Raw genomic sequence first — 56,273 nt, 5'->3', positions numbered from 1 at the left:
CAGACGGCGCCCGAGCCGAAGGGCGGCCTCCCCCGGCCGGTCGGCGACCCGGGCCACGAGGACGCCGCCCTGAACTACGCCTACGCCGTCCAGTGGTGGCTGTTCGCCGCCGCCGTGCCCGTCGGCTGGGTGATCCTGGCCCGGCGGGAGGCCCGCGACCGCAGGGCGGCCGCCGCGAAGGAAGCGCCGCAGGCGCAGCCGGCCACGGTGTGACGCCCGCGCGGGGCGCTCCCCCGCGCCCGCCCCGGGAGCCGCGCTCCCCCGCCCCGGCCTGATTGCCACCCCGGATCGCCGGGCACCCGCATTGCGTGCACCCCCGTATCGAGGACTACGCACTCATCGGCGACGAACAGACCGCGGCCCTGGTCGGCGCGGACGGCTCCATCGACTGGCTCTGCCTGCCCCGCTTCGACTCGGCCGCCTGCTTCGCCCGGCTGCTCGGCGACGAGGACAACGGCTACTGGCGCATCGCCCCCAAGGGGGCCGGCCGCTGCACCCGGCGCGCCTACCGCCGCGACACCCTGGTCCTGGACACCGAGTGGGAGACCCCCGACGGCGCGGTGCGGGTCACCGACCTGATGCCGCAGCGCGACCGCGCCCCCGACGTCGTACGGATCGTGGAGGGGCTGCGCGGCGAGGTGACCGTGCACAGCGTGCTGAAGCTGCGCTTCGACTACGGCTCCATCGTGCCGTGGGTGCGCAGGGTCGACGGCCACCGGGTGGCCGTCGCCGGGCCGGACTCCGCGTGGCTGCGCAGCACGCCGGAGGTGCGCAGCTGGGGCGAGGACTTCGGCACGCACGCGGAGTTCACGGTGGCCCCGGGCGAGAAGGTCGCGTTCGTCCTGACCTGGCACCCCTCCCACGAGCCGCGCCCGCCGCTGGTCGACCCCTACGAGTCGCTGCGCCACAGCGTCGCGGACTGGCGCCGCTGGGTCTCCCACTGCCGCTACGACGGCCCGTACCGGGACGCCGTCGTCCGCTCCCTGATCACCCTGAAGGCGCTCACCTACGCACCGACCGGCGGCATCGTGGCCGCCGCCACCACCTCGCTGCCCGAGGAGCCGGGCGGGGTGCGCAACTGGGACTACCGCTACTGCTGGCTGCGCGACTCCACCCTCACCCTGGGCGCCCTGCTGTCCGCCGGCTACCAGAAGGAGGCCGAGGCCTGGCGGAACTGGCTGCTGCGCGCGGTCGCCGGCGACCCGGCGGACCTGCAGATCATGTACGGCGTGGCCGGCGAGCGGCGGCTGCCCGAGTACGAGCTGCCGTGGCTGTCCGGCTTCGCCGGGTCGGCGCCCGTGCGCATCGGCAACGGCGCCGTGACCCAGCTCCAGCTGGACGTGTACGGCGAGGTGATGGACACCCTGTCGCTGGCCCGCAGCTCCGGCCTGCCCGGCAAGCCGGACGTGTGGGCGGTGCAGGTGGCGCTGATGGACTACCTGCGCTCGGCGTGGCGGCAGCCGGACGAGGGGCTGTGGGAGGTGCGCGGCGGCCGCCGGCAGTTCGTCCACTCGAAGGTGATGGTGTGGGTGGCCGCGGACCGCGCGGTGCGCGCGCTGGAGCGCTACCCGGACCTGCACGGCGACCTCGACGGCTGGCGCGCGCTGCGCGACGAGGTGCACCGCGAGGTGTGCGAGAAGGGCTACGACCCGCAGCGCAACACCTTCACGCAGTTCTACGGCTCGCGCGAACTGGACGCCGCGCTGCTGCTGATCCCGCGGGTGGGATTCCTGCCGCCCGACGACCCGCGGGTGCTGGGCACCGTCGACGCGGTCCGCAAGGAGCTGGAGCAGGACGGGTTCCTCCGCCGCTACAGCCTCGACGAGGGCGACGGGACCGCGGTCGTCGACGGCCTGCCGGGCGGCGAGGGCACCTTCCTGGTGTGCTCGTTCTGGCTGGCGGACGCCCTGCACATGACCGGCCGCACGCGCGAGGCCCGGGAGCTGTTCGAACGGCTGGTGGGCCTCACCAACGACGTCGGTCTGCTGGCCGAGGAGTACGACCCGGTCGCCGGGTGCCAGTTGGGCAACTTCCCGCAGGCGTTCAGCCACATCGGCCTGGTGAGCACCGCCCTCGCCCTGTTCGGGGAGGACGGGGCAGGATAGGGCCATGGATCTTGGACTGAAGGACCGGGTGTACGTCGTCACCGGGGCGACCCGCGGGCTGGGCCACGCCACCGCGCGCGAACTGCTCGCCGACGGCGCGAAGGTGGTCGTCTCCGGGCGGGACGAGGAGACGGTCGCCGGCGCGGCGGCCGCGCTGGGACCGGACGCGGTCGGGGTGGCCGTGGACAACGCCGACCCCGACGCGGCCGCGCGGCTGATCCGGACCGCCCGGGAGCGGTTCGGGCGCTTCGACGGCGTCCTGGTCAGCGTCGGCGGCCCGCCGCCGGGGTTCGTCGCCGACACCACCGACGAGCAGTGGCAGGCGGCGTTCGAGTCGGTGTTCCTCGGCGCGGTCCGGCTGGCGCGCGCCGCCGCCGCCGAACTGGAGGCGGGCGGCGTGATCGGCTTCGTGCTGTCCGGCTCGGTGCACGAGCCGATCCCGGGGCTGACCATCTCCAACGGGCTGCGCCCCGGGCTGGCCGGGTTCGCCAAGTCCCTCTCCGACGAGCTGGGGCCGCGCGGGATCCGCGTGGTCGGCGTGCTGCCGGGCCGCATCGACACGGACCGGGTGCGCCAGCTCGACGCACTGTCCGCCGACCCGGAGGCGACCCGCGCCGCCTCGGAGTCCCGCATCCCGCTGCGCCGGTACGGCGCGCCGGAGGAGTTCGGCCGCGCGGCCGCCTTCCTGCTGTCCCCGGCGGCGTCCTACCTGACGGGCGTGATGCTCCCGGTGGACGGCGGCGCACGGCACGGGTTCTGACGCGGCACCCCCGCCGACGAACCGGGACACCGTCGGCTCGCCCCTGCTCCCGGGGAACGGCAGCGCACGACACGGGCACGGACGCGGCACCCGCCGACTAACCGGGACACGTCGACTCGCCCCCGCTCCCGAGGAACGGCAGCGCACGACACGGCACGGGCACGCACGCGGCACCCCCGCCGACGAACCCGGGCACCGTCGACTCACCCCGCTCCCGAGGAACGGCGGCGCACGGCACGGGTTCTGACGCCGGACGGCCTGCGGTGAGCCGCCGGGGCACCGGGGTGCCGCTGGCGGTGGTCCGCCGGGGGATGCCTCCGGCGGTGGTCCGCCGGGGGATGCCGCCGGCGCGGAGGGAGCGTCAGCTCACCCGCTCGGCCCGGTGCCTGACCCCGCGCAGCCGGACCTCCGCCGGGAGGGAGGCGAGGCCCGCCGAGTCGCGGGCGTGGGCCAGTGCCCGGGTCGAGAAGCCGTGCAGGGCGTCGCCGGGGTCCACGTGCGGTTCCACGGAGAGCCGGACGCGGGCCTCGGGGGCGGTGCGCCGGCCGGTCAGGTGCACGTGGGGGCGGTCGACGCCGTCCAGGTGCCGCGCCTCGTCGGCGAGCACCTCCTCCAGGGCGCGGCCGCGCAGCACCGCCCCCTCCCCGTCGCCGGTGTCGACGAGCACCTCGGCGAGCCGGCGGCGGCGCAGGACCGCGACCAGCCACCACAGGGCGAGCAGCAGCAGGACGGCCAGCGCCGCGAGGACGACCGGCCACCACCAGCCGGCGTCCCGCCACCGGTTCCGCTCGGCGGCGGTGAGCAGCACGTCGTCCCGCCCCCGGTGGATCCACCAGGACGGCGACGGCGCGCCCAGCCCGACGGCCAGCACCGATCCGCCCAGCGCGAGCAGGACCAGGCCGACCAGGGCGAGCAGGACGCGGTTGACGATCCTGAGCACCGTCCTCACCCCTTCCGTCCGGGCCTGCGGACGTGCACCGCCAGCGCGGGCGGCCGGGACAGGCCCAGTCCGCGCACCGCGTGGCCGAGCACGCTCTCCAGGTCGGCGCGTACGTCGTCCAGTTCACGGAAGTGCGCGACCGCGCGGACCCGGGCCTTCCGGCGGCGCATCCGCACCCGTACCGACTGGACGCCGGCCACCTCCACGGCGCGGTCGCGCAGCGTGGTCGCGGCGGCGTCCCGGTCCAGGCCGGCGCGCACCCCGGGGTGCGCGCGCCGCATCGGCAGCACGCCCCGCAGACCGGGGGTGAGGGCCAGCACGAGCAGCCAGAGCCCGAGGGCGGCGGTGATCCCGGCACCGACCAGCACCCAGGTGTCGTCGAGGGGCCGCTCGGCCAGCTGCCGGGTCAGTTCGCGGCGCCAGTACATGCCGGGCCGGCCGGCGCGCACGGAGGCGATGTCGTACAGGAAGAGGCCGGCGAGGCCGAGCAGCGGCAGGGCGACCAGGGCCGCGGGGACGCGGCGCGCCGACCAGAAGCGGCCGTCGCGGCCGCCGCCTCCGCCGCTTTCGCCGCCTTCGCCGCCTTCGGACGCCGGACGGGCGGGGCCGGGTTCACCGTGCTCGGCCTGCGCCGCCCTCTCCGCCTCCTGCGCCTCGTCCGTCCCGTCGGCCCCTTCGACGACCGGCAGGCGCCGCGTGGCGGGCTCGGAGCCGCGGGGCTCGCTCATCGCGTCCTCCCCCGCGCCGCGCCGTACGCCGCCGACAGGTGCAGCCGCTCGACGTGGACGACGACCTCCGGTACCTCCATGCCCGCCAGCGCGCCCACGCGTTCGGCGACCCGGCTGCGCACCCGGCCGCACCGGCCGCCGATGTCGGTCGGGTAGTCCAGCTCGACGTGGACGCGCACCCGCGCGACGTCGCGGTGCACCACCACCGAGGCGTGCGGGGGCGCGGCGTCCCCCGGCAGGGGCCCGACCGCCTCCCGCGCCGCCCGGGAGGCGATCTTGGCGACCACCCGGTCGGCGATCCGGGTGGCGCCGCGCTCGCCCGGCGGGACGGTGGAGGGGACGGTCGCGCCGGATGCACCGGCCTCCGTGCTCACGTGCGTCACCGCCGCCGTTCGCCGCGGGAGCGGAGGAAGTCGCCGAGGTCCATGTCCCCTTCCAGGAACCGGCCGACGACGAAGCCGACGGCGCCCAGCGCCGCCACCAGCAGGAAGGCGCCGAATCCGCCGAAATACCCGGCGAAGCCGAGCGCCATGCCGGCGATCATGCCGGCCACGGCCATGCTCATGGTGCGCTCCTCAGTCGCTCGGACACTGCGTTCCCCGGATCCTCAGCGGCTCACTGGATCCGCCGCTCCGGTTCCTCTTCCTCCTCGTCGGGCAGTTTCACGTCGCTCACCGCGATGTTGACCTCGACGACGTCCAGACCGGTCATGCGCTCGACCGCGGCGATCACGTTCTCGCGCACGTCCCGCGCCACGTCCGCGATCGCCGCGCCGTACTCGACGACGATCTCCAGGTCGAGCGCGGCCTGCACCTCGCCGACCTCGGCCTTCACGCCCCGCGTCACCGCCTTGGCCCCGCCGGGCACCCGGTCGCGCACGGCGCCGAAGGTCCGGGACAGCCCGCTGCCCATGGCGTGCACGCCGTCCACGTCCCGGGCGGCCATTCCGGCGATCTTCTCCACGACGCCGTCGGCGATGGTGGTCCGGCCCCGGGTGCCGGGGTCTCCCCCGCCGCGCCTGGCCGGCTTCGTCAGGTCCTTCTCGCCTTGCGCCGCCCGGTTCTCCGTCATGTCGCTCATCGCCGCACGCCCTTCGCGAGTGTCGTCCTCGGACCACCGTAAGCGGGGTGGCTCGGTCGCGCGCCGTGGATACGGCAGGCTGGAGGAATGACGACGGCGGACCGATGGACACAGGCGGTACGACAGCAACTGGGGCTCGGCAGACTCCTGCCCCTGGGCGGCCCGCGGGACGGCGCGTGGATCGCGGAGCGGGCGGCCGGGACGCTGCTGCGGCGGGCGGCGCGGGACGTGCCGGGCGTGCGTCTCGACGCGCTGGGCATCGCGCTCGCCCATCCGGACGACCCGCACGAGCAGCCCGTGGTGCCGCCCCCGCCGAGCGCCCTGCCGCCCGGCGGCCTGCGGGTGACGGCCCGGTTCGCGGCGACGGCGTCGGAGCCGCTGCCGACGACGTCCGCGCGCCTGCGCACGGCCCTGGCGGCCGCCGCGCGGGAGCGGCTGGGGCTGGTCGTGACGGACGTGGACCTGCGGGTGACGGACCTGCTGGAGACGGAGGCCGAGGCCGCTCCCGAGCCGCCCGCGCAGCCGCGGCGGGCGGCCGGACGGCCGGACGATCCCGACGAGGACCGGCTGGCCGCCGCCGCGCTGGGGGTGCCGGGCGTGGACCGTCTGACGGCGGTGCTGGGCCGTCCGGTGCACCTCACCGAGCGGGCCGGCGGCGAGCAGGCCGCGCTGCCGCACCGTCACGCGCGCGTGGAGATCGCCGTCGGCGCGGGCCACCGGGCGCTGGACGTGGCCCGCGAGGTCCGCGCGGCGGCGGCCGCGGCCCTGCCGGATCACGTGACGGTGGCCGTGCTGGTGACGGAGACCGGCTGAGGGGTCCTCGTACGCCGGCCGCCCCGGCGCGTCGGGCGCCGGGGCACACCGGACCGGTCCGCCGTCGGCCGGCCCGGCGCGTGAGGCGGCCGGACGGCCTGCCCCGGGCGCACCGGGCTCCTCGGCGGTCCGTCTTCAGCCGCCTCCGGCGCGCGGAGCGATCACTCGCCGAGGCCGGCCAGGTCGCGCAGGCGGCGTGCCTGAGCCGCGCGCTCGGCCACCCGCTGCTCGTCGTAGGTGCGGTCCTGCGCGCCGCGCAGCAGCGCCTTGGTCTCGATGACCGCGTCGCGGGGCGCGGCGAGCACCGCCGCGGCCAGGTCCCGGACCGCGCCGTCGAGTTCGTCCCGCGGCACGGCGAGGTTGGCGAGCCCGGTGCTCACGGCCTCCTCGGCCGTGACGAACCGGCCCGTCACGCAGATCTCCAGCGCGCGGGCGTACCCGACCAGTCCCACCAGGGGGTGCGTACCCGTCAGGTCGGGCACCAGCCCGAGGCTGGTCTCGCGCATGGCGAACTGCACGTCGTCGGCGACGACGCGCAGGTCGCAGGCGAGCGCGAGCTGGAATCCGGCTCCGATGGCGTGCCCCTGCACGGCGGCGACGGACACGATGTCGCTGCGCCGCCACCAGGTGAACGCCTCCTGGTACGCGGCGATGGTCGCGTCCAGCTCGGCGTCACCGCCCCGCGCGAGGTCGATGAACGACGGCTCGCCGTCGAAGCCCTCGGGCGTGAACGCCTGCCGGTCGAGCCCGGCCGAGAAGGACTTGCCCTCGGCGCGCAGCACGACCACGCGGACGGAGCCCGGCAGCAGCCGGCCGGCCTCGGCCAGTGCCCGCCACAGAGCGGGGCTCTGCGCGTTGCGCTTGGCCGGGTTGGTCAGCGTCACCGTGGCGATCGAGTCGTCGACGGTGAGCCGTACGCCGTCCTTGTCGAGAACCGGAACGAGGTCCTGGGCGGGCGAAGCCATGGGGCGCCTCCGATGGGTGCGGTCAGCCGAGCGAAGCCAAGTGACTGCACAGTAACCACCCGGCCGGTCAGTCGTCCGACCGGGTGGCCACCATCGAAGCCGAGGGGCCGCCCGGGGTCAGGCCGATGCGGCCTTTCTGCCCCGCGTCGCCCCGCCACGCCCTCGGAGCGTGACGCCCGACTCACTGAGCATGCGGTGCACGAAGCCATACGAGCGGCCGGTCTCCTCGGCCAACGCCCGGATGCTCGCACCGGCGTCGTACTTCTTCTTCAGGTCTGCCGCGAGCTTGTCGCGCGCGGCGCCGGTCACCCGGCTGCCCTTCTTCAGAGTCTCGGCCACCCGTGCCTCCTCATGGGAAGTGCGCTCTGGTCCCCTCATGATCACCCCTCCAGCGCCTCCTGGCCACCCATTCGGCAAGGTCCGTGAGACAAGGTTTTGACGACGGGAGTGCGTCCCCACATACGGAATCTTGGATTCCATGCAAGGACGTTCGTACGGCCGAACGGGTTGTTCCGCGAAGTTCCAGGTCAGGGACGTGCGACGGCCGAGCCCCCGGTGCTCGGGGACTCGGCCGTGAAATCGGTGCAGGACACACCCGGGTACGAGGAGATCTCACGCAGATGATGGATCACGGCTGGGCCGAATGATCCATACGCGGTGGATCACCGCTCCGGTGAAGCGGCGCCGGCCGCCCGGGGCGTGCGCCGCGCGGTCACGCGAGGGCGACGAGGTCCGCGTAGTCGGAGCCCCACAGGTCCTCGACGCCGTCGGGCAGCAGGATGATCCGCTCCGGCTGGAGCGCCTCGACGGCGCCCTCGTCGTGGGTGACGAGGACGACCGCGCCCTGGTAGGTGCGCAGCGCGCCGAGGATCTCCTCGCGGCTGGCCGGGTCGAGGTTGTTGGTGGGCTCGTCGAGCAGCAGCACGTTGGCGGAGGAGACCACCAGGGTCGCGAGCGCCAGGCGCGTCTTCTCGCCGCCGGAGAGGACCCCGGCGGGCTTGTCGACGTCGTCGCCGGAGAACAGGAACGAGCCGAGCACCTTGCGGACCTCGACGAGGTCCATGTCGGGCGCGGCGGAGCGCATGTTCTCCAGGACCGTGCGGTCGGCGTCGAGGGTCTCGTGCTCCTGCGCGTAGTAGCCCAGCTTCAGGCCGTGGCCGGGGACGACCATGCCGGTGTCCGGCTGCTCGACGCCCGCGAGGAGCCGCAGCAGGGTGGTCTTGCCGGCGCCGTTGAGGCCGAGGATGACGACCCGGGAGCCCTTGTCGATGGCCAGGTCGACATCGGTGAAGATCTCCAGCGAGCCGTACGACTTGGACAGGCCCTCGGCCATCAGCGGGGTCTTGCCGCAGGGCGCGGGCTCCGGGAAGCGCAGCTTGGCGACCTTGTCCCGCTGGCGGACCTCCTCCAGGCCGGACAGGAGCTTCTCGGCGCGCCGGGCCATGTTCTGCGCGGCGACCGTCTTGGTGGCCTTGGCGCGCATCTTGTCGGCCTGCGCGTTGAGCGCGGCGGCCTTCTTCTCGGCGTTCTGCCGCTCGCGCCTGCGGCGCTTCTCGTCGGCCTCGCGCTGCTGCTGGTACAGCTTCCAGCCCATGTTGTAGATGTCGATGGTGGCGCGGTTGGCGTCCAGGTAGAACACCTTGTTGACGACCGTCTCGACCAGGTCGACGTCGTGGCTGATGACGATGAAGCCGCCGCGGTACGTCTTGAGGTAGTCGCGCAGCCAGACGATCGAGTCGGCGTCGAGGTGGTTGGTCGGCTCGTCGAGCAGCAGCGTGTCCGCGTCGGAGAACAGGATGCGGGCCAGCTCGACACGGCGGCGCTGACCGCCGGAGAGCGTGTGCAGGGGCTGTCCGAGCACCCGGTCCGGCAGGTTGAGCGCGGCGGCGATGGTGGCGGCCTCGGCCTCGGCGGAGTAGCCGCCCTTGGTGAGGAACTCCGTCTCCTGCCGCTCGTACTGCTTGAGCGCCTTCTCGCGGGTGGCGCCCTGGCCGTTGGCGATGCGCTGCTCGTTCTCGCGCATCTTGCGGATCAGGACGTCGAGGCCGCGGGCGGAGAGGATGCGGTCGCGGGCGAGCACGTCGAGGTCGCCGGTGCGGGGGTCCTGCGGGAGGTAGCCGACCTCGCCGGAGCGCGTGATGGTGCCGGCGGCGGGGATGCCCTGGCCGGCCAGGCACTTGGTGAGGGTGGTCTTGCCGGCGCCGTTGCGGCCGACGAGGCCGATGCGGTCGCCCTTGGCGACGCGGAAGGTGGCGCTTTCGATGAGGACGCGGGCACCGGCGCGCAGCTCGATGCCGGAGGCGGAGATCACGGACAGACTCCAGGGCGGGTGGGGGGCGGGATGGGCGGCTGAGGACGTTCCCGCCGTCTAATGCGCGAGGAGAATGGCCATGCGGCCAGTCTACCGGGGCTGTGCAACCACTTTTTCTGCGTGCGGGTGTTCGGGACGGGCCGGGATCGCCGTGCCGGGAGGGGCCGGCCGGGTCCGGCGCCGGGGGCTGGGGGTTTCGGTGCCGGGGGCCGGGTCTCCGGGTGCCGGACGCGCCGTGTGATGTGCCGCACGGTGGGGTGCGCGGGGCGGTGGCGTGCGGGGTGGTGGCGTGCGGGGCGCGTCCGGGAGGCGGTGCCCGGCGCCGGTGGTGAGGGCGGCCGGCCGCGGTGCCGTCCGGGGCCCTGCGGCCCGGACGGCTGTCGGCGGGCGGTGCGAGACTGACGCCAGGGCGGGGAACCGGGCGGCGGTCCGGCGGTCGCGCGGCGGTCTCCGGTGGTGCGTCACGAAGGAGTGATCGGCATGGCAGGCAAGGGCGGGCGCCCCAGCATCTTCCCCACGCTGCTGTACGCGGACGCCGAGGCGGCCATCCGCCAGCTCACGGAGGCGTTCGGCTTCACGGAGCTGTCGGTGTTCGAGGGCGAGGACGGGGTGGTCCTGCACGCCGAGCTGGTGCAGGGCAACGGCGCGGTGATGATCGGCTCCAAGGGCCGCGGCGGCGTCTTCGACCGGGCGATGAAGGACGCCGGCACCGCCGGGGTGTACGTCGTCGTGGACGACGTCGACGCACACCACCGGCGCGCCGTGGAGCACGGCGCCGAGATCCTGGTGCCGCCGACCGACCAGGACTACGGCTCCCGCGACTACCTGGCCCGCGACCTGGAGGGCAACGTCTGGAGCTTCGGCACGTACGCCCCGGAGACGGCGCCCTGACGGTCCCGGCCGGCCGGGACTAGCTGCCGCCGGTGTGCACCTGGAAGGCGGCCCGCCGGACGGCCTTGGCGAGCGCCGGGTCGGGGTGCGCGGCGGCGAGGGCGACCAGCACCTGCACGGTGCGCGGGTGGCCGACGGCGCGGACCTCGTCCAGCAGCGCCGGGACGGTCGGCTGCACCGCGGACTCCAGGTGCCGCACCAGCATCGGCGCCTCGCCGTGGTCGGCGACGGCGGCGGCGGTGTCCACCCACAGCCAGGTGGCCTCCTCGCGGGTGAGGACCTCGTGGGCGTCCTCGGGGTCGACGCCGTCGTGCTCGGCGAGCCACAGCAGGGCGTAGGGCCGCAGCGTCGGCTCGTCCAGCACGGCCCGCACGTCGGGTTCCGCGGGGGCGCCGACCACGCGCAGCGCCTCGAAGGCCAGGCCGCGCAGCAGGGCGTCGTCGCCGCGGGCGGCCGCGAGCAGCTCGGTGACGGCGCTGCCGACGGGGCGGGCGGCGAGCCAGGCGCGGTACTCGGCGCGGGCGGCGTTGGGGCGGAGCTGGGCGCAGCCGCGGAGCATGTCCTCGGCCGCCTGCTCGATGTTGCCGGCGGGGCTCTGCGCGGCGACGCAGATCTGCTCCAGCTTGACCCAGACCGCCCAGTTGCCGAGCGGGGTGAGCGTGGCCTGGCCGTCGCCGTAGGTGAGGGCGCCGACGGAGGCCAGGGCGCGCAGGGCCCAGTCCAGCAGCGGGGCGAGCGGGGCGTCGGCGTCGGCCGGGGCGGTGGGCTCGGGCCGGGCCGGCTCGGGCCGGGGGCCGTAGGCGACCTCGCAGCGTTCGGTGCGCAGTTCGGTGACCCGCTGCCCGAGGAGGTCGAGGAGCTGCTCCACGGGGACGGGCCCGGCGGACAGTTGGAGGAAGGAGAGCACCTGCGGCATGGCCGAGACGACCTCGGCGACGGCGGCGGGCTCGTGCCCCTCGGGCTCCGGGTAGGCGAGCGACCAGGCGTCGAAGAGGGCGACCCAGCCGCGCAGGACGGCGCTGTCGTCGCGGTCCCAGGCGCGCAGCCGCCAGCCGGGGCGGGCGCTGTCGCCGTGCACCTCGACGAGGCCGGCGAGGCGGGCGGTGTCCCAGTCGGCCCGGACCTGAGCGGCGGTCAGGCCCAGGTCGCGGGCCGCCCGTTCGGCGGTCGCGTCCGAGAGGGTGGCCTTGCCGTCGGCGGTGGCGCCCCGGCGGCCGGGGCCGAGGGCGGCGTCGGCCCAGCGGGCGACGCGGGCCGCGCCGGCCAGGCCGGAGCGCGCCATTCTGGCCAGCACGGCCGGTGCCGGGGTGCCTTCCGGGGGGCGCGGTGCGGGGCGGCGCGGGCGCCGCTGGTTCACGGCTGCGGGGGCGGCGGCCAGGGGTCGCGGGCGGACGAGTCGAAGCCTGGAGTCGCGCGGGATACGGGACGTCACGGGGGCAGTCTTCCGGTTGACGGTCCGAAAACCCAAACGGAATGCCGCCGCGGGCCGCGGGGCCGGCCGTGTCCCGGGCCGTGCCGACGGCCCGGGGCAGGAATCCGGCCAGTGGTACGGCGCTAAACGGAATCTCCGCGACCGGATGGGTGGGAGGGGTCGGGCCGGGGTGGTGGAGCGGTGGCGGACCGGGGCGGGATCCGCCCGCCCGGGCCCGTCCGGCCCCGCCCCGCGCGCTCACATCAGCGGCGTGAGGAAGCGGCGCATGACCTGCTCGTAGCCCTCCGGGTCCGCGTTCCACATGGCGCCGTGCGGCGCGTCGGGGACGGTGTGGACTCCGACCAGGCCCGGGCGCTCCTCGGCGAAGCGGCGGGAGAGGTGCCAGGGGGCCACGGTGTCGTCCGGCCCGTGCATGATGACGGTCGGCACCCGGAGGTCGCCGGGGTCGGGGGTCTCGCCGGCGACGGCCTGGTGGCCGCCGTCCAGACCGGCGCGGCCCCGTGCGGCGCGGACCGCCAGCGGCAGCAGCGGACCGGGGGTGCGGCGGGCCGCGGCGAGGGCGCGCAACGTGGTCTCCCAGCTGAGGACCGGGGAGTCGAGGATCAGCCCGGCGATGCGGTCGCGCATCTCGGAGTAGACGGCGGCGCGCAGTGCCATGGTGGCGCCGGTGGACCAGCCGTGCAGGACCACCTGCCGGGCGCCCTGGCGGACGGCGTGGTGGATCGCCGCGTCGAGGTCGTGCCACTCGGTCTCGCCGAAGTGGCCGAGGCCGTCCGGCGAGCGGGGGGCGCCGCGGTCGCCGCGGTAGGAGAGGGCCAGCACCGGGAAGTGGTGGCGGTGCAGGAAGGCCATGACGTTCATGGCGAGTTCCCGGGTGGTGCCCAGGCCGTGCACCGCGATGATCCAGGTGTCGCGGACGGCGGGCACCAGCCAGGCCGGCAGGAAGCCCACCTCGGCGGGGACGTCGACGTCGGTGTGGTTCAGCCCGAGGGCCGTGCGCGGCGTGCCGACGTGCAGGTTCGGGGTGAGCCACACCTGGTCGCCGGGCTGGACGGTGCCGTGCGTGACCCGTTCCAGGCGGCGCACGACGGTGTCCACGGTGTGCGTGGTGTCGGTCAGGACGGGGCCCACGACCGCGTGGGAGTCCTCGCCGGCCAGGCCGTACCGGCCGGGCCGCAGGGTGGCGAGGTCCCGGGTCAGGGTGATTCGCCCGGCCGCGGTGCCGTGCACGGTGACCTTGGGCTCCGTGGGCAGCGGCCTGCCCGGGGGGGCCTTGAGGGCCGCGTCGCTGGCGAGCCGGCCGGCGGCCACGGCGACGGCCCCGGCACCTATCACGGTGGTGACGGCAGCGGCCGTCGCTTTGACAGTGCGCACGCCACCAGTGTCCCGGCGGATCCGCCGGGCGGCCAGCCGGAGGGCCGCCCGGGGTGACGGGGGCCGGTCCCGCCCGCGGTGCCGGGCGCGCCGGGGGCTCACTCCCGCTGCCCGTACCCCCGCAGCTTCTCCGCCACCTCCGCCAGCTGCGCCTCCGACAGCAGGGTCGGCGTGCGCCCCGGGACCGACGAGGCGGTCAGCCACAGGCGGCACATCCACTCCAGTTGGGCGGTGCGGTCGTAGGCCTGGTCGAGGGTGGCGCCGTGGGTGACCGTGCCGTGGTTCTGCAGGAGGCAGCCGGAGCGGCCGGCGAGCGCGCGCAGCATGTTCTCGGCCAGCTCGGCGGTGCCGTAGGTCGCGTAGGGGGCGACCCGGACGGGGCCGCCGAGCGCGGCGGTCATGTAGTGGACCGGCGGGAGCTCCGGGACGAGCGTCGAGACGGCCGTCGCGTGCACGGCGTGGGTGTGGACGACGGCGCGGGCGCCGGTGGTGCGGTAGACGGCGAGGTGCAGGGGGAGCTCGCTGGTCGGGACGAGCCCGCCGATGACCTGCCGGCCGTCGAGGTCGACGCCGGTGACGTCGTCCGGCGTCAGCCGGTCGTAGGGCACCCCGGACGGGGTGACCAGGACCGTCTCCCCGACCCGCACCGAGACGTTGCCGGAGGTGCCGACGACCAGCCCGTCGGCCACCGTCCGGCGGGCGGTCGCGACGAGGTCCGCCCAGGCGCGCGCCTCCTCGGCCCGCACCCGCGCCTCCCGCGCGCCCCCCGCGCCGCCCCGGTCCTCTCCGCCGCCCCGCCGCTGTCCGCCCATGCGGCGATCCTGCCAGGCGGGGGCCGCGGTGCCTACCGTCTTCCTTCCGCCACCGGACCGGCCGGCGGGCGCGGACGCGACGGACGCACGGCGGACGGCCGGACGCCGCCGCCGGGGCCCGGATCGCATACGACCGTCAGGGGAACACGCGTGCGAGCGACCGCCCCCGCAGCCCGGAGCCGTCCGCCGGACGCGGGCGCCCCACCGGCCGGCGGGACGGCGACGAGGACCCTTCGCCGGGTGACAAACATCTCTCCGGCCCGGCCCCCGGGCCGGCGGAGGACATCACCCGAAGGCGTGGAACCGGTGCGGCGCCCGGGTCGTCGGCGCGCGGCGCGCCGGCGGCCCCTGCTAGAGACACCACGATGCCTCTCTCAGTTCATCTTCCGTTCACCCTGGTTGCCTACGGTCGACCAGCCAATGACCTCGAACGATTGCCTGGGTAAATGGAAAGCTTCTCGCTGATCCTCGCGATTGTGGTGGTAACCGCACTCGCGTTCGATTTCACGAACGGTTTCCACGACACCGCGAACGCGATGGCCACGACCATTTCCACGGGCGCCCTCAGGCCCAAGGTCGCCGTCGCCATGTCCGCCGTCCTCAACCTGGTCGGCGCCTTCCTCTCCGTGGAAGTCGCCAACACGATCTCCAAGGGTCTCGTCGACGAGACCGGCATACGTCCCGAGGTCATCTTCGCCGCCCTGGTCGGTGCGATCCTCTGGAACCTGCTGACGTGGCTGGTCGGACTGCCCTCCAGCTCCTCGCACGCCCTCATGGGCGGTCTGATCGGCGCCACCGTCGCCTCGGCGGGCCTCGGCGCGGTCCACGGCGACGTCCTGGTCACCAAGGTGCTGATCCCGGCGATCGCCGCCCCGCTGGTCGCGGGCCTCGCCGCGATGGTCGGGACCCGGCTGACGTACACGCTCGGCAAGAAGGCCGACGGCAAGGCGTCCGAGAAGGGCTACCGCGCCGGCCAGATCGCCTCGGCGGGCCTGGTCTCCCTGGCCCACGGCACCAACGACGCGCAGAAGACGATGGGCATCATCACCCTCGCCCTGGTCGCCGGCGGCACCCTGGCCCCGGACTCCGACCCGCCGATGTGGGTCATCCTCTCCGCGGGCATCGCCATCGCGCTCGGCACCTACCTCGGCGGCTGGCGCATCATCCGCACCATGGGCAAGGGCCTGACCGACCTCCAGCCGCAGCAGGGCTTCGCCGCCCAGACCAGCGCGGCCACGGTCATCCTGGCCTCCTCCCACCTCGGCTTCTCCCTGTCCACCACCCACTCCGTCTCCGGCTCGGTGATGGGCGCGGGCCTGGGCCGCAAGGGCGGTGTCGTCCGCTGGTCGACCGCCACCCGGATGTTCGTCGCCTGGGGCCTGACCCTGCCGGCGGCCGCGCTGGTCGCCGCGCTCGCGGAGTACGTCACCGGCCTCGGTGACTGGGGCACCGCCCTGGTGGCCGCCTTCCTGATCGGCTCCAGCTTCGCCATCTGGAAGGTCTCCCGCCGGGAGATCGTCGACCACACCAACGTCAACGAGGTCGAGGAGGAGCCCGCCGGCGTGGTGACCACGGCGATCGCCGCGGTGATCCCGCCGCCCGCGGGCACGGCGACGGAGGACCTGGCGACCGCGTTCCCGGTCCAGGCCGCCTCCGACTCCAAGACCCCGTCGGCCTCCACCACCGTCTGACCCGCGCGCACCCCGGGTACGAAGGAAGAGAAGCAGTATGAAGATCGACTGGGCGGCCCTCGGCTCCGTCTTCGGCGTCAGCCTCGTGGTCACCGTGGCCCTCGTCGGCCTGTTCACCCTCGGCATCACGGGCCTCTCGCGGCACGAGCGGGCCGCGGCCCAGGGCGGCGGCGCGGCCCTCGCGGTCACCGGCGCCTACGCCTGCTTCGCGGCGTGCGCCGCCGCGGTGGCGTACGGGATCTACCTGATCGTCGCCTGACCGAGGACCGATCACGGCCGGGCACGGGCCCGGCCCGCGGCAGCACCGAGCGGGGTGCGGGACGGATCGCCGTCCCGCACCCCGTCGCCGTGCACGCGCCCCGTCGGCGTGCACGCGCCCCGTCGCCGTGCACGCACCCCGCCACCACGGACGCGTCCCGTCGCCGCGCCCGCGCGGTGCCCGTGACGCGGCCGACCACCGGTGTGTGGGCCTGAGCACACTCCTCCATCGCAGGTCAACGGCAAGTTGACGGGTGTTCGCGGGCCGTGGTGGACTGCCGGAGCCAATGCGGCGGCAAGAGAGGAAGCCGGTGGAAGTCCGGCGCGGTCCCGCCACTGTCACCGGGGTAACACCCCCGGGAGCCAGGAACTCTCACCGCCGGTCTCGTCGAACCAGGGCGTGGACACCCTGAGTGAGGACATACCGCCATGCGCGCCTGCCGCCCGAGCCGCCCCCGCCGAGCCCTGCCGCACCCCGCGGCGGACTGACCCCATGGGTGCCGATCGCGTCTTCGCGTACGGTGCCGCCGCCGGCCTCCTCGGCGACCTGCTCCTCGGCGATCCGCGCCGCGGGCACCCGGTCGCCGTGTTCGGGCGGGCCGCGGGTGCCGTGGAACGGGTGCTGTGGCGGGACCACCGGGGCTGGGGCGCGCTGCACACCGCCGTCTGCGCGGGCGGCGCCGTCGCCCTCGGGGCCGCGGCCGCCCGCGCCGTACGCACCTCCCCCGCCGCCTCCGTCGCGCTGACCGCCGCCGCCACCTGGGCCGTGGTCGGCGGGACCTCGCTCGCCCGGGAGGCCACCGCCATCGGGCGGGCCCTGGAGGCCGGCGACGTCGAGGCCGCCCGGGAGCGGCTGCCGCACCTGTGCGGGCGTGACCCGCAGGCGCTCGACGGCGACGGGATCGCCCGCGCCGTGGTCGAGTCGGTGGCCGAGAACACCTCCGACGCCGTCGTGGGCGCGCTGGTGTGGGGCGCCGTCGGCGGGGTGCCGGGGCTGCTCGGGTTCCGCGCCGTCAACACCCTCGACGCCATGGTGGGGCACAAGTCCCCGCGGTACCGGCGCTACGGCTGGGCCTCCGCGCGCCTCGACGACCTCGCCGGGTGGCCGGGGGCCCGGCTGACCGCCGTGCTGGCCGCCGTCGCCGGGGACGACCCGCGCGGCGCCGTGCGGGCCTGGCGGGCCGACGCCCACCGGCATCCGAGCCCCAACGCCGGGCCCGTGGAGGCCTCCTTCGCGGGCGCGCTCGGCGTACGGCTCGGCGGCACCCTCTCCTACGGCGGACGGGTCGAGCACCGACCCGTCCTCAACGGGGACGCCGGACGCGCCGTCCGGGTCGCCGACATCGAACGGGCCGTACGGCTCTCCCGCCGTGTCGGCTGGCTCGCGCTCGGCGTCAGTGCCGCCGGGCGCCTCCTGGCGAAGGGACGCAGGGCATGAACGGGGGACTCCTCGTCGCCGGCACCACCTCCGACGCCGGCAAGAGCGTCGTCACCGCGGGGATCTGCCGGTGGCTGGTGCGGCAGGGCGTGAAGGTGGCGCCGTTCAAGGCGCAGAACATGTCGCTGAACTCGTTCGTCACGCGCGAGGGCGCCGAGATCGGGCGGGCGCAGGCCATGCAGGCCCAGGCGTGCCGGGTCGAGCCGACCGCGCTGATGAACCCGGTGCTGCTCAAGCCGGGCGGCGAGCGGAGCAGCCAGGTGGTGCTGCTGGGCAAGCCGGTCGGCGAGCTGAGCGCGCGCGGCTACCACGGCGGGCGCCAGCAGGCGCTGCTGGGCACGGTGCTGGACTGCCTGGAGCAGTTGCGGGGCACGTATGACGCGGTGATCTGTGAGGGGGCCGGCTCGCCCGCCGAGATCAACCTGCGGCGGACGGACATCGTGAACATGGGCATCGCGCGCAACGCGCGGCTGCCCGTGCTGGTCGTCGGCGACATCGACCGGGGCGGGGTCTTCGCCTCCTTCTTCGGGACGGTCGCCCTGCTGTCCCGCGCGGACCAGGAGCTGGTGGCCGGGTTCCTGGTCAACAAGTTCCGCGGGGACGTGTCGTTGCTGGAGCCGGGCCTGGACATGCTGCACGGGCTGACCGGGCGGCGCACCTACGGCGTGCTGCCGTTCCGGCACGGGCTCGGCATCGACGAGGAGGACGGACTGCGCGTGTCGCTGCGCGGGACGGTCCGCGAGTCGAACGTCGCGCCGCCCGTCGGCGAGGACGTGCTCCGGGTCGCCGTGTGCGCGGTCCCGCTGATGTCGAACTTCACCGACGTGGACGCGCTGGCCGCCGAACCGGGCGTGGTGGTGCGGTTCGTGGACCGGCCGGAGGAACTGGCCGACGCCGACCTCGTGGTGGTCCCCGGCACCCGCGGGACCGTCCGGGCGCTGGACTGGCTGCGCGAGCGGGGCCTGGCGGACGCCCTGGTCCGCCGGGCCGCCGAGGGGCGGCCCGTGCTCGGGATCTGCGGCGGCTTCCAGGTGCTCGGCGAGCACATCGAGGACGACGTGGAGAGCCGCCGGGGTCACGTCGACGGGCTGGGGATCCTGCCCGTGCGGGTGCGGTTCGCCCGCGAGAAGACCCTCACCCGGCCGGAGGGCGAGGCCCTCGGCGAGCGCGTCGAGGGCTACGAGATCCACCACGGGGTCGCCGACGTCACCGGCGGCGAGGCCTTCCTGGACGGCTGCCGGGTCGGCCAGACCTGGGGCACGCACTGGCACGGCTCGCTGGAGTCGGACGGCTTCCGGCGGGCGTTCCTGCGCGAGGTGGCCGCCGCCGCGGGCCGCCGCTTCGTGCCGTCCCCCGGCACCTCGTTCGCCGCGCTGCGCGAGGAGCAGCTCGACCGGCTCGGCGACCTGATCGAACAGCACGCGGACACCGACGCGCTGTGGCGGCTCATCGAGTCCGGCGCGCCGCAAGGACTGCCCTTCATTCCACCGGGAGCACCCGCATGAGCACTGTGTTGTTGTTGTCGACCGCCGACACGGACCTGCTGGCGGCCCGGGCCGCCACGGGTGCCTCCTACCGGATCGGCAATCCGACCCGCGTGGACGTGGGCGAGGAGCTGCCGGCGCTGCTGGACGGCGCCGACCTCGCCGTGGTGCGGCTGCTGGGCGGCAAGCGGGCCTGGGAGGACGGGCTGGCCGCGCTGAAGGCCGCCGGGATCCCGACCGTGCTGCTGGGCGGCGAGGCCGTGCCGGACGCGGAGCTGATGGCCGAGTCGTCCGTGCCGGCCGGTGTCGTCGCCGAGGCGCTGAAGTACCTCGTGGAGGGCGGACCGGAGAACCTCACCGAGCTGGCCCGGTTCCTGTCCGACACCGTGCTGCTCACCGGCGAGGGCTTCGCCGCGCCGCGGAAGATGCCCGAGTACGGCGTCCACGGCGAGCGGGCGCACCACGCGGGCCGCCCGACCGTCGGCGTGCTCTTCTACCGGGCCCACGAGCTGAGCGGCAACACCGCCTTCGTGGACACCCTGTGCGACGCGATCGAGGCGCACGGCGCCAACGCCCTGCCGGTCTACTGCGGTTCGCTGCGCGGCGCGGACGAGGGGCTGTACGAGATCCTGGGCCGGGCGGACGCCCTGGTCGCCACCGTCCTGGCCGCCGGCGGCACGCACGCCTCGCAGGCCTCGGCGGGCGGGGACGAGGAGGCCTGGGACATCGGCGCCCTCGCCGAGATGAACGTGCCCGTGTTGCAGGGGCTGTGCCTGACCTCCTCGCGGCAGGCCTGGGAGGAGTCGGACGCCGCCCTCTCCCCCATGGACGCCGCGATGCAGGTGGCGATCCCGGAGTTCGACGGGCGGCTGATCACCGTGCCGTTCTCCTTCAAGGAGCAGGGCCCGGACGACGTGCCCGTGTATGTCGCCGACCCGGAGCGGGCCGCCCGGGTCGCCGGCATCGCCGTACGGCACGCCCGGCTCAAGCACAAGGAGAACGCGGAGAAGAAGCTCGCGCTGGTCTTCACCGCCTACCCGACCAAGCACTCGCGGGTCGGCAACGCGGTCGGGCTGGACACGCCGGCCTCGGCGGTGCGGGTGCTGGACGCCCTGCGGGACGCCGGGTACGCCGTCGAGGGGTACCCCGACAACGGCGACGAGCTGATCCACCGGCTGATCGAGGCCGGCGGGCACGACGTCGAGTGGCTGACGGAGGAGCAGCTCGCCTCGGCGCCCGCGCGGGTGCCGCTGGCGGACTACCGGGCCTGGTTCGACAAGCTCGACCCGGAGCTGAAGGACGCCATGACCGAGGCGTGGGGCGAGCCGCCGGGCAGCCTCTACGTCGACGGGGACGACATCGTGCTGGCGTCCCTGCAGTTCGGGAACGTCGTGGTGATGATCCAGCCGCCGCGCGGCTTCGGCGAGAACCCGATCGCGATCTACCACGACCCGGACATGCCGCCCTCGCACCACTACATGGCGGCCTACCGCTGGCTGGAGAACAGCTTCGGCGCCGACGCCATCGTCCACATGGGCAAGCACGGCACCATGGAGTGGCTGCCCGGCAAGGGCCTCGGGCTCAGCGGCGGCTGCGCCCCGGACGCCGTCCTCGGTGACCTGCCGCTGGTCTACCCGTTCATCGTCAACGACCCGGGCGAGGGCACCCAGGCCAAGCGCCGCGGCCACGCCACGGTCGTCGACCACCTCGTGCCGCCGATGGCCCGCGCCGACACCTACGGCGACCTGGCCAAGCTGGAGCAGCTCCTCGACGAGTACGCCCTCGTCTCCGACCTGGACCCGGCCAAGGCCCCGGCGGTCCGCGCCCAGATCTGGACCCTCGTCAAGGCGGCCGAGCTCCACCACGACCTGCACGTCGACGAGCAGCCGGACGACGAGGCGTTCGACGAGTTCGTCATGCACATCGACGGCTACCTGTGCGAGATCAAGGACGTGCAGATCCGCGACGGCCTGCACGTCCTGGGCGGCGGGCCGGTCGGTGAGGCGCGCGTCAACCTGGTGCTGGCCGTGCTGCGCGCCTCGCAGGTGTGGGGCGGCCGGGCCAACGCGCTGCCCGGTCTGCGGGCCGCGCTGGCGGAGCACTTCGGGCTGGTGGAGAAGGAGCTGCTGGCCGAGCCGGGCGCCCCGGTGAAGGTGCCCGTCGAGCTGACGGACCTGGTCGACGGGCCGTCCCGCAGCGCCGCCGACGCGATCGACCTGCTGGAGCAGCTGTGCCGGCGGATCGCGGAGGGCATGGAGGAGCGCGGCTGGGCGGTCGCCGAGAGCGCGCCGCTGGTCCGCGAGGTGCTCGGCACCGAACTGGCCGACGCCGTCGCCGTGCTGGAGTTCGCCTGCGCCGAGGTCGTGCCCCGGCTGGAGCGGACCACCGACGAGATCGGGCACATCCTGCGCGCCCTGGACGGCGGTTACGTCCCGGCCGGCCCCTCCGGCTCGCCGACCCGCGGCCTGGTCAACGTGCTGCCGACGGGCCGGAACTTCTACTCCGTCGACCCCAAGGCGATCCCGTCCCGGCTCAGCTGGGAGGTCGGGCAGTCGCTCGCGGACTCGCTGGTGCAGCGCTACCTCCAGGACACCGGCGCGTACCCGAAGTCCGTCGGCCTGACGGTGTGGGGCACCTCCGCGATGCGCACCCAGGGCGACGACATCGCCGAGATCCTGGCGCTGCTGGGCTGCCGCCCGGTGTGGGACGACGCCTCGCGCCGGGTGACCGGCTTCGAGGTCATCCCCCTGGCGGAGCTCGGCCGGCCGCGCATCGACGTCACGGTCCGCATCTCCGGGTTCTTCCGGGACGCGTTCCCGCACGTGGTGGGGCTCATCGACGACGCCGTGCGCGCGGTGGCCGAGCTGGACGAGCCGGCCGAGTCCAACTACGTCCGCGCCCACGCCGACGAGGACACCGCCGAGCACGGCGACCGGCGCCGCGCCACCGCCCGCATCTTCGGCTCCAAGCCGGGCGCGTACGGGGCCGGTCTGCTGCCGCTGATCGACGCCCGCAACTGGCGCTCGGACGCCGACCTCGCCGAGGTGTACGCGGTGTGGGGCGGCTACGCGTACGGGCGGGGGCTCGACGGGCGGGCGGCGCGCGGGGACATGGAGACGGCGTTCAAGCGGATCGCCGTCGCCGCGAAGAACGTCGACACCCGCGAGCACGACCTGGTCGACGCCGACGACTACTTCCAGTACCACGGCGGCATGGTGGCCATGGTGCGGCATCTGACCGGCGCCTCCCCCGAGGCCTACGTCGGCGACTCGGCCACCCCGGACCAGGTGAAGACCCGCACGCTGGGCGAGGAGACGCACCGCGTGTTCCGCGCCCGGGTGGTCAACCCGCGCTGGATGGCGGCCATGCGGCGGCACGGCTACAAGGGCGCCTTCGAGATGGCGGCGACCGTCGACTACCTCTTCGGCTACGACGCCACGGCCGGGGTCGTGGACGACTGGATGTACGAGAAGCTCAGCGCCGAGTACGTCTTCGACCCGGAGAACCGGGACTTCATGAAGAAGTCCAACCCCTGGGCGCTGCGCGGCATCACCGAGCGGCTGCTGGAGGCGGCCGAGCGGGGCCTGTGGGCCGAGCCGGACGCGGAGACGCTGGAGCGGCTGCGCGCCACCTACCTGGAGCTCGAAGGCGACTTGGAGGGCGACGACAAGTGACCACCCCGTTCCCGTTCACGGCCGTCGTCGGCCAGGACGACCTGCGGCTCGCGCTGCTGCTGAACGCCGTCTCGCCGGCGGTCGGCGGGGTGCTGGTGCGCGGCGAGAAGGGCACCGCCAAGTCGACGGCCGTGCGGGCCCTGTCGGCGCTGCTGCCGGAGGTCCCGGTCGTCCCCGGGTGCCGTTTCTCGTGCGACCCCGCCTCCCCCGACCCGGGGTGCCCGGACGGGCCCCACGAGGCCGGCGGCGGTGTGGAGCGGCCCGCCCGCATGGTCGAGCTGCCCGTCGGCGCCTCCGAGGACCGGCTCGTCGGCGCGCTGGACATCGAGCGGGCGCTGTCGGAGGGCGTGAAGGCCTTCGAGCCCGGCCTGCTCGCCGACGCGCACCGCGGCATCCTCTACGTCGACGAGGTCAACCTCCTCCACGACCACCTGGTCGACCTGCTGCTGGACGCCGCCGCGATGGGCGCCTCGTACGTCGAGCGCGAAGGCGTCTCCGTACGGCACGCCGCGCGGTTCCTGCTCGTCGGCACGATGAACCCCGAGGAGGGCGAGCTGCGGCCGCAGCTGCTCGACCGGTTCGGGCTGACCGTCGAGGTCGCGGCCTCCCGGGAGCCGGACCAGCGGGTCGAGGTCGTGCGCAGGCGGCTGGCCTACGACGACGACCCGGCCGCCTTCGCGGCCCGCTGGGCCGAGGAAGAGGCGGCGGTACGGGCCAGGATCGTGGCGGCGCGCGAGCTGCTGCCGTCGGTGCGGCTGGGCGACGGGGCGCTGCGGCAGATCGCGGCGACCTGCGCGGCCTTCGAGGTGGACGGCATGCGCGCCGACATCGTGATGGCCCGGACCGCGACCGCGCTGGCCGCGTGGGCCGGGCGGACGGACGTGCTCGCCGAGGACGTCCGGCAGGCGGCGCTGCTCGCGCTGCCGCACCGGCGGCGGCGCAACCCCTTCGACGCGCCCGGGCTGGACGAGGACAAGCTGGACGAGACGCTGGAGGAGTTCGGCGGCTCCGAGGACGACGACCCGGACCCGGGGCCGGACGGGCCCGGCGGGGGCGGCGGGCAGCCGGACCCCGGCGAGGGCCCCGAGGGCGGTGACACCGGTGCCTCGCCCGAGGCCGGGGAAGGCGGGCAGCCGCAGCCGTCCGGAGGCGGCGAGCAGTCCGCCGTACGGGCCTCCGAGCCGTTCCGCACGAAGGTGCTGAGCGTGCCCGGGATCGGCGAGGGCGCGGCCGGGCGGCGCTCGCGGGCGCGGACCGAGCACGGGCGCACCACCGGGGCGCGACGGCCGCAGGGCGCGCTCACCAAGCTGCACCTGGCGGCGACCGTGCAGGCCGCCGCCCCGCACCAGCGGGCCCGCGGACGGTCCGGACCCGGTCTGGTCGTACGCCGGGACGACCTGCGGCAGGCCACCCGCGAGGGGCGCGAGGGCAATCTCGTGCTGTTCGTGGTGGACGCCTCCGGGTCGATGGCGGCACGGCAGCGGATGAGCGCCGTGAAGGGTGCCGTGCTGTCGCTGCTGCTGGACGCCTACCAGCGGCGGGACAAGGTGGGGCTGGTGACGTTCCGGGGCACGGGCGCGGACGTCGCGCTGCCGCCGACCTCGTCGGTGGACGCGGCGGCGGCCCGGCTGGAGTCGCTGCCCACGGGCGGACGGACGCCGCTCGCGGCGGGGCTGCTGCGGGCGCACGACGTGCTGCGCGTGGAGCGGCTGCGGGACCCGGCGCGGCGGCCGCTGGTCGTGGTGGTGACGGACGGGCGGGCCACCGGCGGGCCGGAGCCGGTCGCCCTGGCCGGGCGCGCGGCACGGCTGTTCGCGGCCGACGGCGTCGCCTCGGTCGTCGTGGACTGCGAGTCGGGGCCGGTGCGTCTCGGTCTCGCCGGGCAGCTCGCGGGCGAGCTCGGCGGTACGGCCGTGACGCTGGACGAGCTGCGGGCGGACTCGATCGCCGGGTTGGTGAAGGACGTACAGAGGAGGGCCGCGTAATGCCGCAGGGACAGCCGAGTGTGGTGCCCGACGACGGGCTGACGACCCGGCAGCGCCGGAACCGGCCGCTGGTCGTGGTGCACACGGGCGTCGGCAAGGGCAAGTCCACCGCCGCGTTCGGGCTCGCGCTGCGGGCCTGGAACCAGGGGTGGCCGATCGGGGTGTTCCAGTTCGTCAAGTCGGCGAAGTGGAAGGTCGGCGAGGAGCGGGCGCTGCGCGTGCTCGGCGACTCCGGCGAGGGCGGCACCGTCGCCTGGCACAAGATGGGCGAGGGCTGGTCCTGGGTGCAGCGCGACGCCCAGATGGACAACGAGGAGAAGGCCCGCGAGGGCTGGGAGCAGGTCAAGCGGGACCTGGCGGCCGAGACGTACAAGCTGTACGTGCTCGACGAGTTCGCGTACCCGATGCACTGGGGGTGGGTGGACACCGACGAGGTCGTCGACGTCCTGCGCGACCGGCCCGGGACCCAGCACGTGGTGATCACCGGGCGCAACGCCCCGGAGAAGCTCGTGGACTTCGCCGACCTCGTGACCGACATGTCCAAGGTCAAGCACCCCATGGACGTCGGGCAGAAGGGGCAGAGGGGCATCGAGTGGTGAGTGCTTCCGTCCCCCGGCTGGTCGTCGCCGCGCCCTCCTCGGGCAGCGGCAAGACCACCGTCGCCACGGGGCTGATGGCCGCGTTCGCCGCGCGGGGGCTCGCCGTGTCCCCGCACAAGGTCGGGCCGGACTACATCGACCCCGGGTACCACGCGCTCGCGACCGGGCGCGCGGGGCGGAACCTGGACGCGTACCTGTGCGGGCCCGAGCTGGTCGGGCCGCTGTTCCTGCACGGGGCGCGGGGGTGCGACCTCGCCGTCGTCGAGGGCGTGATGGGCCTGTACGACGGGGCCGCCGGCCAGGGCGAACTGGCGTCCACCGCGCACGTGGCCAAGCTGCTGCGGGCGCCGGTGGTGCTCGTCGTGGACGCCTCCTCGCAGTCGCGGTCGGTGGCGGCCCTGGTGCACGGGTTCGCCTCCTGGGACCCCGAGGTGCGGGTCGGGGGCGTGATCCTGAACAAGGTGGCCTCCGACCGGCACGAGGAGCTGCTGCGGGAGGCGCTGGACGCGTCCGGGGTGCCGGTGCTGGGCGTGCTGCGGCGGGTCCGGCAGGTGGACACGCCGTCCCGGCACCTGGGCCTGGTGCCGGTCGCCGAGCGGCGCGCGGAGGCCGTGGCGGCCGTCGCGGCGATGGCCGCGCAGGTGTCCGAGGGCTGCGACCTGGACGCGCTGGCGGCGCTGGCGCGCACCGCCGGGGCGCTGCCGTGCGCCGCCTGGGAACCGCCCGTGACGCCCGCGGGGCGGCGTGCGGTGGTCGCCGTCGCCGGCGGTCCCGCCTTCACGTTCTCCTACGCGGAGCACACCGAGCTGCTGGCCGCCGCCGGGGCCGAGGTCGTCCCCTTCGACCCGCTGCGCGACGAGCGGCTGCCCGAGGGGACGGACGGGCTGGTGATCGGCGGCGGCTTCCCGGAGGTGTACGCCGCCGAGCTGTCCGCCAACGAGCCGCTGCGCGGGGCCGTCGCAGGCCTGGCGCGCAGCGGTGCCCCCGTCGCCGCCGAGTGCGCCGGACTGCTCTACCTGTGCCGGGAGCTCGACGGGCTCCCGATGTGCGGGGTGCTCGACGCCACCGCGCGGATGACCGAGCGGCTGACCCTCGGCTACCGCGACGCCGTGGCCGTCGGCGACAGCGCCCTCGCGGCGGCCGGGACGCGGATGCGGGGACACGAGTTCCACCGCACCGCCGTCGAGCCGGGCGCGGGCGCGGCGCCCGCCTGGGGGGTGCGGGCCCCGGCGCGGCGGGTCGAGGGTTTCGTACAACGCGGTGTGCACGCGAGTTATCTGCACACGCACTGGGCGTCCGAGCCCGGTGTCGCCCGTCGGTTCGTGGAGAGGTGCCGGACGTCATGAGCAGCAGGCTGATCGGAGTGGGGGTCGGCCCCGGGGACCCGGAGCTGGTGACCGTCAAGGGCGTCAACGCCCTGCGCGCGGCCGAGGTCGTCGTGGTGCCCGTGATGGACTCCGGCGAGCGGGGGCGGGCCGAGGCGACCGTGCTGCACTACGTGCCCGGGGAGAAGGTCGTCCGGGTGGTGTTCGCGCTGAACGAGCGGACCGACCGGGCGCGCCGGGAGGCCGCGTGGGACGCGGCCGGCGACCGGGTGGCCGGGCTGCTGCGGGCGCACGGCAGCGTCGCCTTCGCCACGATCGGCGACCCCAACGTCTACTCGACGTTCACCTACCTCGCGCAGACCGTCGCCGGGCTGGTGCCGGGCACCGTCGTGGAGACCGTGCCGGGCATCACCGCGATGCAGGACCTGGCGGCGCGGTCCGGGGCGGTGCTCACCGAGGGGACCGAACCGCTGACGCTGGTGCCCGTCACCGCGGGCGCGACCGTGCTCAAGGAGGCCCTCGCCGGCCCGGGGACCGTCGTCGCCTACAAGTTCGGGCGGCAGGCCCACGAGGTGGCCGAGGCGCTGCGGGAGACCGGGCGGATCGGCGACGCCGTGTGGGGGTCGGCGCTGGGGCTGCCGGAGGAGTCCATCCGGCCGGCCGCCGACCTGGAGGACGCCGCCCTGCCCTACCTGTCGACCCTGATCGCGCCGGCGCGGCGCGAGGGCGGGCGGGGCGGGAAGCTGTGACCCCGGCCGTACGGGGCGGCCACCGCGACGTGCCCGCCGGGCGGCCCGCCTCCCCGGCCGGACGCGTCGCGCACCCGGCCTCCCCCGCCGGGCGGCGGGCCCCGCGCGACGGACACCGCGGTGCCCCGGCCGGGCACCGCGCCGGCCGGCCCGGCCCCCGCACGGACCCGCCGGAGCACCGTGCCGCCCCGCCCGGACACCGCACGGCCGCTCCGTGCCGTCCCGGCGGTCCCCGCCACCGCCGGCCCGACGCGGCACCGCCCGCGTCCGGCCGGCAGACCACCACGTACTGACCCGTAGGAGAGGACCGATTCCATGGCCGATGCCCCCACCGGCAAGGTGACCTTCGTCGGTGCCGGCCCCGGCGCCGCCGACCTGCTGACGTTCCGCGCCGCGCGCGCCATCGCCGACGCCGACGTCGTGATCTGGGCCGCCAGCCTGGTCCAGGCGGAGGTCCTCCAGCACGCGCGCAAGGACGCGGAGGTCCTCGACTCGGCGACGATGTCGCTGGAGGACGTGGTGGACGTGTACCGGCGGGCGCACCGGGAGGGCCTGAGGGTCGCCCGGATCCACTCCGGCGACCCGGCCCTGTGGGGCGGCACGCAGGAACAGCTGGACCGGTGCGCCGAGATCGGCATCGCCACGGAGATCGTCCCGGGCGTGTCCTCGTTCTCCGCGGTGGCCGCGCTCGCCCAGCGGGAGCTGACCATCCCGGAGGTCGCGCAGTCCGTGGTGCTGACCCGGCTGGGCGGGGGCAAGACGCCGATGCCGCCCGGGGAGGAGGTCCGCGAGTTCGCCAGGCACGGCACGACCATGGCGGTCTTCCTGTCGGCGGCCCGCAGCGGGCAGCTGGTGCGGGAGCTGCTGGAGGGCGGCTACCCGACGACCACGCCGGTCGTCGTCGCGTACCAGGCGACCTGGCCGGAGGAGCTGATCGTCCGGTGCACGATCGGCACGCTGGAGGAGACCGTCAAGGAGCACAAGCTGTGGAAGCACACGCTGTTCCTGGTCGGCCCGGCCCTCGACGCGCACGGCACGCGCTCGCACCTGTACCACCCCGGCCACTTCCACGGCTACCGCAAGGCCGACCCCGAGGCCCGCAGGGCGCTGCGCGAACGGGGTGCGCGCCCGTGAGACCCGAGCGGCCGATCACGGTCGTCGGCACGGGGACGGGCGCGGCCCCCGACGAGCCGGCCCTCGCCGCTGCCGAACTCGTCGTCGGCGGGCGGCGGCACCTGGACGCCGCGCCGCTGCCGGAGACCGCCGAGCGGGTCGTCCTCGGCCCGCTGGCGCCCGCGCTGGACACCGTCGCGGAGTACGTCCGCGAGGACCGGCCGGTCGTGGTGCTGGCCTCGGGCGACCCCGGGTTCTTCGGGATCGTGCGGGCGCTGGCCGAGCGGTTCGGGCCCGAACGCCTGGACGTGCGGCCCGGGGTCTCCTCCGTCGCCGCCGCCTTCGCGCGGATCGGGCTGCCCTGGGACGACGCCGTGGTGGCCAGCGCCCACGGGCGGGACCTGCGCACCGCCGTCCACCTGTGCCGGGCGCGGCCGAAGGTGGCCGTCCTGACCGGGCCCGGCGCCGGGCCCGCCGAACTCGGCGCCGCGCTGACGGCGTACGAGCGGGTCCTGGTCGTCGCCTCGGCGCTCGGCACCGCGGCGGAGCGCGTGGAGCGGGTCACGCCCGCCGAGGCCGCCGCCCGCGACTGGGGGACGGCGGTCAGCGTCGTGCTGTGCCTGGACGAGTCCCGGGCGCTCGGCCCGGTGCGGACGGTCGCGGGTGTGCCCGCCGGTCCCGCCGGGTGGGCGCTGGAGGAGGACGCGTTCGCCCACCGCGACTCGATGATCACCAAGTCCGAGGTGCGGGCGCTGGCGCTGGCGCGGCTCGGACCGCGCCCCGGCGACCTGGTGTGGGACGTCGGCGCGGGCTCCGGCTCGGTGGCCGTGGAGTGCGCCCGGCTGGGCGCGGCCGTCACCGCCGTGGAGAAGACCCCGGACGGGGTCGGGCGGATCCGCGCCAACGCGGCCGCGCACGGCGTCGACGTCCGGGTGGTGCACGGGGCGGCGCCGGCCGTGCTGTCCGACCTCGACGATCCCGACGCCGTGTTCGTGGGCGGCGGGGGCCGCGAACTGCCCGCCGTGGTCACGGCGTGCGCCCGGCGCGCCCGGCGGACCGTGGTCGTCGCGCTGGCCGCGCTGGACCGGGTGCCGGCGGTGCGCGAGGCGCTGACCGCTGCCGGGTTCGCCTGCGACGGGGTGCTGTTGCAGGCCTCGCGGCTCGCGCCGCTGCCCGGGGACGTGACCCGGCTCGCGGCGACCAATCCCGTCTTCCTGGTGTGGGGCGTGCGGCCCCAGGCCCGTACCGAAGGAGTTGTCCAGTGATCGGCCTCATTTCCGCCACCGCGGCGGGGGCGGCGGCACGCGACCGGCTGGCCGCGGCGTGGCCGGACCGTACCCGCGTGTACGACGGTCCCGTCGGGGAGGCCGTACGGACCGCCTTCGCCGAGTGCGGGCAGCTCGTGTGCTTCCTGGCCACGGGGGCGGTGGTGCGGCTGGTGGCGCCGCTGCTGGCGGACAAGACGACCGACCCGGGCGTGGTGTGCGTCGACGAGGGCGGGCGGTTCGCCGTGTCCCTGGTCGGCGGCCACGGCGGCGGGGCCAACGACCTCGCCCGCGAGGTCGGCGAGGTGCTGGGCGCCGAGCCGGTGGTGACGACGGCGACGGACGCCGTGGGCCTGCCGGGCCTGGACACGCTGGGCCTCCCGGTGGAGGGCGACGTCGCCGCGGTCTCCCGGGCGCTGCTGGACGGCGAGCCGGTGGCGCTGCGGGCGGAGGTGTCCTGGCCCCTGCCGCCGCTGCCCGTCGGCGGCGACGGACCGTACACGGTCCGGGTGACGGACCGGCTCGTCGAGCCCGCCGCCCGCGAGGCCGTGCTGCGCCCGCCGTCCCTGGTGGTGGGAGTCGGCGCGTCCAAGGGGGCGCCCGGGGCGGAAGTACTCGACGTGATCGACAGCGCCCTGCGGGACGCCGGGCTGTCCGTGCGCAGCGTCGCGGAGCTCGCCACCGTGGACGCCAAGCGCGACGAGCCCGGCATCGTGGCGGCCGCCGAGCGGCTCGGTGTGCCGCTGGTGACGTACACCGCCGAGGAGCTGGCCCGCGTCGAGGTGCCCAACCCCTCCGACGCGCCGCTCGCCGCCGTCGGCACCCCCTCGGTGGCGGAGGCCGCCGCCCTGGTGCGCGGCGGCGAACTGCTCGTGCCCAAGCGGAAGTCGGCCGGGAGCCCGGCGACGGCGACCTGCGCGGTCGTGCGGCGGCCCGGGCGCGGACGCCTCGCGGTGGTCGGGCTCGGGCCGGGCGCCCGGGACCTGCTCACGCCGCGCGCGAAGGCGGAGCTGCGGCGCGCCTCCGTACTGGTCGGGCTCGACCAGTACGTCGACCAGATCCGCGACCTGCTGCGGCCCGGCACCCGGATCCTGGAGTCGGGCCTGGGCGCCGAGGAGGAGCGGGCCCGCACGGCGGTGGCGGAGGCCCGGCGCGGGCAGGCCGTCGCGCTGATCGGCAGCGGGGACGCCGGGGTGTACGCGATGGCCTCCCCCGCGCTCGCCGAGGCGTCCGACGACATCGACGTGGTCGGTGTGCCCGGGGTGACGGCGGCGCTCGCGGCCGGGGCGATCCTCGGCGCGCCGCTCGGCCACGACCACGTCTCCATCAGCCTGTCCGACCTGCACACGCCGTGGGAGGTCATCGAGCGGCGGGTGCGGGCGGCGGCCGAGGCGGACCTCGTCGTGACGTTCTACAACCCGCGCAGCCGGGGCCGGGACTGGCAGCTGCCCAAGGCGCTCGCGATCCTCGCGGAGCACCGGGAGCCGGGGACGCCGGTCGGCGTCGTCCGCAACGCCTCCCGGCCGGACGAGTCGAGCCGGGTCACGGCCCTGGCGGAGCTCGACCCGGCCACGGTCGACATGATGACGGTCGTCACCGTGGGCAACACGGCGACCCGCACGATCGCGGGGCGCATGGTGACGCCGCGCGGCTACCGCTGGCAGGAGGAACCCAAGTGAGCCGTGTCGTCCACCCCATCGAGCAGGAGTCCTTCCGGCGGCTGCGCGCCCGCCTGGACACCTCGCACTTCCCGCCGCTGACCCGGGCGGTGGTGGAGCGGGTCATCCACTCCGCCGCCGACCTCGACTACGCCACCGACCTCGTCACGGACGAGGCCGCGCTGGAGAAGGCGTACGCCGCGCTGCACGACGGGGCGCCCGTCGTCGTGGACGTCGAGATGGTCGCCGCGGGCATCACCCGGCGCGAGACCGTCTGCCGGCTGAAGGACGCCGCGGCCGGGCCGGGGCTGACCCGCAGCGCGCACGCCGTGCGGCTGGCCTACGAGCAGGTCGGGCCGGGCGCGCTGTGGGTGATCGGCTGCGCGCCGACCGCCCTGGAGGAGCTGCTCACCCTGGACGCCGACCCGGCGCTCGTCATCGGCCTGCCCGTCGGGTTCGTCGGGGCGGCCGAGTCCAAGGCCGCGCTGCGCGAGAGCGGGCTGCCCGCCGTGAGCAACGTGTCCGAGAAGGGCGGCTCCGCGGTCGCCGCCGCCGCGCTCAACGCCCTGCTGTACCACCCCACTTCGTACTCCGAGGAGAAACCGTGACCACCCCCCCGCCCGCCCTGCTCATCGCCGGCCACGGCACCCGGGACGACGCCGGAGCCGAGGCGTTCCGCGACTTCGTGCGGGAACTGGGGCGCCGCCACCCCGACCTGCCGGTCGCGGGCGGCTTCATCGAGCTGTCCCCGCCGCCGCTGGGCGAGGCGGTCGCCGAACTGGTGGAGCGGGGTGTGCGGCGGTTCGCCGCCGTGCCGCTGATGCTGGTGTCCGCCGGGCACGCCAAGGGGGACATCCCCGCCGCGCTGGCCCGCGAGAAGGAGCGCCACCCCGGCATCTCGTACACGTACGGGCGTCCGCTGGGCCCGCACCCGGCGCTGCTGCGGGTGCTGGAGCGGCGGCTGGAGGAGGCGCTGGGCGCGCCCGGGGACCCCTCCGACGTGACCGTGCTGCTGGTGGGGCGCGGGTCGACGGACCCGGACGCCAACGCCGAGGTGTTCAAGGCGGCGCGGCTGCTGTGGGAGGGGCGCGGGTACGCCGGGGTCGAGACGGCGTTCGTGTCGCTGGCGGCGCCCGACGTGCCGAGCGGGCTGGACCGCTGCGTCCGGCTGGGCGCGAAGCGGATCGTGGTCCTGCCCTACTTCCTGTTCACCGGCATCCTGCCGGACCGGGTGCGGCAGCAGACCGAGGACTGGGCCGCGGCGCACCCGGCGGTCGAGGTGCGGTCGGCGGACGTCATCGGGCCGGAGCCTGAGCTGCTGGACCTGGTGATGGAGCGGTACCAGGAGGCCCTCAAGGGCGACCTGCGGATGAACTGCGACTCGTGCGTGTACCGCATCGCGCTGCCGGGCTTCGAGGACAAGGTGGGGGCGCCGCAGCAGCCGCACTTCCACCCGGACGACGACGGCCACCACCACCACGGGCACGGGCACCACCACGGGGCGCACTCGCATGCGCACTGAGTCCGGCGCCGGGCACGATCTGCGGCACCACGGGGACGCCGAGGTCCGCGGCGACGGCGCGGCGCTGGTGGACCTGGCGGTGAACGTCCGCGCCGGCACGCCTCCCGCGTGGCTGCGCGAGGTGGTCGCCGGGTCGCTGGACGGCCTGGCCGCCTATCCCGACGGGCGGGCCGCGCGGGCGGCGGTGGCGGCGCGGCACGGGCTGCCGGCCGATCGGGTGCTGCTGACGGCGGGAGCGGCGGAGGCGTTCGTGCTGCTGGCGCGGGCGCTGAAGGTGCGGCGGCCGGTGGTCGTGCACCCGCAGTTCACCGAGCCGGAGGCGGCGCTGCGGGACGCCGGCCACACGGTGGACCGGGTGCTGCTGCGGGAGGCGGACGGGTTCCGGCTCGATCCGTCGGCCGTCCCGCGGGACGCGGACCTGGTGGTGATCGGCAACCCGACCAACCCGACGTCGGTGCTGCACCCGGCCGCGGCGATCGCCGCGCTCGCCCGTCCCGGGCGGTACCTCGTCGTGGACGAGGCGTTCATGGACGCGGTGCCGGGCGAGCGGGAGGCGCTCGCCGGGCGGACGGACGTGCCCGGGCTGGTGGTGCTGCGGAGCCTGACCAAGACCTGGGGGCTGGCCGGGCTGCGGATCGGGTACGTGCTGGCGGCGCCGGAGGTCGTCGCGGAGCTGGAGCGGGCGCAGCCGCTGTGGCCGGTGTCCACGCCCGCGCTGGCGGCGGCCGAGGCGTGCGTGGGCCCGCGGGCCCTGGCGGAGGCGGCCCGCGCGGCGCACCGGATCGCCGCGGACCGGGCCCATCTGGTGGCCGGGCTCGGGGAGTTCGCCGCGGCCGGGCTGCGCGTGGCGGGACCCGCGGAGGGTCCGTTCGTCCTGGTCCGGCTGCCCGGCGCGGCGGCCGTCCGCCACCGCCTGCGCGCCCTGGGCTACGCGGTGCGCCGCGGGGACACGTTCCCGGGCCTGGACGAGGAGTGGCTGCGGCTGGCGGTACGGGACCGCGGAACGGCGGACGGCTTCCTCCGGGCCCTGCGGGAGGCCCTGCGGGCACCGGCCCCCGGGACCGGTGCGAGCGGCTGAGGACTCCGTCCCGGGACACTGCCGGTGGGCCGTACGGGCCGTACGACTGCCGGAGCCTCCCCCTTCGCCCGGCGCGTCAGCGCCTGCGGTGGTCCCGGCCGGGGCGGGCCCTCCGGCGCCGAGCCCGCCCTTCCGCTTCCGGGCCCGCCCGGCGAGCGACCCCCCGCGAGCGGCCCGCGCGGCGGGCGCCCTCCCCGCACCGCGAACGGCCCGCGCGACGGGCGGGCCGCGGCCCGGGCCCGTCTATCCGACCACCCGCCCGTTCAGCACCACCCGCCGGGGCGCCGCCAGGACGCGGACGTCCGCCCGCGGGTCCTCGTCGTAGACGACGAGGTCGGCCGGCGCCCCCTCGTCGAGGCCCGGGCGTCCCAGCCACGCGCGGGCCGCCCACGTCGTCGCGGAGACCGCCTCGCGGGCCGGGATGCCGGCGGTGACCAGTTCGGCGACCTCGGCGGCCGCCAGCCCGTGGGCGAGCGAGCCGCCCGCGTCCGTGCCGACGTAGACGGGGACGCCGGCGTCGTAGGCGTCGCGGACGGTGTCGTAGCGGCGGGCGTGCAGCCGGCGCATGTGGGCCGACCAGCGGGGGAACTTGGCCTCGCCGCCGGCGGCGAGCCGCGGGAAGGTCGCGATGTTGACCAGCGTGGGGACGATCGCCACGCCCCGCTCGGCGAACAGCGGGATCAGGTCCCCGGTCAGGCCGGTGGCGTGCTCGATGCAGTCGATGCCCGCCTCGACGAGGTCCCGCAGGGAGTCCTCGGCGAAGCAGTGCGCGGTGACCCGCGCGCCCAGCCGGTGGGCCTCGGCGATCGCGGCCTCGGCGGCCTCGCGCGGCCAGCACGCCGACAGGTCGCCGAGGTCGCGGTCGATCCAGTCGCCGACCAGCTTGACCCAGCCGTCGCCGCGCCGGGCCTCCCGGGCGACGTACGCGACGAGCTCGTCCGGTTCGACCTCCCAGGCGTAGTTGCGGATGTAGCGGCGGGTGCGGGCGATGTGCCGGCCGGCCCGGATGATCTTCGGGAGGTCGTCGCGGTCGTCGATCCAGCGGGTGTCGGAGGGCGAGCCCGCGTCGCGGACGAGCAGCGTGCCCGCGTCCCGGTCGGTGAGCGCCTGCTTCTCGGCGACGTCCCGCGGGACCGCGCCGTGCGCGTCGAGGCCCACGTGGCAGTGGGCGTCGACCAGGCCGGGCAGCGCCCAGCCGGACACCGTCCGCACCTCACGGGCGCCGGCGGGACGGTCGTAGGAGATCCGCCCGCCGACGACCCACAGTTCGTCCCGGATGTCGTCGGGGGCGACGAGCACCCGTCCCTTCACGTGCAGCACCGCGCGTTCGCTCATGCACCGCACCCTAGTGAGCCGCTAGTGGCCCTTGCCCACCTGGTCCGAGGTCTCCTCCTCCACGTCCGCCATCGCGGGGTCGAGGAGGCGGGAGAGGAAGTGGCGGGTGCGTTCGTGGCGGGGGTGGGAGATGACCTGCTCGGGGCTGCCGTCCTCGACGATCACTCCGCCGTCCATGAAGACGACCCGGTCGGCGACCTCGCGGGCGAAGGTCATCTCGTGGGTCACGACCATCATGGTCATGCCGTCCCGGGCGAGCATCCGCATCACCGCGAGGACGTCGCCCACCAGCTCCGGGTCGAGCGCGGACGTCGGCTCGTCGAACAGCATCACCTCGGGCCCCATCACCAGCGCGCGGGCGATGGCGACGCGCTGCTGCTGGCCGCCGGAGAGGGAGGAGGGGTAGGCGGCCGCCTTCTCGGCGAGGCCCACCCGCTCCAGGTTCTCCGCGGCGACCCGCGCGGCCGCCGCCTTGTCCCGTCCGAGCACCCGGCGCTGCGGCAGCGTCAGGTTCTCGGTCACCGTCAGGTGCGGGAAGAGGTTGAACTGCTGGAAGACCATGCCGATGCGGCGGCGCACGGCGTCGATGTCGACGTCCGGGTCGGTGACCTCCGTGCCGCCGACGAACACCTGCCCCTTCGTCGGCTCCTCCAGCAGGTTCACGCACCGCAGCAGCGTGGACTTGCCGGAGCCGGACGGGCCGATGACGCAGACGACCTCGCCCTGCTCGATCTCCAGGTCGATGCCGCGCAGCACCTCGTTGTCCCCGAAGGACTTGTGCAGTCCGCTGACCCGGATCTCCGGTCGGCTCATTTCACGGCCTCCTGGGCCTTCGCCTCCATGCGGCGTACGACGAAGCCGAGCGGGATCGTGACCAGCAGGTAGCACAGGCCGGCGACGAGGATCGGCGTGGAGTTGGCGGTCTGGCTGGCCAGGTCGCGGCCGAACTTGGACAGTTCCCGCTCCTCCAGCGTGACCCCGAGGAACAGCACCAGCGAGGAGTCCTTGAACAGCAGGACCAGTTCGTTGGTGAGCGGCGGGAGGATGATCCGGAAGGACTGCGGGAGGATGATCGAGACCATCGCCCGGGCGTGCGAGAAGCCCAGCGAACGGGCCGCCTCCATCTGCCCCTTGGGCACGGCCTGGATGCCCGCGCGGAAGGTCTCCGCCATGTACGCCGCGGCCACCAGGCCGAGCGCGAGGGCCACCTTGCCGTAGGTGCCGCCGACGATCTCCGTGCCGGGGAAGGCCAGCGGGACGGCCACGCCGATGAAGATGAAGATCAGCAGGGCGGGCAGGCCGCGGAAGATCTCGATGTAGACGCCGGCGAGCCAGCGGTAGGGGCCCACGGACGACAGCCGCATCAGCGCGATGACCATGCCGAGCACCAGGCCGACGGCGAAGCCGGACAGGGTGTACAGCACGGTGTTCTTCAGCGCCAGCGTGATGACCTCGGGGAACATCTGCCCCGCGATCTCACGCTGGGCGAACTGGTTCGCCAGGCGGTCCCAGTCGGCCGTGACCGCGAAGGCGATCACGGCGGCGACGAAGACGACGTACTGGACACCGCGCGACAGGCTGCGCTTCTGGCGGCGGGTCAGGCCCTTCTTCTTCGGCTGGAGCGCGGTGTCCGGACCCGTCATGAGGCGGACGGGGAGGCCGCGGACTCTTCGTACGGGCCGATCCACTGCTCGTACAGCTTCTTGTACGTGCCGTCGGCCTTGGCGTCGGCCAGGGCCTTGTCGATGGCCTCGCGCAGCTTGTCGTTGCCCTTCTTCACGGTGAAGCCGTACTGCTCGCCGGTGTTGATCTGCTCGGCGACCTCGAAGGCGTCGGCGTTGGCCTTGTCCTTCAGCCAGCCCTGGACGACCGGGTAGTCGATGACGACCGCGTCGACCTGGCCGGTGCGCAGGCCGTTGAGGACGGCGTCGGAGGACTCGAAGGAGACCGGGTCCAGGCCCTTGCTCTTGGCGTAGTCCTCGCCGGTGGTCTGCGCCTGGGCGCCGGTCTTCGCGCCCTTGAGGTCGGCGAAGGAGGAGATCCCGCTGTCCTTGTCGGCCAGGACCGCCTGGGTGGCCTCGAAGTACGGGTCCGAGAAGTCGACGTTCTTCTTGCGCTCCTCGGTGATGGTCATGCCGGCGGCGGCCAGGTCGCACTCGCCGGAGTTGAGGAAGGCGCCGGTCTTGAAGTTCTCGAACGGGGTGTCGAGGATCTGCTGCTTCACGCCCAGGTCGTCGGCGACCAGGTCGATCAGGGCCACGTCGAAGCCCTGCACCTTGCCGTCGATCTCCGACTGGAAGGGCGGGTACGGCAGGTGGGTGCAGGTGGTGAGCTGCCCGGCCTTGACGAGTTCGACGCCGCCGGCGGCGGTCTTCGTCCCGCCGTCGCCGTCGTCGCTGGAGGTGCAGCCGGCCACGAGGACCAGCCCGGCCGTCGCGGTGGTGGCGGCCAGGAGACGGGCCCGGCGCCTGAGGACGGTGTTCACGGGGACCTCCTATGAGGGAACTGTGGTTCCGATTATAAGGAGAGGTTTGGACCATTCAAATCAAACCGATGGCAGGGCGGCCGCTCGACCTAAGAAGTCGGCCCCGGGGGCCGGGGCGTGGGACGGGAGCGACGGGGGTGCGGGCCGGAGCTACCCTCGTCTGCGTCGATCCCGTGAGCGAAGAGAGCACCGCCGTGACCCACCCCTTCCTCGACCTGCCCCCGCTGACCGCCGCGCACTTCGCCGCGATCGAGGACCGGGTCGCCCGGCTGCTGGACACCCGGCAGGACGTCGTGATCATGCAGGGCGAGGCGCTGCTGCCGCTGGAGGGCGCGATCCGCTCCACCGCCGGGCCCGGCACGACCGCGCTCAACGTGATCACCGGCCCGTACGGGCAGACCTTCGGGAACTGGCTGCGGGACTGCGGCGCCACCGTGCACGACCTGGCGGTGCCCTTCCACACGGCGGTCACGGCCGAGCAGATCCGCGAGGCCTTCGCCGCGCACCCGGAGATCGACTTCGTCTCCCTGGTGCACGCGGAGGCGGCGACCGGGAACACCAACCCGGTCGCGGAGATCGGCGAGGTGGTGCGGGCGCACGGCGCGCTGTTCTACCTGGACGCGGTGGCGTCGGTCGGCGCCGAGCCGGTGCTGCCCGACGCGTGGGGCGTCGACCTGTGCGTGATCGGCGCGCAGAAGGCGATGGGCGGCCCGGCCGGGGTGTCGGCGGTGTCGGTGAGCGAGCGGGCCTGGGCCCGGATGGCGGCCAACCCCCGGGCGCCGCGGCGCTCCTACCTCTCCCTGCTGGACTGGAAGGAGCGGTGGATCGACGGCGGCCGCACCACCCTGCCGCACGCCCCGGCGCAGCTGGAGATGCTGGCGCTGGAGGCGTGCGTGGAGCGGATCGAGGCGGTGGGGCTGGAGGCGGTGACGGGCCGCCACGCGTCGGCCGCCGCGGCGACGCGGGCCGGGGCTCTCGCGCTGGGCGGCGGGCTGGAGCCGTACGTGCACCGGGCGGCGGAGGCGGCGCCGGTCGCCACGACGCTGCGGGCACCGTCGGGCGTGGTCGCCGCTGAGCTGGTGGCCCGGGCGCTGGAGGCCGACCCGGCGGCGCCGCTGGCCGCGGGCGGGGGCGCGCTGGCCAAGGAGATGATCCGGGTGAACCACTACGGCCCGGACGCGACCCCGGGCGCGGTCCGCGCGAGCCTCGCGGCCCTGGGCGCCGCCCTGGCCGAGCGGAACCTCGCCGCGGACGTGACCGGGGCCCTGCGGGCGGCGGAGGACGCCTGGCGCTGACGACGGGGAGACCGCCGGGCGCGCCGACGGGCCGAGGGGGCCGAGGGAGAAATCGCCGGGCGCGCCGGGCGGGCGGCCGGATCCTGAATTCAATACGATTCCGAAATTCTTTTCCACCCGTATTTCCATAAGCAATTCCATGCGGCTTCCGTCTTCTTCTGCCCGGCCTCCCGGAAGCCAAACGCGAAGATTCTGCGAACGCCGACCGGTGCGTTGCGGGCAGATTTCGTGAGGACGACACGGCTGTGACGCGTTCCACAGACCGTCCCTTTTGCCCAGTAATGTCCGGACGAACCTTGACTTTTCCCTGCCGATTCGCGGGGACATGTGCGCCCGCCCGATAACACACGGCCCGTGCGGACGTAACCCCGTCCGGCGATGCAATTTCGAATTCGGCTGGGTAAGTTCAATTTGCATGACTGCCACGCAAGTGAAGCTGCACATCGACCGTCCGAAGGTGGCGGACGGGGCCGCGTTGTGGCGGATGGCCAAGGACTCGAAGGTGCTCGACCTGAACTCGTCGTACAGCTATCTGCTGTGGTGCCGGGACTTCGCCGGCACCTCGGCCGTCGCCCGTGACGAGCACGGCGAGCCGATCGGCTTCGTCACCGGCTACCTCCGGCCGGACCGCCCGCGCACCCTGCTCGTCTGGCAGGTGGCGGTGGACGAGGCGCACCGGGGCCGCGGGCTGGCCGCCGCGCTGCTCGACGGGCTGGCCGCGCGGGCCGTCGAGCAGTACGGGGTGAGGAACGTCGAGACCACCATCACCCCGGGCAACACCGCCTCCGAGCGCCTGTTCACCTCGTTCGCCGGGCGGCACGGCGCCCCGCTGGAGCGCGAGGTGCTGTTCGGGACGGGCCTGTTCCCCGACGGGCCGCACGACCCCGAGGTCCTGTACCGCATCGGCCCGCTCCCCGTCTCCGTCTGACGCCCTCCCCCCCTCTCCCCCGACCGTCTTCGAAACTCCCCCCACGCACCGAGGAGCGATTCGTCGTGACCATCACCCAGCCCGACCTGAGCGTCTTCGAGACCCTGGAGTCCGAGGTGCGCAGCTACTGCCGCGGCTGGCCCACCGTCTTCGACCGCGCGGCGGGCAGCCGCATGTACGACGAGGACGGCCACGAGTACCTCGACTTCTTCGCCGGCGCCGGCTCGCTGAACTACGGGCACAACAACCCGGTGCTGAAACGGGCGCTGATCGACTACCTGGCCCGGGACGGCGTCACCCACGGGCTCGACATGTCGACGACGGCCAAGCGCGCCTTCCTGGAGTCCTTCCAGAACCTGGTGCTGCGCCCGCGCGACCTGCCGTACAAGGTGATGTTCCCGGGCCCGACCGGCACCAACGCCGTCGAGGCCGCGCTGAAGCTGGCCCGGAAGGTGAAGGGGCGCGAGGCCGTCGTGTCCTTCACCAACGCCTTCCACGGCATGTCGCTGGGCTCGCTGGCCGTGACCGGCAACGCCTTCAAGCGGGCCGGTGCCGGCATCCCGCTGGTGCACGGCACACCGATGCCGTTCGACCACTACTTCGACGGCACGGTCCCGGACTTCCTGTGGTTCGAGCGGCTGCTGGAGGACCAGGGCTCCGGTCTCGACAAGCCCGCCGCGGTGATCGTGGAGACCGTGCAGGGCGAGGGCGGCATCAACGTCGCCCGCCCGGAGTGGCTGCGCGCGCTCGCCGGCCTGTGCGAGCGGCAGGACATGCTGCTGATCGTCGACGACATCCAGATGGGCTGCGGCCGCACCGGCGCCTTCTTCTCCTTCGAGGAGGCCGGCATCACGCCCGACATCGTCACCGTCTCCAAGTCCATCAGCGGCTACGGCCTGCCGATGTCGCTGTGCCTGTTCAAGCCGGAGCTGGACGTCTGGGAGCCGGGCGAGCACAACGGCACCTTCCGCGGCAACAACCCCGCCTTCGTCACCGCGACCGCGGCCCTGGAGGCGTACTGGACCGACGGCTCCGCGATGGAGAAGCAGACCCGCACCCGCGGCGAGCAGGTCGAGCGGGCGCTGATCGCCCTCACCGAGGAGAACCTCGCCGACGTCGAGGAGTACCGGGGCCGCGGCCTGGTGTGGGGCCTGGAGTTCCACGACAAGGCGCGGGCCGGGCGGGTCGCGCGGCGCGCCTTCGAGCTCGGGCTGCTCATCGAGACGTCCGGCCCGGAGAGCGAGGTCGTCAAGCTCCTGCCCGCCCTGACCGTCACCCCGGACGAACTGGACGAGGGCCTGAGCATCCTCGCCCGCGCCGTCCGCGAGACCGCCTGACCGCGACCGGCCAGGTCAGAACCAACTAGGAGGCATCGCAGCACCGTGATCGTCCGTTCCTTCCAGGAGATCGAAGGCACCGACCGGCATGTGAAGGCCGCGTCCGGGACGTGGGAGAGCAAGCGCATCGTGCTCGCCAAGGAGAGGGTCGGCTTCTCCCTGCACGAGACGGTCCTGTACGCGGGCACCGAGACGTCGATGTGGTACGCCAACCACGTCGAGGCCGTCGTCTGCGTCGAGGGCGAGGCCGAGCTCACCGACCACGAGACCGGGCGGACCCACACCATCACGCCCGGAACCATGTACCTCCTGGACGGCCACGAGCGGCACACGCTCGAGGTCAAGGAGGACTTCCGCTGCATCTGCGTGTTCAACCCGCCCGTGACCGGGCGGGAGGACCACGACGAGAACGGCGTCTACCCGCTGCTCACCGAACCCGAGGAGGTGTGACACCGCCATGACCACCACCATGACCACGACCCCCGTCACCGATCTCTACCCGACCCGCGGCGCCGGCGAGGTGCTGACCCCCCGTCAGGACCCGGTCGTCTGGGGCGTGCCCGACGCGCCCGGGCCCTTCCAGCCCCTGGAGCTCGGGGCGTTCGAGCGCGACGGCTTCCTGGCCGTCGACGAGCTCCTCACCGAGGACGAGGTCGCCGTCTACCGGCAGGAGCTGGAACGGCTCGTCGCCGACCCGGAGATCCGCGCCGACGAACGCTCCGTCGTGGAGCCGCGGTCGAAGGAGATCCGGTCCGTCTTCGAGGTGCACCGGATCAGCGAGGTGTTCGCGCGGCTGGTGCGCGACGAGCGGGTCGTCGGCCGGGCACGGCAGATCCTGGGCTCGGACGTGTACGTCCACCAGTCCCGGATCAACGTCAAGCCGGGCTTCGGGGCCAGCGGTTTCTACTGGCACTCGGACTTCGAGACCTGGCACGCCGAGGACGGGCTGCCGCGCATGCGCACGGTGTCGGTCTCGATCGCGCTGACCGAGAACCACGACACCAACGGCGGACTCATGATCATGCCGGGGTCGCACAAGACGTTCCTCGGCTGCGCGGGGGCCACGCCGAAGGACAACTACAAGAAGTCGCTGCGGATGCAGGACGCGGGCACGCCGTCGGACGAGGCGCTGACCGGGCTGGCCTCCGAGCACGGCATCCGGCTGTTCACCGGCAGGGCCGGTTCGGCGACCTGGTTCGACTGCAACGCCATGCACGGCTCCGGGGACAACATCACGCCGTTCCCGCGCAGCAACGTGTTCATCGTGTTCAACAGCGTGGAGAACACGGCGGTCGAGCCGTTCGCGGCGCCGGTGCGGCGGCCGGAGTTCATCGGGGCGCGGGACTTCACGCCGGTGAGGTGACCGGACCCCGGACCGGCCGGGTGGCACGGCCCTCGGGCGGGGCCTCCCCGTGCGGCACGGGAGGCCCCGCCCGGCCGTGTCAGCCCGCCAGCACGTCCAGCAGCCGGTCGACGTCCGCGGCCGTGTTGTACAGGTGGAAGGACGCGCGCAGGTTGCCCGCGCGGTCGGAGACCTCGATGCCCGCCCGGCTCAGGTCGGGCTGCCGGTGGCCGAGTCCGGGCACGGAGACGATCGCCGAGCCGGGGGACGGCACGGGGGCGTGGCCGAGCTCCGCGAGCCCCGCGCGGAACCGGTCGGCGAGGCCGAGGTCGTGGGCGCGCACGGCGTCCACGCCGAGCTCCTCCAGCAGGGCGAGGGAGGCGCGCAGCCCCGCGTGGGTGAACAGGGCGGGGCTCACGTCGAACCGCCGGGCGGAGCGGGCCAGGTGTTCGACGGGGCCGTAGCAGCTGTCCCAGGGGACCTCCCCGGCGGCCCAGCCGGCGAGCAGCGGTGTCAGTCCGCCGAAGTCCTCGGGGACGACGAACAGGGCGGCCCCGTGCGGGCCCATCAGCCACTTGAAGCCCACGGCGGCGAGGAAGTCGCAGCCGTCGGCCTCCAGCGGCAGCCAGCCGGCCGACTGGGAGGCGTCGACGTAGAGGCGGGCCCCGTGCTCGCGGGCCCGGGCGCGCAGCTCCGCCAGGCCGGCCACGCGGCCGTCGGCGGACTGGGCGGAGCTGACCGCGACGAGCGCGGTGCCCGGGCGGACCGACTCGGCGAGGCGCTCCAGGGGGACGGCCCGCACCTTGAGGTCGCCGCGCACGTGGAAGGGGTTGACCAGGGAGGCGAAGTCGCCCTCCGCGGTGAGGACTTCGGCCCCGGCGGGCAGCGAGGCCGCGATCAGGGAGCCGAGTTCGGTGACGGAGCCCCCGGTCGCGACCCGCTCGACGGGCACGCCGGCCAGCCGGGCGAAGGAGGCCCGCACGGCCTCGACGTCCTCGTACAGGGGGCCCAGGGGCCTGCCTTCGGCCCGGATCCGCACGGCCTCGTGCAGGGCGGTCACGGTGCGGGCCGGCAGGAGGCCGTTGCTCGCGGTGTTGAGGTAGGTGTTCTCCGGGGCGAACTCGGCGCGGACGAGGCTCTCGAAGGTCTCCATGGGTCCACTCTGCGGCCCCGGCACCTCCCCGTCCATCGCGTATTCCTGCCCGGTTCCGCCAAGGGATTCTTATGCGTGGGCCGCGACCTGCGGGTTCGTCGTACCCGGGCCGCGGCCCGCGGGTGCGGTCAGTGCTGCGGCACGGCGCAGCCGTCCGGTCCGCACGCGTCGGCGTCCGGCTGCCCGCCGGGCCGGACGGGCTTCAGGGGCGACCGCTCCCCCCACGCCTGGGCCAGTGCCCGGGCGAAGACCTCGGCGGGCTGGGCGCCGGAGACGCCGTAGGTCCGGTCGAGGACGAAGAACGGCACCCCGGTCGCGCCGAGCTCCGCGGCCTCGCGCTCGTCGGCGCGGACGGCGTCGGCGTACGCGGCCGGGTCGGCGAGCACGGCGCGCGCGGCGCCGGCGTCCAGACCGGCCTCGGCGGCCAGCTCCACGAGCCGCTCGTCGTCGGCGAAGACGGACCGCTCCTCGGCGAAGTTCGCCCGGTAGAGGATCTCCAGCAGGGCGTCCTGCCGGCCCCGCTCCTTGGCGAGGTGCAGCAGGCGGTGCATGTCGAAGGTGCTGCCGTGGTCGCGGCCCCGGGTGCGGTAGGGCAGGCCCTCGGCGGCGGCCTGGGCGCCCAGGTTGTCCTCGCCGGCCAGCGCCTGCGCCTCGCTCATGCCGTACTTCCGGGTGAGCATCGTGACGACGGGCTGGACGTCGTCCTTGGCGCGGCCCGGGTCCAGCTCGAAGGACCGGTGCACCACCTCGACCCGGTCGCGGTGCGGGAAGGCCGCCAGCGCCTTGTCGAAGCGGGCCTTGCCGACGTAGCACCAGGGGCAGGCGATGTCGCTCCAGATCTCGACGCGCATGGCGGGGCTCTCTCCAGGTCGTACCGGTGCGGAGGCGGTCTCCGCGGGCGGGTACGTGAACGTTCAAACAGCCGTGTTCATTCCCCGGCGGCCGGCCGCCGGGACAGGCGCAGGGGTGGTCGTCCGCGACGGGCGGGTGCTCCGGGTCCGGGACCCGGCCGTGGCGGGCGGAGAAGGACCGGGCCCGCGCGTTGCCGGCGTGGACGTCGAGGACGGCGGCGCGCCGGCCCCCGGCACGTCACCGCTCCACGCAGGCGGTGCGCGGGGCCGTGCCGACACCGGTGCGCCGGTGGCCGGGGTCGACGTGGAACCGGAACGGCGTGACCGTGTCCGCGGGGGCGTCCCCGGGCGTGCGGAAGGAGGCGATGCCCGCGAGGAGCCCGTCGCGCACCGCGCCGGCACCTGCCCGTCCCGGCGCGTCAGGGCCGCACGCCACCGGCCCGGCCGGTCGGCGCCGTCGTCCGGGAAGCCGTCGGGGCAGCACGTGGCGCGGGCCCGCCCGCGCGGCGCGGCGACGGCCGCGGCCTCGGCGGGCAGGCAGGTCCTGACGACCGGCCTCCGAGGGGTCCGGCGCGTCGCGGTCGTGCCGCGGAGGACGTGCCCCCGGCGCGGCGGTTCCCCGGTGCCCGTCCCGGGCCCCGGGGCGCCCGCGTCCGCTCAGGTGCCGTCCCGCAGGCCGGCCGGCCCGCCCGGCCGGAAGGCGATGTGGTCGTACGCGACCGCGCAGCCCTCCCCCGTCGGCGACTGCGCCATGAAGCCGACCAGGGCCGCTCCCGTCTCCCGCTCGCCGCCCAGGGTGAAGAGGCGGACGAACGTCCAGCGCTCGCCGTCGCGGGAGGCGTGGAAGGCGAAGGCGCGGCCGGTGCGGCTCACCCGGAGCCAGACGGAAGCGCCGTCCACGGCGAAGGAGTTGGCGTCGTCGGAGTGTCCCCGGGTGACCACCGTGCAGACGGTGGGCACGTCCGGGGAGTACTCCAGGCAGAGCTTGGCCCAGGCCCGCTCGCCGACGTGGACGTAGAGCGCCCCGGCGTCGAACGGCGCCGCGGACCCGACCGTGACCCGGGCGACCAGCCGGAAGTCCCCGTCGGGCGCCCCGAGCAGCCGCGGCGCGTCGGAGGCGGGATCGAGCGCTTCGCCCGTGGGCGGCACGAACCGGTCCTGCCGCGGCCCGGCCCGGCCGGTGAGCACACCGTCCCGGTGGGACCAGTGGCCGTCGGGGCCGTGGGGGCGGAGGGGGAACGGGAGCCCGGGAAGGCGGAGGTCCGTGCCCGGAGCCCGCCCGCTCCCCCGTTCCGCGTCCTGGTCGCGGGTCAGCGCTCCAGCCTTCCGTCGAACCGCCGCGGCAGCCCCAGCGGGTTGTCGTCGCGCAGCTCGGGGGGCAGCAGGGCCTCGGGGGCGTTCTGGTAGACCACCGGGCGCAGCCAGCGCTCGATGGCCGTGCCGCCCACGGAGGTCGACGTGGAGGTGGTGGCCGGGTACGGCCCGCCGTGGTGCTGGGCCGGGGCGACCGCGACCCCCGTCGGCCAGGCGTTCACCAGCACGCGGCCGGCCAGCGGCGTCAGGTCCTGCAGCAGCTCCGCGCCGCGGCCCCGGCCCGCGGCCTCCTCCTCGGAGAGGTGCACGGTCGCGGTGAGGTTGCCGGGCAGCCGCCCGAGGACCGCCTCGACCTCCGCCTCGTCCTCGTAGCGGGCGACGACGGTCACCGGGCCGAAGCACTCCTCCAGCAGCAGGTCGTGCTCGCCCTCCTCGGCCAGCCGGCCGGCCGGCACGGTGAGGAAGCCGGCGCTGACGGTGTGCTCGCCGCCCGCGCCCGGCGTCACCGGGGACTCCACGTCGGGCAGCCCGGCGCGCTCGGCCACGCCGGCGACGAAGTTGTCGCGCATGCGGTGGTCGAGCAGGACGCCCGCCTCGGTGTCGCTGACGGCGTCCGTCAGGGACTTCAGCAGCCGGTCGCCGGCCGCGCCGGACGGCGCGAGCACGAGGCCCGGCTTCACGCAGAACTGGCCGACGCCCAGCGTCATCGAGCCGGCGAGGCCCTGCCCGATGGCCTCCGCGCGCTCGGCCGCCGCGGCCTCGGTGACGACGACCGGGTTCAGGGAGCCCAGCTCGCCGTGGAAGGGGATCGGCACCGGGCGCGCGGCCGCCGCGTCGAACAGCGCGCGGCCGCCCTTGACCGAGCCGGTGAAGCCCGCCGCCGCGACCAGCGGGTGCTTGATCAGCTCGATGCCCGCCTCGAACCCGTGCACCAGGCCCACGACGCCCTCGGGCACGCCGTGCGCGGCGGCGGCCCGGCGCAGCACCTTGGCGACCAGCTCGGACAGGCCCGGGTGGTCGGGGTGGGCCTTGACCACGACGGGGCAGCCGGCCGCCAGCGCGCTCGCGGTGTCGCCGCCGGCGACGGAGAAGGCGAAGGGGAAGTTGGAGGCCGAGTAGACGGCGACGACGCCGAGGGGCACCTTGTACCGGCGCAGGTCCGGGATCGGCGGGGTCGCGGTGTCGTCGGGGTGGTTGATGACGACGTCGAGGAAGGCGCCCTCGTCGACGATGTCGGCGAAGGCCCGCAGCTGATAGCAGGTGCGGGCGAGTTCGCCGGTCAGCCGGACCGGGCCGAGGGCGGTCTCGGCGTCGGCGGTCTCCACGAGTCCGTCCTTGGCCGCCTGCAGCTCGTCGGCGCAGGCCCGCAGGAAGGCCGCGCGCACGGCGCGGTCGGCCAGGGCGCCGCGTGCCTCGTGGGCGGCGCGGACCGCGGCGTCGACCTCCTGGGCTGTGGCCTCCACCGCAACCTGTTCACGCTGCTTCCCGGTTCGGGGGTCGACACTCCAGACTGGTGCTGCTGCCACCGCGGGTCCCTCCACATCGATTGCCGCATGCAATGCCGCAGTACGTACGTCACTCACCAGGGTGTTCGATATACTGAACACCGTCTCTGATGCTGAATATGCTGGTGAGACTATTTCCCGTCGAACGAAGGGGTCAAGGGCGATGTCGGCTGGCGAGACGGGCGGCGGGGCGCAGGTGAAGTCGGCGGTGCGGACCGTCGAACTGCTGGAGTACTTCGCCGGACGCCCCGGCATGCACTCCCTGGCGGCGGTCCAGGAGGCCGTCGGCTACCCCAAGTCCAGCCTGTACATGCTGCTGCGCACCCTGGTGGACCTCGGCTGGGTCGAGACGGACGCGACGGGCACGCGCTACGGCATCGGCGTCCGCGCCCTGCTGGTCGGCACCTCCTACATCGACGGCGACGAGGTGGTCGCGGCGGCCCGCCCGACCCTGGACCGCCTCTCCGACGACACCACCGAGACGATCCACCTCGCCCGCCTCGACGGCACGAACGTCGTCTACCTGGCCACCCGCCAGTCGCAGCACTACCTGCGCCCCTTCACCCGGGTCGGCCGTCGGCTGCCCGCGCACTCGACCTCGCTGGGCAAGGCGATCCTCGCGACCTACAGCGACGAGCAGGTCCGCAAGATGCTCCCCGAGACGCTGCCCGCGCTGACCGAGAACACCCTCACCGACCGGGAGAAGCTCATCGAGGAGCTGCACCAGGTCCGGGAGCAGGGCTTCGCCGTGGACCGCGAGGAGAACACGCTGGGGCTGCGCTGCTTCGGCGTGGCGATCCCGTACCGGACGCCCGCGCGGGACGCGATCAGCTGCTCGGTGCCGGTGGCGCGGCTGACGCCCGCGCACGAGCAGATGGTGAAGGACGCGCTGTTCGACGCGCGGGACCGTCTCACCCTCGCCACCCGGAGGCTGTGAACCGATGCACGTCGCGCTCCGCGCGGTCCACGACAGCGACCTGCCGGTGTTCTACCGGCAGATGAACGACCCCGAGTCGCTGCGCATGGCCGCCTTCACCCCCGAGGACCCGTCCGACCGGTCCGCCTTCGACGCGCACTGGGCGAGGCTGCGCTCCTCGTCCGGCGTGCTGGTCCGCACGGTGCTCGCCGACGGCGACGTGGTGGGCAGCGCGGCGGTGTACGGGGAGCCGGGCGAGCGGGAGGTGACGTACTGGATCGACCGCGCCCACTGGGGCCGGGGCGTGGCCACCGCGGCGCTGCGCGGCCTGCTCGGCGAGGTGCCCGAACGGCCCCTGTACGCACGGGCGGCCGCGGACAACGCCGGGTCGCTGCGCGTGCTGGAGAAGTGCGGCTTCCGGGTGACCGCGCGGGCCACGGGGTGGGCGGCGGCGCGCGGCGCGGAGATCGACGAGGTCGTGCTCACGCTGGAGGGCTGAGCGCGTCCCCGCCTCGCGGAACCGGCGCGTCCCCGCCCGCGGCCGTTCATGAACACCGGATGAGAATCCGGACGGAAGGGAACGTTCCCGCCGATCCCGTTCGTCCTCCCGTACGCCATGAACAAGACGATCAGGCGTGCCGCGGTCTTCACCCTGCTGCTGGTGCTCGCCCTGCTGGTGCGGGCGACCTGGGTGCAGTTCTACGAGGGCCGGGCACTCGCGGACGACAAGGACAACCGGCGCAACGCGATCGACACGTACGCGGAGCCGCTCGGGAACATCGTCGTGGCCGGTGAGGCGATCACCGGCTCGGCGCGGACGAAGGGCGGCGACCTCGCCTACAAGCGCACCTACGAGAACGGCCCGCTGTACGCGGCGGTGACCGGCTACGCCTCGCAGGCCTACGCGCCCACCCAGCTGGAGGGCATCTACGAGGACCTGCTCAACGGCACGGACACCCGCCTGAGGACCGTGATGGACACGGTCACCGGCGAGCGGGCCGACCCGGGCACCGTCGTCACCACGATCGACCCGGACGTGCAGCGGGCGGCGTACGAGGCGCTCGGCGACAAGAAGGGCGCGGCCGTCGCCATCGACCCGGGGACCGGCCGGATCCTCGCGGTGGTGTCGACGCCGTCGTACGACCCGTCGTCGCTGACCGACGCCAACACCGCCGGCGCGGCCTGGGAGAGGCTGACGAAGGACGCGGACAAGCCGCTCACCAACCGGGCGCTGCGCCAGCCGCTGCCGCCGGGATCGACGTTCAAGCTGGTGGTGGCGGCGGCCGCGCTGGAGGACGGGCTGTACTCCTCGGTCGACGAGCGGACCGACAGCCCCGACCCGTACACGCTGCCCGGCACCGTCCGGGAGCTGACGAACGAGAACCCGGACGCGCCCTGCGAGAACGCCTCGATCCGGGTCGCCCTGCAGTACTCGTGCAACAACGTCTTCGCGAAGATGGCCGTCCGGCTCGGCCAGGACAAGGTGCGGGCGACGGCCGAGAGGTTCGGCTTCAACGACGACGAGCAGGACGTGCCGGTGCGGGCCTACGAGAGCGTGTACCCGTCGGACATGGACGAGGCGCAGACCGCCCTGACCGGCATCGGCCAGTTCGACGTCACCGCCACCCCGCTGCAGATCGCCATGGTGTCGGCCGCGCTCGCCAACGGCGGCGAGCTCGTCACGCCGCACATGGTGTCCCGGATCACCGACGGCGGCGGCGACGTGCTGGAGGACTACGACGACGCGGCCGGGTCGCGGCGGATCGTCAGCTCCTCGACCGCCGAGCAGCTGCGGTCGGCGATGCGGACCGTCGTGGAGGAGGGCACCGGCACCAACGCGCGGATCCCCGGCGCGACCGTGGGCGGCAAGACGGGCACGGCCCAGCACGGCGAGAACAACAGCCGGACGCCGTACGCCTGGTTCACCTCCTACGCGACGTCCGACGCGTCGGACCGGGAGGTCGCCGTGGCGGTCGTCGTCGAGCAGTCCGGCGCGGCCCGCTCGGAGGTCAGCGGCAACGGACTGGCGGCACCGGTCGCCAAGGCCGTGATGGAGGCGGCGCTGAAGGACTGAGTCGTCCGGCCGGGGCGGGCCGCCCCGGTGCCCGCGGGGGCGGCCCGTCCGCGTCAGCCCACGCCGAGCAGCTGCTCGACCGGGTCGACGGCGAAGTACACCAGGAACAGCGCCGAGGTCCCCCACAGCAGCCCGTGCACCTCCCGGGCCTTGCCGAGCACGGTCTTGATGACGACGTAGGCCAGGAAGCCGGCCCCGATGCCGTTGGTGATGGAGTACGTGAACGGCATCACGGCGATGGTCAGGAACGCCGGGACGGCGATCTCGTAGCGGTCCCAGTCGATGTGCTTGACCTGGGTCATCATCAGGAAGCCGACGGCGACCAGGGCCGGGGCCGCCGCCTGGAGCGGCACGATGGTGAGCAGCGGGGTCAGGAACAGCGCGAGGCCGAACAGGCCGCCGGTGACCAGGTTGGCGAAGCCGGTGCGCGCGCCCTCGCCGACGCCGGCCGCCGACTCGATGTAGGAGGTGGCGGAGGAGGCGGAGGCCGCGCCGCCCGCGACGGCCGCGGCGCCGTCGATCAGCAGCACCCGGCCGAGGTCCGGCACCCTGCCGTCCTCGTCCAGCAGCCCGGCCTCGGCGCTGACGCCGACGACCGTGCCCATGGTGTCGAAGAAGTCGGACAGGACCAGCGTGAAGACCAGCAGGACGACCGTGATCACACCGGTCCGGCCGAACGCGCCGAACAGGCTGAAGTCGCCGATCAGTCCGAAGTCGGGGGCGCCGACGACCTCCTCGGGCCACCGGGGCGTGGTCAGGCCCCACGTCCCGACCTCGGCGACGGCGTCGATGACGATCGCGGCGGCCGTCATGGCGACGATGCTGATCAGGATGGCGCCCTTGACCCCGCGGGCCAGCAGTCCGACCGTCAGCAGCACGCCGAGGCAGAAGACCAGCATCGGCCACCCGGTGAGCGTGCCCGAACCGCCCAGCTGGACGGGGACGGTGGTGTTCGCGGCGTCCGGGATGCGGCTGACGAACCCGGCGTCGACGAAGCCGATGAACGCGATGAACAGGCCGATCCCGACGCTGATGGCCTGTTTGAGCGGCTGCGGGATGGCGTGCATGACCGCCTCGCGCAGGCCGGTCACCACCAGCACGCAGATCAGCAGGCCCTCCAGGACGACCAGGCCCATGGCGTCGTCCCAGCTCATCAGCGGGGCGATCTGGAAGGCGACGACGGCGTTCAGGCCGAGTCCGGCGGCGAGCGCGAGCGGCAGGTTGCCGCCGACGCCCATGACGATCGTCATCACGGCGGCCACCAGGGCGGTGGCGGTGGTGAGTTGGACCGCGTCGAGCTGGTGCCCGAACTTGTCCTTCGCGCTGCCGAGGATGATCGGATTCAGGACAAGGATGTAGGCCATGGTGAAGAACGTGGCGAAGCCGCCGCGTATCTCCCGGCCGACGGTGGATCCCCGCGCGGAGATCCGGAAGAACCGGTCGAGGCCGTGCGCCGCGGGAGGCGGGGCGTCCGGCGGGCCGGCCGCCTGCGGGGTCTGGGACATGGCGGGTGCTCCTCGGTGCCTGGGCGGTCGATGGTGATCGCATGCGGATGCTGGCTGGATTGTGGCGGCGCTGAACCCCGTTCGGGTTTTCTCCGTGTTACGGAATCGGGGTCGACCCGCCATACGACGTTCGAAGCCCCGTACGAGCCGGTCCACGATCACTGCTACGCTCCGGATCTCGTCCGTGTCAGCTCCGGACGTTCACATGTCATCTACATGACACGCACGCACAGGGTGCCCGCCGGGTGCCTCAGGCCACTGCGAGGAGAGGTCGCCCGTGGGCACAGTCGTCGACGACGCCGCCTCCGTGGAGTTCCATGCCTTCTTCGAGCGCCACTACGCCGAACTGTCCCGTCTCGCCTACCTGCTGACCGGCGAGTCGGACACCGCCGACGACCTGGCGGCGGACGCGTTGCTGGCGCTGTGGCACCGCTGGGACCGGGTGCGGGCCGCGGACCATCCGGTGGCGTACGCCCGCGGGGTGGTCGCCAACCTGGCCCGCACCCGGATCCGCAGCGCGGTGCGCGAGCGGCGGCGCATCGCGCTGTTCTGGTCGCAGCGCGAGGAGAAGACGGAGAACCCGGACGTGGCGGGGGTGGTGGACGTGCGGGAGGCGCTGCGCCGGCTGCCGTTCCGCAAACGGGCCTGTGTCGTGCTGCGGCACGCCTTCGACCTCTCGGAGAAGGACACCGCGCTCGCCCTGGGCGTCTCGGTGGGTACGGTGAAGAGCCAGACGTCGAAGGGAATGGCCGAACTGCAGCGGCTGCTCGGCGCGCAGGCGGTACCGAAACAGGTGCATGCGGCGATGGCACGCACCGGTGAGTCCGGAGGAAGGGACCGATGACCATGCGGCGGGACGTGCACGACGAGCTGCGCGCCCGGCTGCAGGAGGCGGCCGGGGCGCACGAGCCCGACCGGGCCCGGATCCTGGCCCGGGTGGAGCGCGGCATGGCCGGTCCGGCCCGCGCCGACCACCGGGCGACGCGCCCGCCGGTGTGGGGCTGGGCGCGGGTGGTGTCCGCCACGGCCGCCGTCGCGGGCGTGCTCGCGGTGGGCGGGTACGCGGTCGCGTCGGCGGTGAAGGGCGAGGAGGCGCCGCCCCAGCGGGAGGTGGCCGTCTCGCCGACGCCGACGCCGTCCCCGGAGGCGACGAGCCGGGCGCCCGAGCCGCCGGTGCAGCCGGCGCCGAGCACCGCTCCCGCGACCCGGACCCCCAGCACGCCGCCCTCGCGGACCCCGAGCACGGCCGGCACCCCGTCGACGTCCCGCCCCGACGGGGTCGAGGACGGCCCGCTGTGGTCGGACGGCTCGGTCGACCCGCACAGCAACGACTTCTGGGCGCAGAGCAACATCACCCTGAAGACCACCGAGGCGCTGAGCGCGCTCACCGTCGAGCTGCGCATCGCGCAGACCGGCGGGGTGTCGTCCACCGGGGCGTGGCGGTCGCTGCCCGAGGAGGACTTCGCGTTCGCGGTCGAGGAGCGGGACGGCTTCCTCGTCTACACCTGGACGCTGAAGGAGGGCCGCACGGTCCCGGCGGGCGAGTGGGTGTTCGCGGGGCAGTACGACCACGCGCGCGGCGGCCGGGACGCCAGGGACGACAGCTACTCGGCGACGGGCACCGCGGGGGCCGAACGGCTCGCCGTGGGCGGCGACTTCGCGGCCCGCGGCGGCGGCGACGAGACGGACGAGGACGACGCGTAAAAAATTTCCGCGGACGCGGCAACCCTTTCCTCACCGGCGGCGACCACATCACGCAAGAGCCACCACGCACTTGAGGAATCGGTACATGACTGCACCAGCAGAACAGCGCGTCCGCCACCGCCGCCGGACCACCAAGCGGCGCGCGCTGATCGCCGGGGCCTCCGCCCTCGGCATCACGGGGGCGGCGATCGTCACCACGACGATGCTGTCCTCCGCGGGCGCCGCCTCCACCTGGCCGACCGCCAAGGGCAGCCAGGCCGTGTCCAGCACCATCAAGGTGACGGGCACCTACGACGGCAAGCTGAAGAAGTTCTACGGCTCCGGCGAACTGGGCGGCAGCGGCCAGGACGAGGGCCAGGACCCGGTCTTCGAGCTGGCCGACGGCGCCGTCCTGAAGAACGTCGTCATCGGCACCCCGGCCGCGGACGGCGTGCACTGCAAGGGCACCTGCACGCTGGAGAACGTGTGGTGGCTGGACGTCGGCGAGGACGCGGCCAGCTTCAAGGGCAAGTCGTCGTCCGCCGTCTACAAGGTGATCGGCGGCGGCGCCAGGAACGCCGACGACAAGGTGCTCCAGTTCAACGGCGCCGGCAAGCTCGTCGTGACCGGCTTCCAGGTGGAGAACTTCGGCAAGCTGGTCCGCTCCTGCGGCAACTGCGGGACGCAGTACAAGCGCACGATCGAGCTGAGCGACATCGACGTGACCGCGCCCGGCAAGTCGATCGTCGGCATCAACACCAACTACGGCGACACCGCCAAGCTGTCGAAGATCCGCATCCACGGCGACAGCAAGAAGAAGATCAAGACGTGCACCCGCTTCCAGGGCAACAACACCGGCAAGGAGCCGAAGGAGCTCGGCTCCGGCCCGGACGGCACGTCCTGCAAGTTCAGCTCCTCGGACATCAGCTACCAGTGACACCGTGACACCACGTCGCACCTGACCCCGGGCCGTCGTACGGCGGCCCGGTCCCGGCCGCCCCGACACCCCCCCTGGGGCGGCCGGGCGCCGGGAATCCGGACCCCCATCCGGACCCCGGCACCTCGGCCGTTCGGAGCCCCCCTCCGGACGGCCGGACCAGCCCCGGCCGAGCCCCCCTCGGCCGGACGGCAGGGCGCCCCCGCCGGCTTCGGCCGGCGGGGGCGTTCGCGTTACCGGTGGGCCCGGGCCAGGGGCTGTCGTCCGGATCGGGTCGCGGGGAATCGACTGCGTGTCGCCGGCCCCGCGTCCGCGGCGTGACCCGGACGACAGCCCTCAGTCCATGGTCGAGCCGACGGCGGCCGACCCCGTCGTCAGGAAGGCCGTGGCGGGCAGCGAGCCGTCCGCCGCGCGGGCCGCGCGGGCGGTCGTGGCGTCGGTCGACCGGAAGGCCGGGGTGGCGGTCCCCCGGTCCCAGGTGTTGCCGGCGGACACCGCGGACGCGCCCAGCTCCGCGGCGCCGCCCCGGTTGCCGGCGGAGAGGTTCTCGCCGAGCCGGGCCGTGCCGGTGGCGAAGTGGAAGCCGGAGGAGGCGTTGGCGTAGGCGGTGTTGCGGTCGAGGGCCGGGGCCCCGGGGTTGGAGTTCCCGGTGAAGCCGTGCAGGGTGTTGTCCCAGGCCGCGTTGTGGTGGACGACGTGGGCGGCCGAGGCGCCCCCGCCGCCCAGCTCGAAGCCGTTGCCGTTGCCCTCGAAGGCGGTGTCGTCCCGGCGGTTCTCGCCGTTGCCGAAGGCCCAGGAGTGCTCGACGGTGACCGGCGAGGAGAACTGCCACAGGTCCAGGCCGTCGTCGGAGTTGTCGTACAGCCGCGCCCCGGTGATCCTGTTCCCCGTCCCGGAGCCGAACGTGACGGCGATGCCGTCCGCGTTCCGGCCGTGGGCGCCCGGGTCGTGGTTGCCGTGGCTGTCGAGGTTCTGCACGAGGTTGTCGGTGGTGCCGTCGCCGCGCAGGGTGAAACCGGTGCCGCCGTTGTCCGCGGTGACGAGGTTGCGGAAGATCCCGCCGGTGGAGGAGGTGGCGACGAAGCCCTGGGCCGGGGAGTTGCGGAAGGCGATGTCCTCGACGGTCCAGTGGTCGCCGTGGATCCCGGCCAGCCAGGAGCCGTCGGGCAGCCCGGAGCCGTCGACGGTCACCTTCTCCCCGGCGTAGGCCTTCAGCGTGATGCGGGCCGAGGGGGTGCCGTCGGCGGTGGACTCGAGGGTGGCGGCCGGCCGGTAGGTGCCGCCGCGGACCTGGATGACGGTGCCGGCCGTCGCGTTCCGCACGGCCGCGGCGAGCTGCGCGGTGGTGGAGACCGTGACGGTGGTGGAGGCGGCCCGGGCCCCGCCGTCGGACAGGCCGAGGCAGACACCGCCCGCTCCCGCGGCACAGGCCACCGCGGCGGCGACGGAGAGGGTGCGCGTCCTGCGGTGGCGTCCGGTGCTGTGGCGCACGGCGTTCCTTTCTCAGGGGACGGGTGGGCGGCACCGGGGTGGGAGGGGCCCGCTCCGGCCGGTGCCGCTTCG

53 protein-coding genes and 1 riboswitch (1 of these 54 only partly in view) are annotated in these 56,273 nt (G+C 74.7%); of the genes, 31 read left to right on the top strand and 22 right to left on the bottom strand.

Annotated features, from left to right (window positions below):
• The 3 genes from ACIF8T_RS05385 to ACIF8T_RS05375 form a co-directional block, all read left to right on the top strand.
• On the top strand, positions 1-213 hold the final stretch of the coding sequence (locus tag ACIF8T_RS05385) for an SURF1 family protein (protein WP_400031343.1). 579 nt of this gene lie to the left of the window's left edge; 213 of the gene's 792 nt are visible here — the last part of the coding sequence; its start codon lies off the left edge, out of view; its stop codon occupies positions 211-213.
• 95 nt (positions 214-308) lie between these two features.
• Entirely contained in the window at positions 309-2,105 is a 1,797-nt protein-coding gene (locus ACIF8T_RS05380) for a glycoside hydrolase family 15 protein (protein WP_400031341.1), read from the top strand.
• Positions 2,106-2,109: 4 nt separating this feature from the next.
• Positions 2,110-2,865, top strand: coding sequence for an SDR family oxidoreductase (locus ACIF8T_RS05375; RefSeq protein ID WP_400031339.1), 756 nt, complete (start codon positions 2,110-2,112; stop codon positions 2,863-2,865).
• Between the two features lie 361 nt (positions 2,866-3,226).
• Here ACIF8T_RS05375 and amaP read toward each other — a convergent pair whose 3' ends face one another.
• The 5 genes from amaP to ACIF8T_RS05350 are packed head-to-tail and all read right to left on the bottom strand — an operon-like array spanning position 3,227 to position 5,613.
• Positions 3,227-3,814: an alkaline shock response membrane anchor protein AmaP gene (gene amaP, locus ACIF8T_RS05370; protein ID WP_400031337.1), complete on the bottom strand. Its 588-nt coding sequence runs from the start codon at positions 3,812-3,814 to the stop codon at positions 3,227-3,229.
• Entirely contained in the window at positions 3,811-4,533 is a 723-nt protein-coding gene (locus ACIF8T_RS05365; RefSeq protein WP_400031335.1) for a DUF6286 domain-containing protein, read from the bottom strand. The genes amaP and ACIF8T_RS05365 overlap by 4 nt, the downstream gene beginning before the upstream one ends.
• Positions 4,530-4,916 (bottom strand): hypothetical protein, encoded by a 387-nt coding sequence (locus ACIF8T_RS05360; RefSeq protein ID WP_400031333.1) that lies wholly within the window; start codon positions 4,914-4,916, stop codon positions 4,530-4,532. The genes ACIF8T_RS05365 and ACIF8T_RS05360 overlap by 4 nt, the downstream gene beginning before the upstream one ends.
• Positions 4,913-5,098, bottom strand: coding sequence for a hypothetical protein (locus ACIF8T_RS05355; protein WP_400031331.1), 186 nt, complete (start codon positions 5,096-5,098; stop codon positions 4,913-4,915). The genes ACIF8T_RS05360 and ACIF8T_RS05355 overlap by 4 nt, the downstream gene beginning before the upstream one ends.
• A gap of 50 nt (positions 5,099-5,148) precedes the next feature.
• The gene (locus ACIF8T_RS05350) at positions 5,149-5,613 is read right to left on the bottom strand and encodes an Asp23/Gls24 family envelope stress response protein (RefSeq protein ID WP_400031330.1); all 465 of its coding nucleotides are present in this window, start codon (positions 5,611-5,613) and stop codon (positions 5,149-5,151) included.
• 87 nt (positions 5,614-5,700) lie between these two features.
• On the opposite strand from ACIF8T_RS05350, the gene ACIF8T_RS05345 reads away from it, so the two are divergent.
• Positions 5,701-6,426 carry a nucleopolyhedrovirus P10 family protein gene (locus tag ACIF8T_RS05345; protein WP_400031328.1) on the top strand — a complete coding sequence of 242 codons (726 nt, stop codon included), beginning with the start codon at positions 5,701-5,703 and terminating at the stop codon, positions 6,424-6,426.
• Between the two features lie 161 nt (positions 6,427-6,587).
• On the opposite strand, the gene ACIF8T_RS05340 is transcribed toward ACIF8T_RS05345, so the two are convergent.
• The 3 genes from ACIF8T_RS05340 to ACIF8T_RS05330 form a co-directional block, all read right to left on the bottom strand.
• Positions 6,588-7,391 (bottom strand): enoyl-CoA hydratase/isomerase family protein, encoded by an 804-nt coding sequence (locus tag ACIF8T_RS05340; RefSeq protein ID WP_400031326.1) that lies wholly within the window; start codon positions 7,389-7,391, stop codon positions 6,588-6,590.
• 117 nt (positions 7,392-7,508) lie between these two features.
• On the bottom strand, positions 7,509-7,730 hold the full coding sequence (locus ACIF8T_RS05335; RefSeq protein WP_400031324.1) for a helix-turn-helix domain-containing protein: 222 nt from the start codon (positions 7,728-7,730) through the stop codon (positions 7,509-7,511).
• Between the two features lie 373 nt (positions 7,731-8,103).
• On the bottom strand, positions 8,104-9,702 hold the full coding sequence (locus ACIF8T_RS05330) for an ABC-F family ATP-binding cassette domain-containing protein (protein WP_400031322.1): 1,599 nt from the start codon (positions 9,700-9,702) through the stop codon (positions 8,104-8,106).
• A 480-nt stretch (positions 9,703-10,182) separates the two neighbouring features.
• Here ACIF8T_RS05330 and ACIF8T_RS05325 point away from each other — a divergent pair, with 480 nt between their 5' ends.
• Complete coding sequence (locus tag ACIF8T_RS05325; protein WP_400031320.1) at positions 10,183-10,593, top strand: VOC family protein; 411 nt, start codon at positions 10,183-10,185, stop codon at positions 10,591-10,593.
• A gap of 19 nt (positions 10,594-10,612) precedes the next feature.
• Here ACIF8T_RS05325 and ACIF8T_RS05320 read toward each other — a convergent pair whose 3' ends face one another.
• The 3 genes from ACIF8T_RS05320 to ACIF8T_RS05310 form a co-directional block, all read right to left on the bottom strand.
• The gene (locus tag ACIF8T_RS05320) at positions 10,613-11,875 is read right to left on the bottom strand and encodes a hypothetical protein (RefSeq protein ID WP_400031319.1); all 1,263 of its coding nucleotides are present in this window, start codon (positions 11,873-11,875) and stop codon (positions 10,613-10,615) included.
• Between the two features lie 387 nt (positions 11,876-12,262).
• The gene (locus ACIF8T_RS05315; RefSeq protein WP_400031317.1) at positions 12,263-13,399 is read right to left on the bottom strand and encodes an alpha/beta hydrolase; all 1,137 of its coding nucleotides are present in this window, start codon (positions 13,397-13,399) and stop codon (positions 12,263-12,265) included.
• Positions 13,400-13,497: 98 nt separating this feature from the next.
• Positions 13,498-14,211: a class II aldolase/adducin family protein gene (locus ACIF8T_RS05310; protein ID WP_400031315.1), complete on the bottom strand. Its 714-nt coding sequence runs from the start codon at positions 14,209-14,211 to the stop codon at positions 13,498-13,500.
• Positions 14,212-14,657: 446 nt separating this feature from the next.
• On the opposite strand from ACIF8T_RS05310, the gene ACIF8T_RS05305 reads away from it, so the two are divergent.
• The 15 genes from ACIF8T_RS05305 to cobC all read left to right on the top strand — a co-directional run bounded on the left by ACIF8T_RS05305 (position 14,658) and on the right by cobC (position 34,050).
• A complete protein-coding gene (locus tag ACIF8T_RS05305; protein ID WP_400031313.1) occupies positions 14,658-15,902 on the top strand; it encodes an anion permease in 1,245 nt (414 codons plus the stop codon).
• Positions 15,903-15,939: 37 nt separating this feature from the next.
• Positions 15,940-16,161 carry a hypothetical protein gene (locus tag ACIF8T_RS05300; RefSeq protein ID WP_400031311.1) on the top strand — a complete coding sequence of 74 codons (222 nt, stop codon included), beginning with the start codon at positions 15,940-15,942 and terminating at the stop codon, positions 16,159-16,161.
• Positions 16,162-16,413: 252 nt separating this feature from the next.
• Positions 16,414-16,554, top strand: a riboswitch (cobalamin riboswitch).
• A 99-nt stretch (positions 16,555-16,653) separates the two neighbouring features.
• A complete protein-coding gene (locus ACIF8T_RS05295) occupies positions 16,654-17,598 on the top strand; it encodes a cobalamin biosynthesis protein (RefSeq protein ID WP_400031309.1) in 945 nt (314 codons plus the stop codon).
• Positions 17,595-19,103 carry a cobyric acid synthase gene (locus tag ACIF8T_RS05290; RefSeq protein WP_400031307.1) on the top strand — a complete coding sequence of 503 codons (1,509 nt, stop codon included), beginning with the start codon at positions 17,595-17,597 and terminating at the stop codon, positions 19,101-19,103. Before ACIF8T_RS05295 ends, ACIF8T_RS05290 begins: the two co-directional genes overlap by 4 nt.
• Positions 19,100-22,756 (top strand): cobaltochelatase subunit CobN, encoded by a 3,657-nt coding sequence (gene cobN / locus ACIF8T_RS05285; protein WP_400031305.1) that lies wholly within the window; start codon positions 19,100-19,102, stop codon positions 22,754-22,756. The genes ACIF8T_RS05290 and cobN overlap by 4 nt, the downstream gene beginning before the upstream one ends.
• The gene (locus ACIF8T_RS05280; RefSeq protein WP_400031303.1) at positions 22,753-24,741 is read left to right on the top strand and encodes a putative cobaltochelatase; all 1,989 of its coding nucleotides are present in this window, start codon (positions 22,753-22,755) and stop codon (positions 24,739-24,741) included. The genes cobN and ACIF8T_RS05280 overlap by 4 nt, the downstream gene beginning before the upstream one ends.
• Positions 24,741-25,340 carry a cob(I)yrinic acid a,c-diamide adenosyltransferase gene (gene cobO, locus ACIF8T_RS05275; RefSeq protein ID WP_400031301.1) on the top strand — a complete coding sequence of 200 codons (600 nt, stop codon included), beginning with the start codon at positions 24,741-24,743 and terminating at the stop codon, positions 25,338-25,340. Before ACIF8T_RS05280 ends, cobO begins: the two co-directional genes overlap by 1 nt.
• Complete coding sequence (locus ACIF8T_RS05270; protein ID WP_400031299.1) at positions 25,337-26,686, top strand: cobyrinate a,c-diamide synthase; 1,350 nt, start codon at positions 25,337-25,339, stop codon at positions 26,684-26,686. Before cobO ends, ACIF8T_RS05270 begins: the two co-directional genes overlap by 4 nt.
• The gene (cobI, locus tag ACIF8T_RS05265; RefSeq protein ID WP_400031297.1) at positions 26,683-27,414 is read left to right on the top strand and encodes a precorrin-2 C(20)-methyltransferase; all 732 of its coding nucleotides are present in this window, start codon (positions 26,683-26,685) and stop codon (positions 27,412-27,414) included. Before ACIF8T_RS05270 ends, cobI begins: the two co-directional genes overlap by 4 nt.
• A 315-nt stretch (positions 27,415-27,729) precedes the next feature.
• Positions 27,730-28,548 carry a precorrin-4 C(11)-methyltransferase gene (gene cobM, locus ACIF8T_RS05260; RefSeq protein ID WP_400031295.1) on the top strand — a complete coding sequence of 273 codons (819 nt, stop codon included), beginning with the start codon at positions 27,730-27,732 and terminating at the stop codon, positions 28,546-28,548.
• Complete coding sequence (cbiE, locus tag ACIF8T_RS05255) at positions 28,545-29,792, top strand: precorrin-6y C5,15-methyltransferase (decarboxylating) subunit CbiE (RefSeq protein WP_400031293.1); 1,248 nt, start codon at positions 28,545-28,547, stop codon at positions 29,790-29,792. The genes cobM and cbiE overlap by 4 nt, the downstream gene beginning before the upstream one ends.
• Complete coding sequence (gene cobJ, locus ACIF8T_RS05250) at positions 29,789-31,471, top strand: precorrin-3B C(17)-methyltransferase (RefSeq protein WP_400031291.1); 1,683 nt, start codon at positions 29,789-29,791, stop codon at positions 31,469-31,471. The genes cbiE and cobJ overlap by 4 nt, the downstream gene beginning before the upstream one ends.
• Entirely contained in the window at positions 31,468-32,058 is a 591-nt protein-coding gene (locus ACIF8T_RS05245) for a precorrin-8X methylmutase (RefSeq protein WP_400031289.1), read from the top strand. The genes cobJ and ACIF8T_RS05245 overlap by 4 nt, the downstream gene beginning before the upstream one ends.
• Positions 32,055-32,972, top strand: a complete 918-nt coding sequence (locus ACIF8T_RS05240; protein WP_400031287.1) for a sirohydrochlorin chelatase — start codon at positions 32,055-32,057, stop codon at positions 32,970-32,972. Before ACIF8T_RS05245 ends, ACIF8T_RS05240 begins: the two co-directional genes overlap by 4 nt.
• Positions 32,962-34,050, top strand: coding sequence for an Rv2231c family pyridoxal phosphate-dependent protein CobC (gene cobC / locus ACIF8T_RS05235; protein ID WP_400031285.1), 1,089 nt, complete (start codon positions 32,962-32,964; stop codon positions 34,048-34,050). Before ACIF8T_RS05240 ends, cobC begins: the two co-directional genes overlap by 11 nt.
• 243 nt (positions 34,051-34,293) lie before the next feature.
• Here cobC and ACIF8T_RS05230 read toward each other — a convergent pair whose 3' ends face one another.
• The 4 genes from ACIF8T_RS05230 to ACIF8T_RS05215 are packed head-to-tail and all read right to left on the bottom strand — an operon-like array spanning position 34,294 to position 37,870.
• Positions 34,294-35,385, bottom strand: coding sequence for an amidohydrolase family protein (locus ACIF8T_RS05230; protein ID WP_400031283.1), 1,092 nt, complete (start codon positions 35,383-35,385; stop codon positions 34,294-34,296).
• 21 nt (positions 35,386-35,406) lie between these two features.
• The gene (locus ACIF8T_RS05225; protein ID WP_400031281.1) at positions 35,407-36,198 is read right to left on the bottom strand and encodes an amino acid ABC transporter ATP-binding protein; all 792 of its coding nucleotides are present in this window, start codon (positions 36,196-36,198) and stop codon (positions 35,407-35,409) included.
• Complete coding sequence (locus ACIF8T_RS05220; RefSeq protein ID WP_400031279.1) at positions 36,195-37,028, bottom strand: amino acid ABC transporter permease; 834 nt, start codon at positions 37,026-37,028, stop codon at positions 36,195-36,197. The genes ACIF8T_RS05225 and ACIF8T_RS05220 overlap by 4 nt, the downstream gene beginning before the upstream one ends.
• A complete protein-coding gene (locus ACIF8T_RS05215; RefSeq protein ID WP_400031277.1) occupies positions 37,025-37,870 on the bottom strand; it encodes an ABC transporter substrate-binding protein in 846 nt (281 codons plus the stop codon). The genes ACIF8T_RS05220 and ACIF8T_RS05215 overlap by 4 nt, the downstream gene beginning before the upstream one ends.
• Positions 37,871-38,064: 194 nt before the next feature.
• Between ACIF8T_RS05215 and ACIF8T_RS05210 the strand changes: the two genes are divergently transcribed.
• From ACIF8T_RS05210 to thpD, 5 genes are all read left to right on the top strand, one after another.
• Complete coding sequence (locus ACIF8T_RS05210; RefSeq protein WP_400031512.1) at positions 38,065-39,165, top strand: pyridoxal-phosphate-dependent aminotransferase family protein; 1,101 nt, start codon at positions 38,065-38,067, stop codon at positions 39,163-39,165.
• Positions 39,166-39,580: 415 nt separating this feature from the next.
• Positions 39,581-40,093, top strand: a complete 513-nt coding sequence (gene ectA, locus ACIF8T_RS05205; RefSeq protein WP_400031275.1) for a diaminobutyrate acetyltransferase — start codon at positions 39,581-39,583, stop codon at positions 40,091-40,093.
• A gap of 65 nt (positions 40,094-40,158) precedes the next feature.
• Positions 40,159-41,430, top strand: coding sequence for a diaminobutyrate--2-oxoglutarate transaminase (gene ectB / locus ACIF8T_RS05200; RefSeq protein ID WP_400031273.1), 1,272 nt, complete (start codon positions 40,159-40,161; stop codon positions 41,428-41,430).
• A gap of 45 nt (positions 41,431-41,475) precedes the next feature.
• Positions 41,476-41,880: an ectoine synthase gene (locus tag ACIF8T_RS05195; protein WP_400031271.1), complete on the top strand. Its 405-nt coding sequence runs from the start codon at positions 41,476-41,478 to the stop codon at positions 41,878-41,880.
• A gap of 19 nt (positions 41,881-41,899) precedes the next feature.
• The gene (gene thpD / locus ACIF8T_RS05190) at positions 41,900-42,793 is read left to right on the top strand and encodes an ectoine hydroxylase (RefSeq protein WP_400031510.1); all 894 of its coding nucleotides are present in this window, start codon (positions 41,900-41,902) and stop codon (positions 42,791-42,793) included.
• Positions 42,794-42,872: 79 nt separating this feature from the next.
• Here the strand turns inward: thpD and ACIF8T_RS05185 are convergent, their stop codons facing one another.
• From ACIF8T_RS05185 to ACIF8T_RS05165, 5 genes are all read right to left on the bottom strand, one after another.
• Positions 42,873-43,925, bottom strand: coding sequence for an aminotransferase class V-fold PLP-dependent enzyme (locus ACIF8T_RS05185; protein ID WP_400031269.1), 1,053 nt, complete (start codon positions 43,923-43,925; stop codon positions 42,873-42,875).
• A gap of 128 nt (positions 43,926-44,053) precedes the next feature.
• Positions 44,054-44,776: a DsbA family oxidoreductase gene (locus ACIF8T_RS05180; RefSeq protein WP_400031267.1), complete on the bottom strand. Its 723-nt coding sequence runs from the start codon at positions 44,774-44,776 to the stop codon at positions 44,054-44,056.
• A gap of 238 nt (positions 44,777-45,014) precedes the next feature.
• On the bottom strand, positions 45,015-45,167 hold the full coding sequence (locus ACIF8T_RS05175) for a hypothetical protein (RefSeq protein WP_400031265.1): 153 nt from the start codon (positions 45,165-45,167) through the stop codon (positions 45,015-45,017).
• 266 nt (positions 45,168-45,433) lie between these two features.
• Positions 45,434-46,090 (bottom strand): DUF1349 domain-containing protein, encoded by a 657-nt coding sequence (locus tag ACIF8T_RS05170; protein WP_400031508.1) that lies wholly within the window; start codon positions 46,088-46,090, stop codon positions 45,434-45,436.
• On the bottom strand, positions 46,087-47,616 hold the full coding sequence (locus ACIF8T_RS05165; protein ID WP_400031263.1) for an aldehyde dehydrogenase (NADP(+)): 1,530 nt from the start codon (positions 47,614-47,616) through the stop codon (positions 46,087-46,089). The genes ACIF8T_RS05170 and ACIF8T_RS05165 overlap by 4 nt, the downstream gene beginning before the upstream one ends.
• A gap of 142 nt (positions 47,617-47,758) precedes the next feature.
• On the opposite strand from ACIF8T_RS05165, the gene ACIF8T_RS05160 reads away from it, so the two are divergent.
• The 3 genes from ACIF8T_RS05160 to ACIF8T_RS05150 all read left to right on the top strand — a co-directional run bounded on the left by ACIF8T_RS05160 (position 47,759) and on the right by ACIF8T_RS05150 (position 50,585).
• Complete coding sequence (locus ACIF8T_RS05160) at positions 47,759-48,532, top strand: IclR family transcriptional regulator (RefSeq protein ID WP_400031261.1); 774 nt, start codon at positions 47,759-47,761, stop codon at positions 48,530-48,532.
• A 4-nt stretch (positions 48,533-48,536) separates the two neighbouring features.
• Positions 48,537-49,010: a GNAT family N-acetyltransferase gene (locus ACIF8T_RS05155; RefSeq protein ID WP_400031259.1), complete on the top strand. Its 474-nt coding sequence runs from the start codon at positions 48,537-48,539 to the stop codon at positions 49,008-49,010.
• A gap of 117 nt (positions 49,011-49,127) precedes the next feature.
• On the top strand, positions 49,128-50,585 hold the full coding sequence (locus ACIF8T_RS05150) for a peptidoglycan D,D-transpeptidase FtsI family protein (RefSeq protein WP_400031257.1): 1,458 nt from the start codon (positions 49,128-49,130) through the stop codon (positions 50,583-50,585).
• Between the two features lie 53 nt (positions 50,586-50,638).
• Here ACIF8T_RS05150 and ACIF8T_RS05145 read toward each other — a convergent pair whose 3' ends face one another.
• A complete protein-coding gene (locus tag ACIF8T_RS05145; RefSeq protein WP_400031255.1) occupies positions 50,639-52,090 on the bottom strand; it encodes an NCS2 family permease in 1,452 nt (483 codons plus the stop codon).
• Positions 52,091-52,367: 277 nt separating this feature from the next.
• Between ACIF8T_RS05145 and ACIF8T_RS05140 the strand changes: the two genes are divergently transcribed.
• The 3 genes from ACIF8T_RS05140 (at position 52,368) to ACIF8T_RS05130 (ending at position 54,710) form a co-directional block, all read left to right on the top strand.
• Positions 52,368-52,934 carry a SigE family RNA polymerase sigma factor gene (locus ACIF8T_RS05140; RefSeq protein ID WP_400031253.1) on the top strand — a complete coding sequence of 189 codons (567 nt, stop codon included), beginning with the start codon at positions 52,368-52,370 and terminating at the stop codon, positions 52,932-52,934.
• Positions 52,931-53,794 (top strand): hypothetical protein, encoded by an 864-nt coding sequence (locus ACIF8T_RS05135; RefSeq protein WP_400031251.1) that lies wholly within the window; start codon positions 52,931-52,933, stop codon positions 53,792-53,794. The genes ACIF8T_RS05140 and ACIF8T_RS05135 overlap by 4 nt, the downstream gene beginning before the upstream one ends.
• 85 nt (positions 53,795-53,879) lie before the next feature.
• Positions 53,880-54,710 carry a pectate lyase gene (locus ACIF8T_RS05130; protein WP_400031249.1) on the top strand — a complete coding sequence of 277 codons (831 nt, stop codon included), beginning with the start codon at positions 53,880-53,882 and terminating at the stop codon, positions 54,708-54,710.
• A 336-nt stretch (positions 54,711-55,046) separates the two neighbouring features.
• Here the strand turns inward: ACIF8T_RS05130 and ACIF8T_RS05125 are convergent, their stop codons facing one another.
• Positions 55,047-56,201 (bottom strand): right-handed parallel beta-helix repeat-containing protein, encoded by a 1,155-nt coding sequence (locus ACIF8T_RS05125; RefSeq protein WP_400031247.1) that lies wholly within the window; start codon positions 56,199-56,201, stop codon positions 55,047-55,049.
• Positions 56,202-56,273 lie beyond the last annotated feature (72 nt).

This window comes from Streptomyces sp. NPDC085946 (assembly GCF_044540485.1).
GTDB lineage: Bacteria > Actinomycetota > Actinomycetes > Streptomycetales > Streptomycetaceae > Streptomyces.
This window is presented reverse-complemented; position numbering and strand designations above follow the sequence as displayed.

Bases quoted from the DNA above. Each gene is read 5' to 3' on its own strand.
- ACIF8T_RS05160 (WP_400031261.1), top strand. From the start codon at position 47,759: ATGTCGGCTGGCGAGACGGGCGGCGGGGCGCAGGTGAAGTCGGCGGTG.
- cobN (WP_400031305.1), top strand. From the start codon at position 19,100: ATGAGCACTGTGTTGTTGTTGTCGACCGCCGACACGGACCTGCTGGCG.
- ACIF8T_RS05355 (WP_400031331.1), bottom strand. From the start codon at position 5,098: ATGAGCATGGCCGTGGCCGGCATGATCGCCGGCATGGCGCTCGGCTTC.
- ACIF8T_RS05350 (WP_400031330.1), bottom strand. From the start codon at position 5,613: ATGAGCGACATGACGGAGAACCGGGCGGCGCAAGGCGAGAAGGACCTG.
- ACIF8T_RS05130 (WP_400031249.1), top strand. From the start codon at position 53,880: ATGACTGCACCAGCAGAACAGCGCGTCCGCCACCGCCGCCGGACCACC.
- ACIF8T_RS05310 (WP_400031315.1), bottom strand. From the start codon at position 14,211: ATGGGCGGACAGCGGCGGGGCGGCGGAGAGGACCGGGGCGGCGCGGGG.
- cobC (WP_400031285.1), top strand. From the start codon at position 32,962: ATGCGCACTGAGTCCGGCGCCGGGCACGATCTGCGGCACCACGGGGAC.
- ACIF8T_RS05185 (WP_400031269.1), bottom strand. From the start codon at position 43,925: ATGGAGACCTTCGAGAGCCTCGTCCGCGCCGAGTTCGCCCCGGAGAAC.
- ACIF8T_RS05295 (WP_400031309.1), top strand. From the start codon at position 16,654: ATGGGTGCCGATCGCGTCTTCGCGTACGGTGCCGCCGCCGGCCTCCTC.
- ACIF8T_RS05305 (WP_400031313.1), top strand. From the start codon at position 14,658: ATGGAAAGCTTCTCGCTGATCCTCGCGATTGTGGTGGTAACCGCACTC.
- thpD (WP_400031510.1), top strand. From the start codon at position 41,900: ATGACCACGACCCCCGTCACCGATCTCTACCCGACCCGCGGCGCCGGC.
- ACIF8T_RS05290 (WP_400031307.1), top strand. From the start codon at position 17,595: ATGAACGGGGGACTCCTCGTCGCCGGCACCACCTCCGACGCCGGCAAG.
- ectA (WP_400031275.1), top strand. From the start codon at position 39,581: ATGACTGCCACGCAAGTGAAGCTGCACATCGACCGTCCGAAGGTGGCG.
- ACIF8T_RS05225 (WP_400031281.1), bottom strand. From the start codon at position 36,198: ATGAGCCGACCGGAGATCCGGGTCAGCGGACTGCACAAGTCCTTCGGG.
- ACIF8T_RS05145 (WP_400031255.1), bottom strand. From the start codon at position 52,090: ATGTCCCAGACCCCGCAGGCGGCCGGCCCGCCGGACGCCCCGCCTCCC.
- ACIF8T_RS05375 (WP_400031339.1), top strand. From the start codon at position 2,110: ATGGATCTTGGACTGAAGGACCGGGTGTACGTCGTCACCGGGGCGACC.
- cobO (WP_400031301.1), top strand. From the start codon at position 24,741: ATGCCGCAGGGACAGCCGAGTGTGGTGCCCGACGACGGGCTGACGACC.
- cobM (WP_400031295.1), top strand. From the start codon at position 27,730: ATGGCCGATGCCCCCACCGGCAAGGTGACCTTCGTCGGTGCCGGCCCC.
- cobI (WP_400031297.1), top strand. From the start codon at position 26,683: ATGAGCAGCAGGCTGATCGGAGTGGGGGTCGGCCCCGGGGACCCGGAG.
- ACIF8T_RS05340 (WP_400031326.1), bottom strand. From the start codon at position 7,391: ATGGCTTCGCCCGCCCAGGACCTCGTTCCGGTTCTCGACAAGGACGGC.
- ACIF8T_RS05135 (WP_400031251.1), top strand. From the start codon at position 52,931: ATGACCATGCGGCGGGACGTGCACGACGAGCTGCGCGCCCGGCTGCAG.
- ACIF8T_RS05300 (WP_400031311.1), top strand. From the start codon at position 15,940: ATGAAGATCGACTGGGCGGCCCTCGGCTCCGTCTTCGGCGTCAGCCTC.
- ACIF8T_RS05230 (WP_400031283.1), bottom strand. From the start codon at position 35,385: ATGAGCGAACGCGCGGTGCTGCACGTGAAGGGACGGGTGCTCGTCGCC.
- ACIF8T_RS05220 (WP_400031279.1), bottom strand. From the start codon at position 37,028: ATGACGGGTCCGGACACCGCGCTCCAGCCGAAGAAGAAGGGCCTGACC.
- ACIF8T_RS05365 (WP_400031335.1), bottom strand. From the start codon at position 4,533: ATGAGCGAGCCCCGCGGCTCCGAGCCCGCCACGCGGCGCCTGCCGGTC.
- ACIF8T_RS05320 (WP_400031319.1), bottom strand. From the start codon at position 11,875: ATGGCGCGCTCCGGCCTGGCCGGCGCGGCCCGCGTCGCCCGCTGGGCC.
- ACIF8T_RS05155 (WP_400031259.1), top strand. From the start codon at position 48,537: ATGCACGTCGCGCTCCGCGCGGTCCACGACAGCGACCTGCCGGTGTTC.
- ACIF8T_RS05345 (WP_400031328.1), top strand. From the start codon at position 5,701: ATGACGACGGCGGACCGATGGACACAGGCGGTACGACAGCAACTGGGG.
- ACIF8T_RS05150 (WP_400031257.1), top strand. From the start codon at position 49,128: ATGAACAAGACGATCAGGCGTGCCGCGGTCTTCACCCTGCTGCTGGTG.
- ACIF8T_RS05325 (WP_400031320.1), top strand. From the start codon at position 10,183: ATGGCAGGCAAGGGCGGGCGCCCCAGCATCTTCCCCACGCTGCTGTAC.
- ACIF8T_RS05180 (WP_400031267.1), bottom strand. From the start codon at position 44,776: ATGCGCGTCGAGATCTGGAGCGACATCGCCTGCCCCTGGTGCTACGTC.